The sequence below is a fragment of the Bacillus sp. D48C genome, from assembly GCF_053345735.1.
In genome coordinates, this window is sequence record NZ_JBKFAQ010000018.1 from 1 (window position 1) to 57,118 (window position 57,118).

The window sequence follows — 57,118 nt, forward strand, 5'->3', positions numbered from 1 at the left end:
TAAGCTCTCTAGCGCCGATGGTAGTTGGGACCTTGTCCCTGTGAGAGTAGGACGTCGCCAAGCAAAAACCTAAGTCGTTTCGACTTAGGTTTTTTTTGTGTTTATTTTTATTTACCGAATGTTATAATCTATAAATTTAATAACGCTAAAGACGAAAAAAGAATGAAATAGAGACTTTTAAAATAGGACACATTATTTCTATCATAAGTATATATTTTAAATAATGAGATGCTATAAATAAGTATTCAATAATTACAACAATTACTGCGATAGAAAAAATAAATAGGATAATAGCGTAGTTCTTTCTTTCATGTTTATCCTCCTTAGAAATTAAATCGTTATAATAAAAGTTCTATTGATGTGTAGAATACAAGAGTGTACATATTTTGATTTAAAACATACTGAAGTACTATATAAACGATTATAAGTAAATAGATCTCTAGAAATATATATTCTAATTCCCTTTTCTTCTTGCATATAGTTGCAATTCTTCTTTTGAATATAACTAAAACACGAACGTTATTGACTACTAATAAAAAAACATTCGATTATTTATTGACATCGTTTATGAAATATTGTTAATATAGCCATAGAAACAATAATATAAGACCTCATATAATCGCGGGGATATGGCCTGCAAGTCTCTACCTAACGACCGTTATTCGTTAGACTATGAGGGAAAGTCACTCGGTATTTTTCTATTCACAAGGGATACGTATGCCTGAGTAGAGCGCTTTCTCTCATAGTAAAAGAGAAACTGTTCTATTTCAGGCTTTTTTTATTTGAATCGGGGGGATTCTAATATGAAATCACTAGTTGGAGTCATAATGGGAAGTACGTCAGACTGGGAAACAATGAAATATGCTTGTGACATTTTAGATGAATTAAATATACCGTATGAGAAAAAGGTTGTATCCGCTCATCGGACTCCGGATTATATGTTTGAATATGCAGAGACGGCTCGTGAACGTGGATTGAAGGTTATTATTGCTGGAGCTGGTGGAGCAGCACATTTACCAGGAATGGTTGCAGCGAAGACAAATCTTCCTGTAATTGGAGTTCCAGTTCAATCAAAAGCATTAAACGGCTTAGATTCATTATTATCCATCGTCCAAATGCCAGGAGGCGTTCCAGTTGCAACTGTTGCAATTGGTAAAGCCGGTTCAACGAATGCTGGATTACTTGCTGCACAAATACTTGGATCATTCCATGATGATATACATGATGCATTAGAATTGAGACGAGAATCGATTGAAAAAGATGTGCGCGAAGGTAGTGAGCTAGTATGACGAGAATCATTTTACCTGGAAAAACAATCGGCATTATTGGAGGCGGCCAGCTAGGAAGAATGATGGCATTGGCAGCCAAGGAGATGGGATATAAAATTGCTGTTTTAGATCCTACAAAGCATTCACCATGTGCACAAGTTGCTGATATTGAAATCGTTGCACCGTATGACGATTTAAAGGCAATTCAGCATTTAGCAGAGATAAGTGATGTTGTCACATATGAATTTGAGAATATTGATTATAGATGTTTACAATGGCTTGAAAAACATGCTTACTTGCCACAAGGTAGTCAGTTGTTAAATAAAACGCAAAATCGTTTTACAGAAAAGAATGGAATTGAGAAGGCTGGGTTACCAGTAGCAACGTATAGATTAGTTCAAAATCAAGATCAGCTTACAGAAGCAATTGCTGAGTTATCATTCCCTTCTGTCTTAAAAACGACGACAGGTGGATATGATGGGAAAGGGCAAGTTGTTTTAAGAAGTGAGGCTGATGTTGAGACAGCAAGAAATCTTGTGGATAAAGCAGAGTGTATTTTAGAGAAATGGGTGCCTTTTGAAAAAGAAGTATCTGTTATTGTGATTCGTAGTGTAAGTGGTGAAACGAAAGTGTTTCCAGTAGCGGAAAATATTCATGTAAATAACATTTTGCATGAATCTATCGTTCCAGCTCGTATTACAGAAGAGCTTTCTCAAAAAGCAATTGCTTATGCAAAGGTACTTGCGGATGAATTAAAACTTGTGGGAACACTAGCTGTAGAGATGTTTGCTACAGCTAATGGTGAGATTTACATTAATGAATTAGCACCAAGACCTCACAATTCAGGACACTACACACAGGATGCATGTGAAACGAGCCAATTTGGTCAACATATTCGAGCAATCTGTAATTTACCTCTAGGAGAAACAAATTTGTTAAAACCAGTTGTCATGGTAAACATTTTAGGCGAACATATAGAAGGGGTCCTAAGACAAGTGAATAGACTAACCGGGTGCTATTTACACTTGTATGGAAAAGAAGAAGCAAAAGCACAGCGAAAAATGGGGCATGTTAATATTTTAAATGATAATATTGAAGTTGCTCTAGAAAAAGCGAAGAGTTTGCATATTTGGGACCATCAAGAACAACTGTTGGAGGGAAAAAGATGATTAGTCGTTATACACGCCCTGAAATGGGTGCGATTTGGACGGAAGAGAACAAATTTAAAGCGTGGTTAGAAGTTGAGATTTTAGCTTGTGAAGCATGGGCTGAGCTTGGCGACATTCCAAAAGAAGATGTTAAAAAAATTCGTGAACATGCATCATTTGATATTGATCGTATTTATGAAATTGAAAAAGAAACACGTCATGACGTAGTTGCATTCACTCGTGCTGTATCAGAAACGCCGACATTAGGCGAAGAACGTAAATGGGTTCATTACGGTTTAACATCTACAGACGTAGTAGATACAGCATTATCTTACATCTTAAAACAAGCGAATGAAATCATATTAAAAGACTTAGAGAACTTTGTAAGCATTTTAGCTAACAAAGCGAAAGAGCATAAATACACAATCATGATGGGAAGAACACACGGTGTTCATGCAGAACCAACGACATTTGGTTTAAAACTTGGTCTTTGGTATGAAGAGATGAAACGTAACGTAGAGCGTTTCAAACAAGCTGCTGATACAGTTCGTGTTGGTAAATTATCTGGTGCAGTTGGTACATATGCAAATATCGATCCATTCGTAGAAAAATATGTTTGTGAAAACTTAGGATTAGAAGCAGCACCAATTTCAACACAAACATTGCAACGTGATCGTCACGCACACTACATGTCGACACTTGCATTAATCGCAACATCTATCGAAAAGATGGCAGTTGAGATTCGTGGTTTACAAAAGAGTGAAACACGTGAAGTTGAAGAGGCTTTCGCAAAAGGCCAAAAAGGTTCTTCTGCAATGCCGCATAAACGTAATCCGATTGGTTCTGAAAATATGACTGGTTTAGCTCGTGTTATCCGCGGTTATATGATGACAGCTTATGAGAATGTTCCGTTATGGCATGAGCGTGACATTTCTCACTCTTCAGCAGAACGTGTAATTTTACCAGATGCTACAATCGCATTAAATTACATGTTAAATCGCTTTGGTAATATCGTTAAAAACTTAACTGTATACCCAGAGAATATGAAACGCAATATGACAAGAACATACGGCTTAATTTATTCTCAGCGCGTAATGCTTACACTAATCGACAAAGGTATGGTACGTGAAGAAGCTTATGATATCGTACAGCCTAAAGCGATGGAAGCTTGGGAAACACAAGTACAATTTAAAGAGCTTGTTGAAGCTGATGAGCGTATTACAAGTAAGTTAACACAAGAAGAAATTAATGAATGCTTCAACTATGAGCATCATATGCAACATGTTGATACAATCTTTGAACGCCTTGGATTAAACGAAGCGTAAAATTTCATATGGCACAGAATAGAGTCATTCTGTGCCATTCTTTATAAAAACATTATTCACATTTTTCAAACTACAGGGGGCTTGCGAAATGCAAAAGCTAGAATTGCTGTATGAAGGTAAGGCAAAAAGAATTTATCGTACAGAATCAGCAGATATGGTTTGGGTAGAGTACAAAGATAGTGCGACTGCTTTCAATGGGGAAAAAAAAGAGACGATTACAGGAAAAGGTCGTTTGAACAATGAGATTACAACTTTATTGTTCAGAAAGTTACAAGAAGTAGGAATTAAAACACATTTTGTTGAGAAGTTATCTGAAACAGAACAACTTGTTAAAAAAGTGAGTATTATTCCTTTAGAAGTTGTCACAAGAAATGTAATTGCAGGAAGTCTTTCAAAACGATTAGGAATGGAAGAGGGAACTGTACTTGCAGAACCAATCGTAGAATTTTACTTCAAAGATGATGATTTAGGAGATCCACTTGTAACGGAAGATCATATTCGTGTATTAAACGTTGCATCGCCAGAGCAAGTAAGTGTATTACGAAATATGGCTCTACAAATCAATCAAGTGTTGATTGATCATTTCGCAAGCTGTCGCGTAAGATTAGTAGATTTCAAATTAGAGTTTGGTGTAACGGAAGAAGGAGAAATCATTTTAGCGGATGAAATTTCACCAGATACTTGTCGTTTATGGGATGAAACGAGCAATGAAAAGTTTGATAAAGACGTATTCCGTCGCGATCTTGGAAATTTAACAGATGCTTATGAAGAGATTTTAAAACGTTTAGGGGGAATTTCACATGTATAAAGTTAAGGTATATGTAACATTAAGAGAAAGCGTATTAGATCCACAAGGAACAGCAGTAAAAGGAGCACTTCATAGTCTTTCATTCACAGAAGTACAAGACGTTCGAATCGGAAAGTACATGGAATTAACGATTGATAAATCTGTATCTGATTTAGATAGCAAGGTAAAAGAAATGTGTGAAAAACTATTAGCGAACGTTGTAATGGAAGACTTCCGTTATGAAGTTGAGGAGGTTGTCGCACAGTGAAATTTGCCGTAATAGTATTTCCGGGTTCGAACTGTGATGTCGATATGTTCCATGCAATTAAAGATGAGCTTGGCGAAGAAGTAGATTACGTTTGGCACGATACAGAGAATTTAGATGAATATGATGCAATTCTACTACCAGGTGGATTTTCTTATGGTGACTACTTACGCTGCGGTGCTATTTCTCGCTTTGCTAATGCAATGAAAGCAGTGCAAAAAGCTGCTGAGCAAGGAAAGCCGATTTTAGGTGTATGTAATGGATTCCAGATTCTTGTTGAATCAGGATTACTACCAGGAGCGTTAATGAGAAACGAAAACTTAAAATTTATGTGTCGCACTGTTCAGTTGCGTGTTGAAAATAATGAAACGATGTTTACATCACAATATGAAAAAAATGAAATAATCAATATTCCAATCGCTCATGGTGAGGGGAATTACTATTGTGACGAAGAGACTCTTAAACAATTAGAAGAGAATAATCAAATCGCATTCCGTTACGTAGAAAATCCTAACGGTAGCGTTTCAGATATTGCTGGTATTGTAAACGAAAAAGGAAATGTACTTGGTATGATGCCACATCCAGAGCGTGCTGTAGATGAATTACTTGGCGGTGCTGAAGGGTTAAAAGTCTTTCAATCTATCTTAAAACAGTGGAGGGAAACATATGTCGTTAATGCTTGAACCAAATCCAACACAAATTAAAGAAGAGCGTATATATGCGGAAATGGGGCTAACAGACGAAGAGTTTGCCATGGTTGAAAGGATTTTAGGTCGTCTGCCAAATTATACAGAAACAGGATTATTCTCTGTAATGTGGTCTGAACATTGTAGTTATAAAAATTCAAAACCAGTTCTTCGTAAGTTTCCAACGACAGGTGAGCGTGTTCTGCAAGGACCTGGAGAAGGTGCTGGAATTGTAGATATAGGTGATAATCAAGCAGTTGTATTTAAAATGGAAAGTCATAACCATCCTTCAGCTATTGAACCATATCAAGGAGCTGCAACAGGTGTTGGTGGTATTATTCGTGACGTATTCTCTATGGGAGCACGTCCGGTAGCTCTATTAAACTCACTTCGTTTCGGTGAATTACAGTCACCACGTGTGAAATATTTATTCGAAGAAGTAGTAGCAGGAATTGCAGGATACGGTAACTGCATCGGTATTCCGACTGTTGGCGGCGAGGTACAATTTGATCCATGTTATGAAGGAAATCCACTTGTAAATGCAATGTGCGTAGGTTTGATTAATCATGAAGACATTAAAAAAGGGCAAGCGCACGGTGCTGGTAACACAGTAATGTACGTAGGGGCATCGACTGGTCGTGACGGTATTCACGGTGCAACATTCGCGTCGGAAGAACTATCTGAAAGTTCAGAAGCGAAACGTCCAGCGGTTCAAGTAGGGGATCCATTTATGGAGAAACTTCTTATTGAAGCGTGTTTAGAATTAATTCAATCTGATGCACTTGTTGGAATTCAAGATATGGGTGCGGCTGGTTTAACATCATCTTCTGCAGAAATGGCAAGTAAAGCAGGAATGGGTATTGAAATGTACTTAGATGATGTACCACAGCGTGAAACAGGAATGACACCATATGAAATGATGCTATCTGAATCACAAGAGCGTATGTTAATTGTTGTGAAAAAAGGTAGAGAACAAGAAATAGTAGATTTATTTGAGAAGTATGGTCTTGCAGCAGTTACGATGGGAAAAGTAACAGAAGATAAAATGCTTCGTTTATTCCATAAAGGTGAAAAGGTAGCTGAAGTTCCAGCAGATGCTTTAGCAGAAGAAGCACCAATTTATCATAAGCCATCAAAAGAAGCAGCATACTTTGCTGAATTCCAAGCAATGAAAATGGAAACGCCAAAAGTAGAAAATTATAAAGAAGCGTTATTCGCTCTATTACAGCAACCAACAATTGCAAGTAAAGAGTGGGTATACGATCAATACGATTACCAAGTTCGCACAAGTACAGTTGTGACACCAGGTTCAGATGCTGCAGTTGTACGTGTACGCGGTACAGAAAAAGGATTAGCAATGACGACAGATTGTAACTCTCGCTACATTTATCTAGATCCAGAAATGGGCGGTAAAATTGCAGTAGCAGAGGCAGCGCGAAATATCGTATGTTCTGGCGGGGAGCCACTTGCAATTACAGATTGTTTAAACTTCGGTAACCCAGAAAAACCAGAGATTTTCTGGCAGATTGAGAAATCAGTAGACGGTATGAGTGAAGCTTGTCGCACATTACAAACACCAGTTATCGGTGGAAACGTATCGATGTATAACGAGCGTAGTGGCGAAGCTGTATATCCAACACCAACTGTTGGGATGGTCGGACTTGTACATGACTTAAAACATGTAACAACACAAGAGTTTAAGCAAGCTGGCGATTTAGTTTATGTAATTGGTGAGACGAAAGCTGAGTTTGGCGGAAGTGAATTACAGAAAATGATTCACGGTAAAATCTTCGGGCAATCACCAAGTATCGATTTAGATGTAGAATTAAAACGCCAAAAACAAGTATTAGAAGCAATTCAAGCTGGTCTTGTTCAATCTGCACATGATGTTGCTGAGGGTGGTTTAGCAGTTGCGATTTCAGAAAGTGCAATTGGTGCTAAAGGCTTAGGTGCTACTGTGAAATTAGATGGAGAAGCAACAGCAGCATTATTCGCTGAATCACAGTCTCGCTTCGTGATTACTGTAAAACGTGAAAATAAAGAGGCGTTTGAGAAAGCGGTAGAAGCAATCCAAGTTGGAGAAGTAACAAGTACAAATGAAGTAACAATTTATAATGAAGAAAATGAAGTATTACTTACAGCAAATGTAGATGAAATGAGAAAGGCTTGGAAAGGGGCAATCCCATGCTTGCTGAAATAAAGGGGTTAAACGAAGAATGTGGCGTTTTCGGAATTTGGGGGCATGAAAATGCAGCACAAGTTTCATACTACGGATTGCACAGTTTACAGCACCGTGGACAAGAAGGCGCAGGCATTGTCGTAAATAATGGTGAGAAAATCGTCGGTCACAAGGGGTTAGGTTTAATATCAGAAGTGTTTTCAAGAGGCGAGCTAGAAGGATTAAATGGAAAATCAGCAATCGGACATGTACGATATGCAACAGCTGGTGGAAGTGAAGTTGCTAACGTTCAACCATTGTTGTTCCGTTTTTCTGATCATAGTATGGCGCTAGCTCATAACGGGAATTTAATTAATGCAAAAATGCTTCGCCGTGAATTAGAGGCAGAGGGAAGTATTTTTCAAACAAGTTCAGACACAGAAGTACTTTTACATCTTATTAAACGTAGTACGAAAGACTCTTTAATTGAAAGTGTAAAAGAGGCTCTGAATAAAGTGAAAGGTGCGTTTGCGTATCTTTTACTAACTGGAAATGAAATGATCGTTGCGTTAGATCCAAATGGATTCCGTCCGCTTTCAATTGGAAAGATGGGGGATGCTTACGTTGTAGCATCTGAAACATGTGCTTTTGATGTAGTAGGTGCAACATACATTCGCGATGTAGAACCTGGTGAATTACTTATCATTAATGATGAAGGAATTCACGTAGATCGTTTTACAAACGATGTAGAACATGCGATTTGTAGTATGGAATACATTTACTTTGCACGACCAGATTCTAATATTGCTGGTGTTAACGTTCATGCAGCGCGTAAAAATATGGGAAAACGTTTAGCAGCGGAAGCTCCTATTGAAGCGGATGTTGTTACTGGTGTACCAGACTCTAGTATTTCAGCAGCGATTGGCTATGCGGAGGCAACAGGCATTCCGTATGAATTAGGATTAATTAAAAATCGTTACGTTGGACGTACTTTTATTCAGCCTTCTCAAGAACTGCGTGAGCAAGGGGTTAAGATGAAGCTTTCAGCAGTAAGAGGTGTAGTGGAAGGGAAACGAGTTGTTATGATTGACGATTCTATCGTAAGAGGAACGACAAGTAAACGAATTGTTCGTATGCTTCGTGAAGCTGGAGCGACAGAAGTTCACGTAAGAATCGCTTCACCACCTCTTAAGTATCCATGTTTTTATGGCATTGATATTCAAACGAGAAAAGAATTAATTGCAGCAAATAATACAGTAGAAGAAATCCGTGAAATGATCGGAGCAGATTCTTTAACATTTTTAAGCGAAGATGGATTAGTAGATGCAATTGGGCGTCCATATGAAGGGAAATATGGCGGTCTATGTATGGCTTATTTTAATGGGGACTATCCAACAGCTCTTTATGATTATGAGCAAGAGCTTTTAGAAAGTATGAAATAAGAAAAGTGAAAAAAGCTTCTACTTCTTTTGATGTAGAAGCTAGCTCCTTTCTTAAAATAGCCCGCCCTGGATGGGGAGAAATTAAAAGACGAGGTGTAAATAACGATGGCGAATGCATATAAGCAAGCAGGAGTAGATATTGAAGCTGGATATGAAGCGGTATCTCGCATGAAAAAACACGTACAAACAACTATGAGAAAAGAAGTACTAGGCGGTTTAGGCGGTTTTGGAGGTATGTTTGATCTATCAAAATTTGCATTAGAAGAACCTGTATTAGTATCTGGAACAGATGGCGTGGGAACGAAATTGATGCTCGCTTTTATGGCAGATAAACATGACACAATTGGTATTGATGCAGTAGCAATGTGTGTAAATGATATTGTTGTCCAAGGAGCAGAGCCGCTTTTCTTCCTTGATTATATTGCTTGTGGTAAAGCTGAACCTAGTAAAATTGAAAACATCGTCAAAGGTATATCAGAGGGCTGTCGCCAAGCTGGTTGTGCATTAATCGGTGGAGAAACAGCTGAAATGCCAGGAATGTATTCTACGGAAGAATATGATTTAGCTGGTTTTACAGTTGGGATTGTTGATAAGAAGAAAATTATAACAGGTGAAAAAATTGAAGCTGGTCACGTGTTAATTGGCTTAGCATCTAGCGGTATTCATAGCAATGGTTACTCTTTAGTACGAAAAGTGTTACTAGAAGATGGAGAACTATCTTTAGAGCGTATTTATGGTCGCTTAGAGCTACCTCTTGGTGAAGAATTATTAAAACCAACGAAAATTTATGTCAAACCTATTTTAGAACTATTGAAGAAACATGAAGTATACGGTATGGCGCATATTACAGGTGGCGGATTTATTGAAAATATTCCACGCATGTTGCCAGAAGGAATCGGTGCTGAGATTGAACTAGGATCTTGGAAAATTCAGCCGATCTTTAGTTTACTTCAAGAAGTTGGAAACCTGGAAGAGAAAGACATGTTCAATATTTTTAACATGGGTATTGGTATGGTAGTGGCAGTAAAGGAAGAAGATGCAAAAGATGTTGTTCGTCTTCTTGAAGAACAAGGAGAAACGGCTCGTATTATTGGACGTACTATACAAGGAGCTGGTGTTACTTTTAATGGGGGCACAGCACTATGAGTAGATTAGCGGTTTTTGCTTCTGGAAGCGGATCTAACTTTCAATCTCTCGTTAATGCGGTAGAAGAAAAAAGATTGGATGCAGAAATTAGTTTATTAGTATGTGATAAACCAGAAGCACGCGCTGTTGGTCGGGCACATTATCATCATATTCCGTGTTTTGCTTTTTCAGCGAAAGCATATGAGTCAAAAGAAGCGTTTGAAAAAGAGATATTAAAGAAGCTAGAAGAATATGAAATTGACTATGTTATTTTAGCTGGATATATGCGTTTAATTGGGCCGACGTTACTAGAAGCATACGGCGGGAAGATTATTAATATTCATCCATCATTACTACCGAGCTTTCCGGGTAAAGATGCTGTCGGTCAAGCATTAGAAGCAGGTGTGAAAGTAACTGGAGTAACGATTCATTATGTAGATGCAGGTATGGATACAGGGCCAATTATTGCGCAAGAAGCAGTAGTTGTTTCTGAAGGGGATACGAGAGAAAGCTTACAAAATAAAATTCAACAAGTTGAGCATAAATTATACGTAAATACAGTGAATCAAATTGTTCAGTCTGTGAAAGAATCAACTGTTAACTAACATACAACCAGGGGTGAAAGATAAATGAAAAAGCGTGCATTAGTAAGTGTTTCAGATAAAACAGGAGTAGTAGAATTTGTTAAAGGGTTACTAGAACAAGGGATTGAAGTTATTTCAACAGGTGGTACGAAAAAGTTACTAGAAGCAAACGGCTTACAAGTAATTGGTATTTCTGAAGTAACTGGTTTCCCTGAAATTATGGATGGCCGTGTGAAAACATTACATCCAAATATTCATGGTGGTCTATTAGCAGTTCGTGATAATGAAACACACGTAACACAAATGAATGAATTAGGTATTCAGCCAATTGACTTTGTTGTTGTTAACTTATACCCATTTAAAGAAACAATCGCTAAGCCTGATGTAACATTTGCTGATGCAATTGAAAATATTGATATCGGTGGCCCGACAATGATTCGCTCTGCTGCGAAAAATCATCAATTCGTATCTGTAATTGTAGATCCAGTAGATTATGATGTTGTATTAGCAGAACTAAAAGAGAACGGCGAAGTAATGGATGAAACGAAACGTAAACTAGCAGCGAAAGTATTCCGTCATACAGCAGCATATGATGCGCTAATTTCTAACTATTTAACAGAGCAAATGGGTGAAGAAAGTCCAGAAACATTAACTGTGACATTCGAGAAAAAGCAAGACTTACGTTATGGCGAGAACCCACATCAAAAGGCAACTTTCTATAAAGCGCCATTCGCAGCAACTTCTTCTGTTGCATACGCAGAACAATTACACGGTAAAGAATTATCGTATAACAATATTAATGATGCAGACGCAGCGCTCAGCATCGTAAAAGAATTTACAGAACCAGCAGTAGTAGCAGTAAAACATATGAATCCATGTGGTGTTGGAGTAGGAACTGATATTCACGAAGCATATACTCGTGCTTATGAAGCAGATCCAGTATCAATCTTCGGCGGTATTATTGCAGCAAATCGTGAAATTGATAAAGCTACAGCAGAAAAGTTACACGAAATTTTCTTAGAAATCATTATTGCACCTTCTTTCTCAAAAGAAGCTTTAGAAGTATTGCAAAGTAAGAAAAACTTACGTCTACTAACTGTAAATATTGAAAAAGCGACAAGTGCAAGCAAAAAACTAACTTCTGTACAAGGTGGGCTTCTCGTTCAAGAGGAAGATACGTTATCATTAGATGAAAGTACAATTTCAATTCCAACGAAACGTGAACCTTCAGAGCAAGAATGGAAAGATTTAAAACTAGCTTGGAAAGTTGTAAAGCATGTGAAATCAAATGCAATTGTTTTAGCGAAAGATGATATGACAATTGGTGTCGGTGCAGGACAGATGAACCGTGTAGGTTCTGCAAAAATCGCAATTACACAAGCTGGTGAAAAAGCACAAGGTAGCGCACTTGCATCTGATGCTTTCTTCCCAATGCCAGATACATTAGAAGAAGCAGCAAAAGCAGGAATTACAGCAATCATTCAACCGGGCGGATCAATCCGTGATGAAGATTCTATTAAAGTGGCGGATACGTATGGGATTGCTATGGTGTTCACTGGCGTACGTCATTTCAAACACTAATAGAGGATGTTTAAAAGGTCCGGTCGAGATAACCTTTTAAACTTTTATTGATATGAGAAAGCAAACTAGGAGCATAGCTTCTAGTTTGTACTTATTTAATTATTGGGGGATGAAATATGAATGTTTTAGTAATTGGCCGCGGTGGGCGTGAGCATGCTTTAGCTTGGAAGTTTGCACAATCTGAAAAAGTAGAAAAGGTGTATGTAGCACCAGGTAATGAAGGTATGCGCGATGTTGCAACACCAGTTGATATTGATGAAAATGATTTTGATGCATTAGTTTTATTTGCTAAAGAGAATAAGGTTGAATTAACTTTCGTTGGACCAGAAATTCCACTTATGAATGGAATTGTTGATCGATTTAACGAAGAGGGACTTCGCGTATTTGGTCCGAATAAAGCGGCTGCTGTTATTGAAGGTAGTAAAGCTTTTACGAAAGAATTAATGAAAAAATATGATATTCCAACTGCGGCGTATGAAACTTTTACAGATTATGAAGAAGCAGTACAGTACATTCAAAAAGTTGGTGCACCAATCGTTATTAAAGCTGACGGCCTAGCTGCTGGTAAAGGCGTGACAGTAGCAATGACACTTGAAGAGGCATTACAAGCTGTGAAAGAAATGCTGCAAGATGTGAAATTCGGCGCGGCAAGTAAGAAGGTCGTTATTGAAGAGTTTTTAGATGGACAAGAATTTTCATTAATGGCATTCGTGAATGGAACAACTGTACATCCAATGGTAATCGCCCAAGATCATAAAAGAGCTTTTGATGGTGATAAAGGTCCAAATACGGGCGGAATGGGTGCGTATTCTCCAGTGCCACAAATTCCAGAATCAGCAGTTCAAGAGGCGATAAAAACGGTATTACATCCAACTGCTAAAGCGATGATTGCAGAAAACCGTTCGTTTACAGGCATTTTATACGCAGGTCTTATTTTAACAAATGATGGTCCAAAGGTAATTGAATTTAATGCACGCTTTGGTGATCCTGAAACAGAAGTAGTATTACCTCGCTTAGAAAACGATTTAGTTGATGTATGTAACGCTGTATTAGATGAAAGTGAGCTAACGTTACAATGGTCAGAGGAAGCAGTAATTGGTGTTGTACTTGCTTCGAAAGGATATCCAGAAGCATATAAAAAAGGTGACATTATTAAAGGATTAGATGCACTGCAAGATGCGATTGTTTTCCATTCAGGCACAGCGATGAAGCATGGTGATTTTGTAACAAACGGTGGCCGTGTACTATTTGTTGCTTGCAAGGCGAATAGTTTACAAGAAGCAAAAGATAAAGTATATAAAGAAATCGGTAAAATTGAGAGTGATGGTCTATTTTATCGAAGTGATATAGGATATCGTGCAATTGAGCATAAGATGACGAGAAGTTAATATGTAAAAATCCCGCTGAGGAATCAGCGGGATTTTTTATGCATCTTTATCTTTTTTTAATTTCCCTTTTTGCTTTGCCATTTCTCGAAGTAAATACTCGATGTGTGCATTGACGCTACGAAACTCATCATTTGCCCATTTTTCGATGACTGCGTGTAATTCAGGATCAATACGTAATGGAAAGCTTTTCTTTTTAGCCATAATTACTTATAGCCCTTAGTATAGGCTTCCTGTATTAATAACCGGTTGCGCACCTTTATCTGAAACGATGGCAACTAATAAGTTGTTTACCATATTTGCTTTACGCTCGTCATCAAGTTCCAGTACGCCTTCTTCATCTAACATATGGATTGAATCTTTGGCCATCTTCACAGCACCTTCAACAATTTCTTTTCTAGCAGCTAATACTGCTTTTGCTTGTTGACGTTGTAGCATTGCATGGGCAATTTCTGTTGCGTAAGCTAAATGCGTTAAACGAGTTTCCAATACTTCTACACCAGCAATTTCAAGACGTGCCTCTAACTCACGTTTTAATTCTTCAGAGATTTCTTCAGTATTTCCGCGTAACGTAATGCAAGTTTCATCTTGGAAATTGTCATATGGATATTTTGTTGCGACGTGGCGGATTGCCGTTTCGCTTTGAATTTCTACAAATCGATCGTAATGTTCAACACCGAACATTGCTTTTGCAGAATCAACTACTTTATATACGATAACAGCTGCAATTTCAATCGGATTTCCCTCAACATCGTTTACTTTTAATTTCTTACTATTAAAGTTTTCAACACGTAAAGATACAGTTTGACGGAATGCGAACGGAATCGTTAAAAATAAACCGTTTTGACGAATTGTTCCTAAATAATTACCAAAGAACGTAATAACTTTCGCTTGATTTGGTTGAACAATCCCGATACCCGTAGCGAGAATTGCGGCTAATACAATAGTTAGTGCTGCTCCTATAAAAATTTCTTGTGCAAGGAAAAATACACCGATAGCCGCTAAAATCAAAATTCCAATAATACCGAGAAAACCATTTACATAAAATACTTGTTTCTCTTTCATATGATCGCCTCCTGATATAAAAATGATATCACTTTTATATCATTTTAAGCAAGAGGGATGCACCTAATTTTCTGAATTTTATTGATTGATATCTTTTATATACATTTTAAGTTTAAAAAGGGAATGTACGTTCTGTTTTTATGGTAAAATAAAGAAGACTTAACCGCCCACTGCAGCAGCTAAGTCCCTTTGAGAGCATCTTGCATCGTGACAAATGATTCAAAGCGGTTTTGCCAGGATTATTTCTTCAATCGCTGACTCAATCTCTTTGTCAGAAGCGTCATAACTTCCTTTTGACTTTGGCTTGTCATGAGAGGAAGTTTGATTCACTTCTTCTTTAGCATGTCCTTTTTCAGTAAAATTCATGCTAGGCATTTTAAATGCACCCATATTCATGTATTTTCCAAACTTCCACGCTTCAACAATAGGGCAGAAGCGAACAATTCCCTCTGCAACTTTCATTGCACCAATCCATAGAAAAATGTTAGACCAAGTGCACCATGGCTTGCGTACAAGTTTAGTTGCACTACATCCGAAGAGGACAAGCCCAAGTGTAATTCGAATTAGAGCGTTTATTGTCCCGATGTTTTGCTTCATTAGAAAAACACTCCTTTTTATGAAAATTGAAATAGTGAATACTACTTCTCTTATTAGTATCCCGTGTGATTTTGGGGATATGTAATCCAACATTTGACGTTGAAAAAGATGTTGGAATGGGCGTGTGTGTCAGTAGCTTTTTTTGTTATAATGAAAGAATGCATAAAAAGAAGATGAAATTAAATCATTCTTTTTGAAAAATATTTAAAAAACAAGATGAAAACTAACTGTTATTTTAAACAGAACTATAGATATAACTAGAGAAAAGGAAGGGTGTTTTCATGTACGATATTTCCGGATGGAAACATGTATTTAAGCTTGATCCAAATAAGGAGTTAAGCGATGAACATTTAGAAATGATTTGTGAGTCTGGAACTGATGCGGTTATTGTAGGCGGAAGTGATGGGGTTACAATTGATAACGTATTACACATGCTAGTTAGCATTCGTAGATATGCTGTTCCTTGTGTATTAGAGGTCTCTGATGTAGAAGCAATTACACCAGGATTTGATTTTTATTACATCCCAAGTGTGTTAAATAGCCGAAAAGTAGAATGGGTAACAGGTGTTCATCATGAGGCATTGAAAGAATTTGGGGATATTATGGACTGGGACGAAATTTTTATGGAAGGGTATTGTGTTTTAAATCCAGAAGCGAAAGTAGCCCAGCTTACAGATGCGAAATGTGATTTAACAGAAGATGACGTTATTGCATATGCTCGTTTAGCAGACAAGTTATTACATTTACCGATATTTTATTTAGAATATAGCGGTACGTATGGAGAAGTTGAACTTGTTAAAAATGTAAAAGCAGAATTGAAACAAGCTCAGTTATACTATGGCGGCGGTATTTCTAATGCAGAACAGGCGAAAGAAATGGCACAATATGCTGATACAGTAGTTGTTGGAAATATTATTTATGATGATATAAAATCGGCGTTAAAAACAGTTAAAGCAGTAAAAGGAGAGTAGGTGCAGGCGTATATGAGTATGACAGATAAGTTATTAAACGGTTTAAATCCACAGCAACAAAAAGCGGTACAAACAACGAATGGACCACTTCTATTAATGGCAGGTGCAGGTAGTGGTAAAACACGTGTGTTAACACACCGTATTGCGTATTTGCTTGGTGAAAAAGGTGTAGCACCATGGAATGTATTAGCTATTACCTTCACAAATAAAGCAGCTCGTGAAATGCGCGAGCGTATTGATACACTTGTGGGACCAGAAGCAGAAGATATTTGGATTTCGACGTTCCACTCTATGTGTGTACGTATTTTACGACGTGATATCGATCGTATTGGCATTAATCGTAACTTTACAATCTTAGATTCAGGTGATCAGTTAACGGTAGTCAAAAAAATTATGAAAGAGCGCAATATTGATCCGAAGAAATTTGAGCCGCGCTCTATTTTAGCGGGTATTAGTAATGCGAAAAATGAACTGTTATCTGCGGATAAATATGCAAAAAAAATTACAATGGCTGATCCATATGAAAAATTAACGAGCGATGTATACACAGAGTATCAAAAACGTCTTTTGAAAAATAATTCATTAGACTTTGATGATTTAATTATGACGACGATTCAGCTATTTGAACGTGTTCCAGAAGTATTGGAGTTTTATCAGCGTAAGTTCCAATATATTCACGTTGATGAGTATCAAGATACGAATAAAGCGCAATATCTTCTTGTTAAACATTTGGCAGCGCGTTTTAAAAATCTTTGCGTTGTAGGTGACTCTGACCAGTCTATTTATCGCTGGCGTGGTGCAGATATTTCTAACATTTTGTCATTCGAAAAAGATTATGAGAATGCACAAGTAATTTTGTTAGAACAAAACTATCGTTCGTCACAAAATATTTTAAATGCAGCGAATGCTGTTATTGAAAAAAATACGAATCGTAAACCGAAGAAATTATGGACGGACAATCAAGTTGGGAGCAAAATTTCGTATTATCGTGCTGCAACTGAAAAGGACGAAGCATATTTTGTTGCGAAAAAAATTCGTGACGATCTTCAAATGGGGAAACGAAAATACACTGATTTTGCAGTACTATATCGTACGAATGCTCAGTCTCGTATGGTCGAGGAGATTTTCCTTAAATCTAACATCCCGTACAAAATTGTCGGGGGTACGAAGTTCTACGACCGTAAAGAGATTAAAGATATTTTGGCGTACTTACGTTTAATCGGTAATCCAGATGATGAAATTAGTTTTGCACGTATTATTAACATGCCAAAGCGTGGTATTGGTGCGACTTCTATTGATAAAATTATTAATTATGGTGTGCAAAACGGAATTTCATTAACTGCTGTATTTGATGAGATTGAGCATGTTGGAGTAAGTGCAAAAATTACAAAGGCAGTAAAAGAATTCGCAAGTTTATTACACAACTGGGTAAATATGCAAGAGTATTTATCTGTTACAGAATTAGTAGAAGAAGTTATTGAAAAAACAGGCTATCGCGATATGTTGAAAAATGAGCGTTCTTTAGAAGCGGAAGGTCGTTTAGAAAACTTAGACGAGTTCTTATCTGTTACGCAAACATTTGAATCTCAAAGCGAAGATAAGAGTCTTGTTGCATTCTTAACAGATTTAGCACTTGTTGCTGATATTGATCGTGTAGATGAAGACCCAACTGCTGGTGAAGAAGTTATCTTAATGACGATGCACTCAGCGAAAGGATTAGAGTTCCCGGTTGTCTTTATTGTTGGTTTAGAGGAAGGGATATTCCCTCATACTCGTTCTCTTATGGAAGAGGATGAAATGCAAGAAGAACGTCGTCTTGCTTATGTAGGTATTACTCGTGCAGAAGAAGAGCTATATTTATCTAATGCGCAAATGCGTACTTTATTTGGTAGAACAAGTATGAACGCTGCGTCTCGCTTCATTACAGAAATCCCGACAGAACTAGTGGAATCATTAAATGAAACAGCGCCGAAGCGTGAAAATTCGTTTGGTGCAAAAGGCAGAACAGCAAGTAGCAGTAAAATGACAACGACAACCACAACACGCTCTCGTTCAGCTTTCGCGCGTCCTGCAGCTAAGACGACAGGCGGTGAGCAAATTGGCTGGGCAGTAGGCGATAAAGCTTCCCACCAAAAATGGGGAATCGGTACAGTTGTAAGTGTAAAAGGTGAAGGTGATGCAAAAGAATTAGATATTGCCTTCCCAAGCCCGATTGGTGTTAAACGTTTGTTAGCAAAATTTGCACCTGTGACGAAACAATAGAAAGGAATGAGGATATGTCAAAAGAGATAGCAAAAAAACGTATAGAAGAACTGCGTGATTTGTTAAATACATTTAATTATCAATATCACGTATTAGACAATCCTTCTGTTTCTGATGCGGAATATGACCGTAATATGCAGGAGCTTATAAAATTAGAAGCAGAGAACCCAGAGTTTATGAGTGAGGATTCTCCCTCCGTTCGCGTTGGGGGAACTATTCTTGATATATTCGAAAAAGTAACACATAAGTCACCAATGTTAAGTTTAGGAAATGCATTTAACGAAGGAGATTTACGTGATTTCGACAGAAGAGTACGTCAAGGAATTGATGATGCGAATGTAAGATATATATGTGAATTAAAAATTGACGGGCTTGCCGTTTCGCTTCATTATGAAAAAGGACGCTTCATTCAAGGGGCGACACGTGGTGATGGTGTAACGGGTGAAGATATTACTCAAAATTTAAAAACGATTAAAGCTATCCCACTTCGTTTAAATGAAGAAGTAACGTTAGAAGCACGAGGCGAAGCTTATATGCCGAAGCGTTCATTTGTTAAACTAAATGAAGAAAAAGAGCAAAATGGAGAAGATGTATTTGCGAATCCGCGTAATGCGGCAGCAGGCTCAATACGTCAACTTGATCCGAAAATTGCAGCGAAGCGTAACTTATCTATGTTTGTGTACGGTCTTGCGAATGTAGAAGAAAAAACAATTCCATCGCACAGTGAATCGCTTGATTTCCTAGGTGAACTCGGATTTAAGACAAATCCAAATCGCCGTACATGTGAAACAATCGAAGAGGTTATAGCTTATGTAGAAGAATGGCAAGAAAAACGTCCGCATCTTGATTATGAGATTGATGGAATCGTTATAAAAGTAGATGATGTTGCTCTTCAAGAAAGTCTAGGAACTACAGCGAAGAGTCCAAGATGGGCGATTGCTTATAAATTCCCGGCTGAAGAAGTTGTAACGAGATTAACAGGCATTGAATTAAGTGTTGGCCGAACAGGGGTTGTAACACCGACTGCAGAGCTAGAGCCAGTGAGAGTTGCTGGTACGATCGTTCGTCGTGCTTCTTTACATAACGAAGATTTAATTCGTGAAAAAGACATTCGAATTGGTGACTACGTTGTTGTGAAGAAGGCTGGAGATATTATTCCTGAAGTTGTGAACGTTATTTTTGATAAGCGTACTGGTGAAGAAGAAGAATACCGCATGCCAACGCATTGCCCAGCATGTGAGAGTGAACTTGTTCGTTTAGAAGAAGAAGTAGCACTTCGATGTATAAATCCAACTTGTCCAGCTCAAATTCGCGAAGGATTAATTCATTTCGTTTCAAGAAATGCAATGAATATTGATGGGCTTGGAGAACGTGTCATTACACAACTTTTTGATGCAGATTATATTCGTACATTTGCTGATTTATATGCATTAACGAAAGAGCAGTTATTACAGTTAGAACGTTTTGGTGAAAAATCAGCAACAAATTTAATACAAGCAATTGAAAATTCTAAAGAAAACTCGTTAGAGCGATTATTATTTGGTCTTGGAATTCGACACGTTGGAGCGAAAGCAGCACGTACATTTGCAGAGCACTTTGAAACGATGGATGAGCTTGTAAAAGCAACAGAAGAAGAACTAAAAGCAATTAATGAAATTGGCGAAAAAATGGCTCAATCTGTTGTGACATATTTTGATAATGAAGATGTATTAGAGTTATTACAGCAGTTTAAAGAGTATGGCGTGAATATGACATACAAAGGTATAAAAATTGCAGATTTACAAAATGTTGAATCTTACTTCGCAGGAAAAACGGTTGTTTTAACAGGTAAGCTAGAAGTTATGGGACGAAGTGAAGCGAAGAAGAAGATTGAGGCATTAGGTGGAAAAGTAACAGGAAGTGTTAGTAAGAGTACAGATTTGGTTGTTGCAGGTGAATCGGCTGGTTCGAAATTAGCACAAGCGGAGAAACATAATGTTGAGGTTTGGAATGAAGAGAGGTTCTTACAAGAGCTAAATAAGTAAGAGGTGCAAACTTACCATGAAAAAAATAGCATTAGCGGTATTAAGCCTTGGCCTACTTGTAAGTGGGTGTAGTGCAGGTGCCGACAAAGATGAAAAAGTGTCTGAGAAATCGGGGAAAGCAAAAGAACAATCAGTTGTCCCAAAATACGCTATGTCGGATGAATATTATAAGACGACTATTCCATTTTATGGTGGAAAGGCACGTGGTTTAGTCGTGCAAGGAGTAAATAATCGTCTTGATATAGATGAATTTGAAACAGGATTAATGCGTATTGCGAAGGAATCATTTAGTACGAAAGATCATTTCTTTAAAGGCGGAGATACTCTAGAGGCTCAATATGTACAAATGCTTGTTAAAAGAAAGCGTACAAATGCTGAACAGAAAGAACTAGAAGATACATTAAAAAAAGATGCAGTTAAATTTCCAAACATAGGATTAAATCCAGCTTTAGGTGAAGGATCCGAAATACTAGAAGAAAAAAACAAAAAAAATCCAATATATATTTCCAATATTTTAGAGCATGATTATTATGTGAAAAACGGCGACAAAGATGAGCGTAGCGGCATTGTAGTTGGATTAGCAATGAATTCAGTGCATTATTATAATGAAGAACATGGTTACCCGCGTGAAGCTACAATCTCGAATGAAAAAATGTTAGCTGAAGGGAAAAAAATGGCGCAAGAAGTCTTGAAGTTTATGCATCAAAAAGATCCTGAAACAAAAAACCTTCCGATCACATTTGCAATTTATCGTCAGGCTCCGAAGGCGTCACTTGTGCCAGGTAATTTTGTTTCTTATGCAAATGTTGAAAAAGGTAGTGAAACGGTTGAAGATTGGAAACAAATTAATGAAAAATATTATTTGTTCCCATCAGAGCAAGCGAAAACAGATAATAAACGTGAAGATCTTGCAAGAGTATCCAACTTTAAGGCAAAACTAAGCGATTATTTCCAAGGCGACTATACAGCTGTTATTGGTACGGGTATGTATAGAGATGATGAATTAAGAGAAATGAAGCTTGATATTCCTGTCCAATTTAATGGAAAAGCTGAAATAGTTGGTTTTACACAATATGTGGCAGGGCTTGTTATGGAATACTTCCCGAATTATATGAAAGTACAAGTAACAATTAAATCTGTAGAACGCCCAGAAGCCATTATTATACGTGAAGCAAAACAAGATGAACCACTTGTGAAAATTTTAGATTAAATATGAAGGCTGTTCCTCTAAGGAACAGCTTTTTTTCTTATGCAATTTTGTTATAATTTAAAATGTTGTAAATAATAGGGGTAAGGGGTAAAGCTCATGGAAGAATTAAGTTTTCAAGTCATTATTTTATTAATTGCATTCGGTTTTTTAGCAGCTTTTATTGATTCGGTTGTTGGAGGAGGAGGGTTAATTTCGCTTCCGGCGCTTATGTTTGTTGGCTTATCGCCAGCTTCGGCAATTGCAACGAATAAATTAGCGGCAACGATGGGGACGTTTACGAGTGCGATGTATTTCATTCGATCAGGAAAAGTTGATTTTAAAATTGTAGGAAAGTTAATCCCGTTAACTATTGTTGGAGCTGTTGCAGGCGCTTTAGTAGTAAAATTTATTCCATCGGATATTTTACGCCCATTAGTACTTGTAATGTTGGTATTTATTGCTATTTATATTATTGCAAAAAAGAATTGGGGAAGTGTGTCTACCTATAAGAAGATGACGCAAAGAAAAACATTAATATTTTTCTTTGCTATTTTAATGATAGGATTTTATGATGGATTTTTTGGACCAGGGACAGGGGCGTTTTTAATTTTTGCATTTTTATTAATTGGCTTGGATTTTATTCAAGCGGCAGCATCTGGAAAACTTTTGAACTTTGTTAGTAATATTGTATCTTTAATTACTTTTTTATTTTTAGACATAATTCATTTTGAATACGGTATTATCATGGGATTATCAATGATCTTAGGTGCTTATTTTGGATCGAAGTTTGCGGTTCAAAAAGGTGTTGGATATGTAAGAACTTTATTTTTATTAGTTACTATATTATTGATCGGGAAAAATGTTTTGGAATATACTCATATTTTGTAGATTCATACGCATGTATGAATCTCTTTTTTTATTATATTTTAAAAATTTATTAATTTTTAAAATATAAGTCTAGGAATATTTGAATAAATCTAAATTATCGTGTAGAATAATGTTGTAAAATGTAAACGTTTTTCTAAGGGGAGGCTAAAAAAAATGGTAGTAGCATACAAACATGAGCCATTTACAGATTTTTCAGTGGAGGCTAACAAATTAGCGTTTGAAGAAGGTTTAAAGAAAGTAGAATCTTATCTTGGACAAGACTATCCATTAATTATTGGGGGAGAAAAAATCACTACAGAAGACAAAATTGTTTCTGTAAACCCTGCAAATAAAGAGGAACTTGTTGGTCGTGTTTCAAAAGCAAGCCGTGAGTTAGCTGAAAAAGCAATGCAAGTAGCGGATGAAACATTCCAAACTTGGAGAAAATCAAAGCCAGAAATGCGTGCAGACATTTTATTCCGTGCTGCAGCAATCGTTCGTCGCAGAAAACATGAATTCTCTGCTATTCTTGTAAAAGAAGCAGGTAAGCCATGGAATGAGGCAGATGCTGATACAGCAGAAGCAATCGATTTTATGGAATATTATGGTCGTCAAATGTTAAAATTAAAAGACGGTATTCCAGTAGAAAGCCGTCCAATTGAATATAATCGTTTCTCTTACATTCCATTAGGAGTAGGTGTTATCATTTCTCCTTGGAACTTCCCATTCGCAATTATGGCAGGTATGACAACAGCTGCTTTAGTTTCTGGTAACACAGTATTACTAAAACCAGCTAGTACAACTCCTGTAGTAGCAGCGAAATTTATGGAAGTATTAGAAGAAGCTGGCTTACCAGCTGGCGTAGTAAACTTCGTTCCAGGTAACGGTTCTGAAGTTGGTGACTACTTAGTAGATCATCCTCGTACACGTTTCGTAAGCTTCACGGGATCTCGTGATGTAGGTATCCGTATCTATGAGCGTGCAGCGAAAGTAAACCCAGGACAAATTTGGTTAAAACGTGTTATCGCTGAAATGGGCGGTAAAGATACAATCGTTGTTGATAAAGAAGCAGATCTTGAATTAGCAGCTAAGTCTATCGTTGCATCAGCATTCGGATTCTCAGGACAAAAATGTTCTGCATGTTCTCGTGCAGTAATCCATGAAGATGTATACGATCACGTATTAAATCGTGCTGTTGAATTAACGAAAGAATTAACAGTTGCTAACCCAGCAGTATTAGGTACAAACATGGGTCCTGTTAATGACCAAGCTGCATTTGATAAAGTAATGAGCTATGTTGCAATTGGTAAAGAAGAAGGTAGAATCTTAGCAGGTGGCGAAGGAGACGATTCTAAAGGCTGGTTCATCCAACCAACAATCGTTGCTGACGTTGCAGAAGATGCTCGCTTAATGAAAGAAGAAATCTTCGGACCAGTAGTAGCATTCTGTAAAGCGAAAGACTTCGATCATGCACTTGCAATTGCAAACAATACGGAATACGGTTTAACAGGTGCTGTTATTACTAACAACCGTGACCATATTGAAAAAGCACGCGAAGACTTCCACGTTGGTAACTTATACTTCAACCGTGGATGTACTGGTGCAATCGTAGGTTACCAACCATTCGGTGGCTTTAACATGTCTGGTACAGACTCTAAAGCTGGTGGACCTGATTACTTAGCACTTCACATGCAAGCAAAAACTACTTCTGAAACTTTATAAGAAATAGTAGAGGAGCTCTTCACAGAATGTGAAGAGCTCCTTTTAAAATTGAAATCCTATATATTACCATCGTTCGAAGGGAATGAGCTAAAACCTATTAATAGCGTGATAAACATGTGAACAGAAATAAAATGATGAGAAAAGTTGACTTATTAGTCATATTTTTTAGTATTCATTTTGAGAATTTCCTGTATAATACAATTTGAAAGAAAATCTATGGTTCGACAAGGAACACTCCTTTCAGTTTTGCTCACTGAAAGGAGTGTTTTTTTATGTAGCTAAAAATTCTTGCGTGCTTATTACATTTGCATATACGCCATTTAAACTAGCTAAAATTGTATTGTGAATATAAACAGCTGGTATAGTAGCGTTCTTAAAAGAAAGGTCTTTTGTAGCACAAGCGTCATGTATAACGGTACATTGAAAGCCAAAATCGAATGCAGCCCTTACTGTTGCATCGATACACATATGAGTCATCATCCCGCATACAACGACATGTTCAATATTTAAACGTTTTAATTGCTCTAGAAGATTAGTTTCTCGGAAGCTATTTGGATAATGTTTGACTATAACTGTTTCTTCTCTAAGTGGACGTACGCTTTCATGAATATGTACACCTTCTGTATTAGGTAGGAAAAAAGTAGCGTCATCTTTTATAGCTACGTGTTGGATATGAAAAATAGGTTCGCTGTTTGTTCTAAAGTGTTGTAATAACTGATTAGTATATTCGCTTGCTTCTACTGGATTACGCAATTCCATCTTTCCATTTGGAAAATAATCGTTTTGAATATCGACGAGTAAAAGAGCTGTTTTCATATATTTATCTTCCTCCGAGTTTCATATTCAAATAAATTTATTCAATTTGTAGAGAGGATTCTCCTGTTTAAAAATATGAGGAAGAAGAATTTTAAATAACCTTGAAAGTTACTATTTTTCAGATGAATATTCATCTGAAAATTTTAATAAAGGAATAATTAATATTTTTCTAAAAAATGTATTGACTCTTATTATTCTGAGTTCTATAATGAGAATTAATTAAACGACAATTAAATCGATACATTCTTATCCAGAGAGGTGGAGGGACTGGCCCTACGATACCTCAGCAACGGGTTTTTTAATACCGTGCTAACTCCAGCAAGCCATATAAAGGCTTGGAAGATGAGAAGATGTGAACGAGTACATATAAGTGCTCTCCTTCTTATCTTTATGGTTGATAAGAAGGAGGGCACTTTTTATTTTACCTCGAAAGCTCTACTTTAAGTTTTTACAGCATATAGGAGGGGGAAAAATGATTTCTTTTAACAATGTAAGTAAAGTGTATGAATCAGCTGGGCAATTTGTTCATGCGGTGGAGGATGTAACATTATCAGTTGAGAAAGGCGAAATTTTTGGCATTATCGGTTTTAGTGGAGCTGGAAAGAGTACATTATTACGCTTAGTAAATATGTTAGAGAGACCGACGGCAGGAACGATTTCAATAGATGATAAAGATATTACATCATTATCGACGAAAGAATTACGCAAACTAAGACAAAGAATCGGAATGATTTTTCAAAGCTTTAATTTATTTAATTCAAGAACAGTGTTTGGGAATATTGCTTATCCATTAAAGTTAGCGAAATTGCCAAAGAACGAGATAAAGGAACAAGTGAATGAACTGCTGAGGTTTGTAGGGTTAGAAGATAAAGCAAACTATTATCCAGAACAGCTATCAGGGGGACAAAAGCAGCGTGTTGGTATTGCTAGAGCACTTGCGACATCGCCAGATATTCTTATATGTGATGAGGCAACATCAGCCTTAGATCCAGAAACGACGACAGAAATTCTAAACTTATTAAAGAAAGTAAATCGAGAATACAATTTAACAATTCTTCTTATTACACATGAAATGCATGTTGTGAAAGAAATTTGTCACCGTGTAGCTGTAATGGAGAAGGGAAAAGTTATTGAAGAAGGAAAACTGTTTGATGTTTTCACGCAACCAAAAACAAAGACGACTCAAAACTTTGTACGTTCTGTTATTAATGATCATTTACCAGAAAGTGTTCTAGCGAAAATTCAAAATGGTGGTCAAATTTATCGTCTAACATTTACTGGTGAGGAGACAGGACAGCCGGTACTATCATATATCGCAAAAAACTATAACGTTGATGTAAATGTACTGTACGGAAATATTATTGAACTTCAAAATGTGCTATTTGGAAATCTGCTTGTAGAATTGCAAGGTGAGCAGAGGGAAATTCAAAAAGCATTACAACATCTAAGACTGCAAGTGCAGCTGAAGGAGGTAGAAGCTCATGCGAGTTGATTGGAGTATATTTTGGCCGCGCATACTAGATGCGACGGGAGATACCCTCTTAATGGTAATTGTAACACTTATATTCGCTACAATTCTGGGTATACCTCTAGGTTTACTTTTATATGTAACGAGAAAAGGAAACTTTTTAGAAAATAAATGGGTCTTTTCTATTCTTAACATCATAATTAATACAATTCGTCCGGTACCATTCATTATCTTTTTAGTAGCTTTAAGCCCACTAACAAGAAGCGTTATTGGAACGACGATTGGAACAGCAGCGGCAATTTTCCCGATGACGTTAGTCGCATCAATTGGTATTGCTAGAATGGTTGAAACAAATCTTGTTTCCGTTCCGAAAGGAGTAATTGAAGCAGCGCAAGCAATGGGCGCCTCGCCAATTAGAATCGTTTTTGAAATCCTTGTACCAGAAGCGTTAGCACCATTAATCTTAGGTGTCACGTTTATGACAGTTGGTTTAATTGAATTTTCTGCAGTTGCTGGGCTTGTCGGTGGTGGCGGTCTTGGTGACTTGGCAATGACATATGGTTATCAACGTTTTGATACATCGGTTATGTTCGTAACGGTTGTTTTACTTATTATTCTCGTACAGATAGCTCAAAATTTAGGAAACTACTTTGCGAAAGTCTTGTTACGCAGATCATAAAAAGGAAGAGAGGAAAAGAAAATGAAGAAAATTTTAGCATTTGCATTATCAGCGATTGTAGGAATCTCAGCATTAAGCGGCTGCTCAAGTGGAGACACGGGTGCAGGAGCGAAAGAAAAAGTAGTTCGCGTCGGTGTAACTGGAACGGATGGAGACGCTTGGGAAATTTTGAAGAAAAAAGCTGAAAAAGAAGGGATTAAAGTTAAACTGATTGAGTTCTCTGATTACACAACGCCAAATAAAGCGTTAGCTGATGGAGATATTGAATTAAACTCATTCCAGCATATTGCTTTCTTAGAGCAATTTAAAAAAGAGCATAAGTTAGATATTACAGCTGTTGGTACAACGCAAATTGCACCAATGGGTTTATACTCTGAAAAATATAAGAAAGCAAATGAAATCCCAGATGGTTCAGAAATTGCAATTCCAAACGATCCAACGAACCAAGCACGTGCATTAAAACTTCTTGATGCAGCTGGATTATTAAAGCTTAAAAAAGATTTTGGCTTATTTGGAGATCCAAGCGGCATTGCTGAAAATCCGAAGAAATTAAAAATCACGCCGGTTATCGCACAGCAAACACCTCGTGTATTAAAAGATGTAGCAGCTTCAGTTATTAATAACGGTGTTGCTGGTCAAGCTGGATTAGATCCAGCGAAGGATCCTATTTTCTTAGAAGATCCAAAGAATGAAAATGCGAAGCCTTATATTAATATTTTCGCAGCTCGTACGAAAGATAAAGATGATCCAACACTGAAAAAAGTAATTGAATTATATCATTCAAAAGAAGTAACAGATGCAATTAAGAAAGAAACAAATGATGGTTCAATTTCAGTTGACCTTTCACTTGAGGAGCTTGAAAAAATCGTAAAATAATGATTGGGTTTAATGGACTAACAGAAGGAACCCCTCCGCTGTTAGTTCGTTCAACATATAATCTACTTAACAAACGAACCCTAATTCTGTACCTTCCAATTTTGTATAACGTAGAATCCAATGTTTGTTAAGTAGAGTAATGGACCAGGAGTTTTCCTGGTCTTTTTTTATGAATGAAAGTAGATAGCGAACAGTAAGGTAATCTGAAAAACCAATTGTTTAGATTGTTTTTTTCAGATTAGACAGAAAACTTCCTTTAAAATAGTATTCTTTTATGATAGATTTATAAATATAAAACTAGAATTTACATAAAAATCCATCATGGTAAATATACTTATCTATAATGGGTATACAGCTAACGAGGGGGAGAACGATGAGAAGACGTAATACGCAAGCGTTCACATTTTTAGCATGGACTTCATTTGTTTGTGCGCTTTCAGGTATGCTAATTGGGATTTATACGTTAGATGAAACGCTTAGTGTAAAAGGATACTATTTAATTGGAACACTATTTTTAACGATGTCTTGTTTTGTGTTACAAAAAACAATTCGTGATAATGAAGAAGATAACGAGAGATTTCCGAAAAATAAACCGTTAGATAAAGAGTAAATTGTAAAGAAAGGCATTTGCCTTTCTTTTTTTATGTAAAAATGGCGTAAGTGCCGTGTGTTGACTTGCTTGAAGTACTGAAAATTTGGTATCATCAATAGTATTGTAGATTGAACGATATATTATGGAGGTGGCCTAGCCGTGTCAAGAATTTCCGTTGAGAATGTAAAGCACGTAGCACATTTAGCACGTCTTGCAATTACTGATCAAGAAGCTGAAAAATTTCAAAAACAACTAGATGCAATTGTTACATTTGCAGAACAGTTAAATGAATTAGATACAACAGATGTAAAACCAACAACTCATGTATTAACTATGAAAAATGTTATGCGTGAAGATGTACCAGAAAAAGGTTTACCAGTCGAAGAAGTATTAAAAAATGCACCGGATCACAAAGATAATCAAATCCGTGTTCCAGCAGTATTAGAATAGAGGAGGGGAATTTCGATGTCATTATTTGATCATTCAGTATCAGAGTTACATAAGAAATTAAACAACAAAGAAATTTCCGTTACGGATTTAGTAGAAGAATCTTACAAACGTATTGCGGATGTTGAAGATAACGTAAAAGCTTTTCTTACATTAGATGAAGAAAATGCACGCGCAAAAGCGAAAGAATTAGATGCAAAAATCGGCGCTGAAGATAATGGTTTATTATTCGGTATGCCAATTGGTGTAAAAGATAACATTGTAACTAACGGTCTTCGTACAACTTGTGCGAGTAAAATGTTAGCAAACTTCGATCCAATTTATGATGCGACAGTTGTGCAAAAGCTAAAAGCTGCTGACACGATTACAATCGGTAAATTAAACATGGACGAGTTTGCAATGGGTTCTTCAAATGAAAACTCAGGATTCTACGCTACGAAAAACCCATGGAACTTAGATTACGTTCCGGGCGGATCTAGTGGTGGTTCTGCAGCAGCTGTAGCAGCGGGAGAAGTACTATTCTCTCTAGGTTCTGATACGGGTGGTTCTATCCGTCAGCCGGCTGCATATTGCGGTGTTGTAGGTTTAAAACCAACTTACGGACGCGTATCTCGTTACGGATTAGTAGCATTCGCATCTTCACTTGACCAAATCGGACCGATTACACGTACAGTAGAAGACAATGCATACTTATTACAAGCTATTTCAGGTATTGACCGCATGGATGCAACTTCTGCAAATGTTGAAGTTGGAAACTATTTAGCTGGTTTAACAGGCGATGTTAAAGGTTTACGCATTGCTGTACCGAAAGAATACTTAGGCGAAGGTGTTGGCGAAGAAGCTCGTGAGTCAGTACTAGCTGCTTTAAAAGTATTAGAAGGTATGGGCGCAACTTGGGAGGAAGTATCTCTTCCGCACTCTAAATACGCTCTAGCAACGTATTACTTATTATCTTCTTCTGAAGCATCTGCTAACCTTTCACGCTTTGATGGCGTGCGTTACGGTGTTCGTTCTGATAATGTAAATAACTTATTAGATCTTTACAAAAACACACGTAGTGAAGGTTTCGGTGATGAAGTTAAACGTCGTATTATGCTTGGTACATTTGCCCTTAGCTCTGGTTACTATGATGCATATTACAAAAAAGCACAACAAGTACGTACATTAATTAAAAATGACTTTGAAAATGTATTTGCTAACTATGATGTTATTATTGGACCAACAACACCAACTCCGGCATTTAAAGTTGGAGAAAAAGTTGACGACCCAATGACAATGTATGCAAATGACATTTTAACAATCCCAGTAAACTTAGCGGGTGTTCCAGCGATTTCAGTTCCATGTGGATTCGGTGCTAACAACATGCCACTTGGTCTACAAATCATTGGTAAACACTTCGATGAAGCGACAATTTACCGCGTTGCACATGCGTTTGAGCAAGCAACAGACTATCATACAAAAAAAGCAAGTCTGTAAGGAGGCGAGCATAGATGAATTTAGAAACAATTATTGGTTTAGAGGTTCACGTTGAGTTAAAAACAAATTCGAAAATTTTCTCTGCGAGTCCAACAGAATTCGGAGCGGAGCCAAATACACAAACAAGTGTAATTGACTTAGGATACCCAGGGGTACTTCCTACTTTAAATAAAGAAGCAGTTAACTTTGCAATGAAAGCTGCAATGGCATTAAACTGTGAGATCGCAACGGAAACGAAGTTCGACCGTAAAAACTATTTCTATCCAGATAATCCGAAAGCTTACCAAATTTCTCAATTTGATAAGCCAATTGGTGAAAATGGTTGGATTGAAATCGAAGTAGACGGTAAAAAGAAACGTATCGGTATTACACGTCTTCATTTAGAAGAAGATGCTGGTAAATCAACGCATACAGCTGATGGTTCATTAGTAGACTACAACCGTCAAGGTATGCCTTTAATCGAGATCGTATCTGAGCCAGATATGCGTACGCCAGAAGAAGCATATGCATACTTAGAGAAGTTAAAATCAATCATTCAATATACTGGTGTATCTGATTGTAAGATGGAAGAAGGTTCTCTGCGTTGTGATGCGAACATTTCTCTTCGTCCAGTTGGACAAGAGAAGTTTGGTACAAAAGCGGAACTGAAAAACTTAAACTCATTCACTTACGTACAAAAAGGTCTTGAGCACGAGCAAGTGCGCCAAGAAAAAGAACTGTTATCTGGTGGTATCATCCAACAAGAAACACGTCGTTATGATGAAGCAACGAAGAAAACAATCTTAATGCGTGTGAAAGAAGGATCTGACGATTACCGTTACTTCCCGGAGCCAGACTTAGTTGAACTTTACATCGACGATGAGTGGAAAGAAGCAGTTCGAGCTTCTATTCCAGAACTTCCAGATGCGCGTAAAGCTCGCTACGTTGCAGAAATTGGCTTACCAGCTTATGATGCACACGTATTAACATTAACGAAAGAAATGTCTGATTTCTTTGAAGCGACTGTTGCAGACGGTGCTGATGCGAAATTAACATCGAACTGGTTAATGGGTGAAGTACTTGCATACTTAAACAAACAACAAAAAGAATTAAAAGACGTTGCATTAACGCCTGCTGGTTTATCTAAAATGGTTCAATTAATTGAAAAAGGTACAATTTCTTCTAAAATTGCGAAGAAAGTATTTAATGAATTAATCGAAAAAGGTGGAGACCCAGAAGAAATCGTTAAAGCGAAAGGTCTTGTTCAAATTTCTGACGAGGGTACACTTCGTAAAGTTGTAACAGAAATTCTTGATAATAATGGGCAATCTATCGAAGACTTTAAAAACGGTAAAGACCGTGCAATTGGGTTCTTAGTTGGTCAAATTATGAAAGCTACAAAAGGACAAGCAAATCCACCGCTTGTTAACAAAATCTTACTTGAAGAGATTAATAAGCGATAATAGTAGTGACTTTTAAAGATTAAGCAGAAAAACACCCGTACATGGGTGTTTTTCTAGGTTAATCAAACGTTTGTTTAAATGAGACAAAATCGTTTAAACAAACGTTTGATTAACTGTCAAAAGTGGAAAAATGTTTGTATAGCAACTATGGTATGATAGTTGCAAAAAGGTGGGAATAATGATAAATCTAAACATAGAGGTTTTTTTTCATCTCATGAAATAATAGATAGTTATTATTCGTTATATGTAAATTTTTATGGAAGAATGGATAGAAATAAAGTGAAACTTTAATCAGTGGGAGGTTCATCCAAAGCTGATTATTAGCCCACACCAATCGGGCATTTACTGCCCACAAATAGCGGGATAAATTTTTTGGTCAAATAAAACAAAACCATTGAAATGAATATTTACTTTTGATGGACTACACGAATCGGGTTCTTACTGCCTGTTTGAGCGGGATAAAAGAAGGATAGCAAGATGAGAGGAGGTAGGCATGGGAATACTGAATAGAAGTTCGGTATGTTCTTTTTCGATGCATAAAGAAATTTCCTGTGCTAATAAATGATGAAGCGAGCAAGAATTATTTATAATCCTACTTCTGGGCGTGAGCTATTTAAGAAGAGCTTACCAGAAGTATTACAAAAATTAGAACAAGCTGGCTATGAGACATCTTGTCATGCGACAACGGGTCCTGGAGACGCTACTGTGGCGGCGAGGCAAGCTGCGGATCGTAAGTTTGATGTTGTTATTGCCGCTGGTGGCGACGGTACATTAAATGAAGTAGTAAACGGTTTAGTTGGACATGAATTCCGCCCGAAATTTGGAATTATTCCAGTTGGAACGACAAATGACTTTGCACGTGCGATTGGTGTACCTCGTTCTATTGAAGAGGCAGCAGATATTATTTGCGAAGGAAAAACAGTGCCATTAGACCTCGGTAGAGCGAACGATACATATTTTATTAACATCGCTGGTGGCGGTCGTATTACAGAATTAACATACGAAGTACCGAGTAAGTTAAAGACAGTATTAGGACAACTTGCTTATTACCTAAAAGGTATCGAGATGTTACCATCATTGCATCCGACATATGTTGAAATTGAGTATGATGGAAAGTTACTACAAGAAGAAATTACGATGTTTTTAATTACGAATACTCGTTCAGTAGGTGGATTTGAAAAGGTAGCACCGTATGCATCTATTAACGATGGGTTATTTGACCTATTAGTACTGAAAAAAGGTTCTATCGCTGATTTAATTAAAGCAGCAACACAAGCACAACGTGGTGAACATATTAATAATCCAAAAGTGTTATATACACAAGCGAACCGAATTAAAGTACATTCACCAGATAAACTAATGATTAATTTAGATGGTGAGTATGGTGGAGATGCACCGATGGAATTTGAAAATATATATCATTGTTTAGAACTATTTGTTCCTGAACATCAAGAGGATGCCTTGTAAAGGCATCCTTTTTTACTTTGTTAAAATGAATTGTAAATTGGGAGTTAGTTTGATTTTTATGGTATTTTTACAATTCTTTTATTTTACATCCATATTTTATTGATACACTGGAGGAGATAAGAAACGAGAGGTAGGATGCTATGGAGAAGGTAAAAGCAATACTATTTGATAAAGATGGGACATTAATGGATTTTCATTCAATTTGGATAAAAGTAGCTGAAGAACTTGTAGCTGAATGTATAAGTTTATATCATTTACCAAGTACAATAGGGCAGACCTTATTAGAAGAGATTGGTGTAGAGGGAGCATTTGTTAATCCGAGGAGTGCAATAGCTGCTGGAACAAGCCTTGATGTAGCGAAGGGGCTTTGTAATTATATTGAGTCTGCTAGAGAAGAAGAGATGCATCATTGGGTAAGTGAGAAGTTATTTTCCCTTATGTATGAGCATCGTTCGCATATGAAAATGACAGCAGATTTACCGAAAGTGTTACAGGCATTAAAAGATAAAGGATTTATATTAGGGGTTGTCACGGCGGATGATTTCGCACCAACAGAATTATTTTTAAAACAATATAAGTTGGAGAACTTTTTTGATTATATTATAGCCTCGGATACATTCCTTGCGCAAAAACCAGATAAAAAGATTATAGAAGTGTTTTGTGAGAAATTTAATTTAGAATCATGTGAGGTTGCGGTTGTTGGAGATACGCCAACTGATTTACATTTAGCTAAAAATGGTGGTGATTGCTATGCAATTGGGGTGCTATCTGGTACGGGAGACCGTCCAACATTAGAACCACTTGCTGATTTAGTGTTAGATTCTGTTGGAGAGTTTATTTCTCAATCGGGTGAGTTTTTCTGGGAGAAAGAAAAGTCTAATGTGTAAGGAAAATAAGTCTATAAAGACTCTTAATGAGTCTTTATAGACTTATTTTTTATGCCTGGATACAAAGAATATAGGATAAATGCTAGAAAGGAAAGTTGGCATATATTTTGCAATAAGAAGAGAAAACAATGTAAAGAAAAGGATGGGGTACGCAATGAACACAAAAAAATTTGCTAAAGTAAATGAACAAATTCCAGGACCGAAAGCGGCATCTTTATTAGAACGCCGTCAAAATATAGTACCAAAAGGAGTAAGTAACGGCATCCCAACGTTTGTACAATCTGCAAATGGTGCTCTTGTAACAGATGTTGATGACAATCAGTACATTGATTTTGCAGGAGCAATCGGGACAATTAACGTAGGGCATTGTCATCCAACGGTTAAAGAAGCGCTCCATAAACAAGTCGATCAATACATTCATACTGGATTTAATGTCATGATGTATGAGCCATATATTGAATTAGCAGAAAAGCTTGCGGCATTGGCACCAGGAAGTTTCGATAAGCAAGTCCTATTTTTAAATAGTGGTGCAGAAGCAGTTGAGAACGCGGTGAAAATCGCTCGTAAATATACGAAGAGACCTGGTATTATCGCATTTTCTAAAGGTTTCCACGGTCGTACATTAATGACAATGACGATGACAAGTAAAGTGAAGCCATATAAATTTGGGTTTGGTCCCTTTGCTCCAGAAGTATATAAAGCGCCATTTCCATACGAATATCGTCGCCCAGAGGGATTAACGGAAGAGCAGTATGATGATTTTATTATTGAAGAGTTTAAGAACTTCTTCATATCGGAAGTAGCACCAGAAACAATTGCAGCTGTTGTAATGGAACCTGTTCAAGGGGAAGGTGGATTTATCGTCCCAAGTAAGAAATTTGTTCAAGAAGTACGCCGCATTTGTTCAGAGAACGGCATCTTATTTGTAGCGGATGAAATACAAACAGGCTTTAGTCGTACAGGAAAATATTTTGCAATTGATCACTATGATGTCGTTCCAGATTTAATTACAGTGTCTAAATCATTAGGGGCTGGTGTACCGATAAGTGGTGTCATTGGACGTAAAGAAATTATGAATGAATCTGCACCAGGTGAACTTGGTGGAACGTATGCAGGAAGTCCATTAGGATGTGCAGCTGCATTAGCTGTTCTCGATGTAATAGAAAATGAGAAATTAAATGATAGAGCGATAGAATTAGGAAAAGACGTAATGAACCGATTCGAAGAGATGAAAAATAAATATCATTGCATCGGTGATGTGCGTGGGTTAGGAGCAATGTGTGCATTTGAGGTCGTTCAAGATCGTAAGACGAAAGCACCTGACAAAACGTTAACGGCTAATCTATGTGCAGAAGCAAATAAGCGTGGGTTACTTTTATTATCAGCAGGAACGTATGGAAATGTTATCCGTGTGTTAATGCCTTTAGTTATTACAGATGAGCAACTTGAAGAAGGTTTAACAATAATTGAAGAATCATTGCAAGCTTGTTATGAGCAAACGAACATCGCTCGCGTTTAAAAACTGAAGTATAAATAGCAAACATTCTAGCTGACTCTATATTAAATGCAGAAAATTCACTTTATAATAAAGATAGTGAAGTGGATCGATGGATTTGAAGTTAGGGGTGGCTAGGATGGTTGCAGAAAAGGAACGAGTGTTAATGGATTTAAAAGATGTATTTGAATATGCGTTTGACGAAATTTTTGTTACAGATGAGCAAGGGATCGTTGTACGTGTAAATAGTACATGTGAAAGGCACTACCAACTAGCTGCAGAAGAGTTAGTTGGTAAGCATGTAAAAGAACTACAAAAGGATGGAATCTTTTATCCATCAGCGACATTAGAAGTGATTGAAAAAAAGAGGCCAATTGAACTCGTTCAAACTACAAAATCAGGAGAGTATTTACACGTTCGTACAAGGCCTGTTTTTGATGATGAGGGAAATTTAAGAAGAGTGATTAGTTATTCTCGCGACCTTACTGAACTCTATCAATTACGTCAAAAGGTAGAGGAAATGGATAATCAGCTAAAAACATATAAAAAAGAATTAAGAGAAACATATGAGCATGAAGGACTTATTTTTAAAAGTCTAGCTATGCAAAAAATAGTCGATACAATCAAAAAAGTATCTGTAGTGGATAGTACTGTTCTCGTTTTAGGCGAGACTGGAGTAGGAAAAAGTCGATTAGTACGCTATTTACATGAAGTGAGTCACCGTAAGCATGAAAGTTTCTATGAAATTAATTGTGCGGCATTACCAACTAATTTAATTGAATCGGAGCTTTTTGGATATTCAGGTGGATCTTTTACAGGTGCGAATCGTGAAGGGAAAAAGGGACTATTAGAATCCGCGCATAAAGGAACTCTTTTTTTAGATGAAATCGGTGAAATGCCGCTTGAAATTCAAGCGAAGCTTTTGCAAGTATTGCAAGAAAAAACATTTCGTCCTATAGGCGGAAGAGAATTAAAAAAAGTAGATGTTCGAATTGTGGCGGCAACAAATAGAGATTTAAGCGAGATGGTGAAACAAGGAACATTTCGGAAAGATTTATACTATCGTCTGAATGTCATTCCAATTGCAATTCCCCCGCTTAGGGAAAGAACAGAAGATATTTTACCGCTTATTTATCATTACTTGCAGCACTTTAATAAAAAGTACGGACGTGATGTGAAACTAGCACCGGGTACATTACAAATGTTTGTCGGATATCCGTGGGAAGGAAACAATAGAGAGATAGAGAATGTAATTGAGAGAATTGTTATTACTGTCGATGATGTTGTAACGGTAGAGGATTTGCCACTCTCTATGCAAGAGGCTGCAGTTGAACAATCGGGGCAAAGCCTTTATAAAATGCTGGAAGAGGTAGAGAGAAATATTATTCTTAAAGCGTATAAAACGTATGGATCAAGTTATAAAGTGGCTGAGTTTTTGCAAATTAGTCAATCTGCTGCTACTAGGAAAATTAAGAAGTTCATAGAGGAGGAAGAAAACATTGGATAAAAAGGCGACTTTCGTAAGTATAGATAAAAAGGCGATGTATATAAATGGTGAGTGGATTACACTACAAGAACAAATTGAAGTAAATAATCCTGCGACGAAGGAAATATTTGCAACTGTACCAAAAGGCGGAGTAACAGAGGCCAAGCAAGCTGTTGATGCTGCACATGAAGCTTTTAAAACGTGGTCTAAGTTAACGGCAGCAGATCGTGCCACGAAGTTAAAAAAGTGGTTCATGCTTATTGATAAAAATAAAGAAGAGATCGCAGCGATTATGACGAAGGAACAAGGAAAGCCGTTTGCAGAAGCGCTTGGTGAAGTAAATTATGCAAATAGCTTTGTTGAATGGTATGCAGAAGAGGGGAAACGTGTATATGGTGAAATGATTCCTGCTTCTCATCCGAATAAGCGCATTTTAGTTATGAAGCAACCAGTTGGCGTTATGGCAGCTATTACACCATGGAACTTTCCAGCTGCTATGATTACGAGAAAGGTAGCCCCAGCGCTTGCAGCAGGCTGTACAGCAGTTGTAAAACCTGCAAGTCAAACACCACTAACTGCATTAAAATTAGCTGAATTAGCACATGAAGCGGATATTCCAAAGGGTGTAATTAATATCGTAACAGGTAGTGCAAAAGCAATTGCTGATACGTGGATGGAAGATGGTCGTGTGCGAAAAGTGTCCTTTACAGGGTCAACGGAAATCGGAAAAGAGTTAATGGCTAGTGCGGCGCAAACGATGAAAAAAGTTTCACTGGAGTTAGGTGGTCACGCTCCGTTTATCGTAATGAATGATGCAGATTTAGATAAAGCAGTAGAAGCGGTGATTGGTTCGAAATTCCGTAACGCAGGACAAACGTGTATATGTACAAACCGAGTATTCGTTCAAGAAGAAGTATACGAAGTATTTGTAGAGAAGTTCCAAAAGGCAGTAGGGCAGTTGAAAGTAGGAGACGGTTTCGGTGACGGAACGACTGTCGGACCACTTATTGATGAGAATGCAGTTTCAAAAGTACAAGAACATATTGAAGATGCTATTCAAAAAGGTGGAACAGTTTTATATGGTGGTCAAAAGGTCGCAGAGTTAGAGGGACATTTCATGCAACCGACTGTAATTGGGTTGGCAAATGATACGATGCTTTGTATGAACGAAGAAACATTTGGGCCAGTGGCACCAGTTGCGAAATTTAAAAAAGTTGATGAAGTAATCGAACGTGCAAATAATACACCATACGGTTTAGCTGCGTATATTTTCACGAAAGACATTAGCCAAGCATTCCAAATTAGTGAAGCGCTAGAGTACGGTATTATTGGTCTAAATGACGGTCTTCCATCAGTTGCACAAGCACCATTCGGTGGCTTTAAAGAAAGTGGTATCGGCCGTGAAGGAGGCCATTTCGGCATCGAGGAATATTTAGAAATTAAATATATTTCATTAGGACTATAAGTAGTATACTAGAATCTCTATAAGGTAACAGAGAAGGAGATTCTAGTATGGTATATTGGCTATTATTACTTGTTACAATTATTTTTGAAGTGGCTGGAACAATTGCGATGAAACTATCAAATGGTTTAACAAAGCTCGTTCCAAGTGTATTGATTTTCGTATTTTATGGAATTTGTTTCAGCGTGTTCGCCATCGTTGTGAAGAAGATTCATTTAAGTATTGCTTATGCTATTTGGTCTGGCGTTGGAACATTACTTATTACAATCATTAGTGTGTATTTTTTTAAAGAGCACATTAGCTTATTCCAAGCATTTTGTATTCTTTTTATTGTTTTGGGTGTCATTGGTCTTAAGGTTTCATCGGCATCCTGAAAGCTATCTTTTGTAGAAGATAGCTTTTTTCTATTTGTGCAGTTAGCAATTAATACGACAAAATATGACAAGAAAGAGTAAAGCGTTTTGTGATGATACATATGAAATATTGTCTTATGTGGAGGAAAGAGTATGTTAAAAAAGGTGAGTCAAATTGTTTTAATTTTTGGCATAGCTTTTAGTTTAAGTGCTTGCACTGAGACTAAAGATAGTAATGAAAGTAAACAAGAAGATGTTCAAGATAAAGTGTATAAAATAGGGGAGACAGTAGACGTAGATGGTTTGCAAGTAACTATCGATTCAGTTAAATTAGGATATCCGGATTATGATGAGGATAAAAAGAAAGAAGAGATTTTGGGGGTTATTTTCAAAGTGGAAAATAATAGTAAAAAGGAAATACCTTTTGCATTTTATGAATTTGAGATTATCGATAAGAAAGGTACAAGATTTAAAGAATATAATAACCCTGATAGCTTTATTAGTAAAAAGTTAGCACCAGATGAAAAAATTCAAGATATCATGCTATTTGACGTAGCGAAAGAAAATACGTATATCGCTACGTATAGACCGGAGTTTACGCGTGAAAATAGAACGATAAAATTTGAATTGAAACCAAATAAATAAAAAACACATTGGATTATCCAATGTGTTTCTTTATGGTAATAGATTTAAAACGCCCAGTTACCTTTACGGAAGATAGGCTCATGTCTGCCATCAGCTGTAATACCATCGATATCAAGCTCAGCGGATCCAATCATGAAGTCGTTGTGTGTAATACTAGCGTTTGCGCCGTTTTCAGCAAGTTCTTCTTTAGACATTGTTTTTCCGCCAACTAAGTTAAATGCATAAGCATTTCCGATTGCAAGGTGGCAAGATGCATTTTCGTCAAATAGTGTATTGTAGAATAAAACATTTGTGTTTGAAATTGGTGAGTCATGAGGTACTAAAGCTACTTCTCCTAAGAAGTGAGAACCTTCATCTGTTTCTACTAAATGTTTTAAAGCTTCTTCACCAGCTTCAGCTTTATAGTCTACGATACGTCCGTTTTCAAATGTTAACGTGAAATTATCGATAATATTACCTGCAAATACTAACGGTTTTGTACTAGAAACTTGGCCGTTTACACCTGTTTTAAGTGGCATTGTAAATACTTCTTCAGTTGGAATATTAGCCATAAATGGTACGTTCTTTTCATTTAAGCTACCAGCACCAGCCCATACATGTTTTTCTGGAAGTTCGATTGTTAAATCTGTTCCAGGACCTGTATAGTGAAGAGCTTTATAATGCTTTTCGTTTAAGTAATCCACTTTTGTATGTAATGTTTCATCATGTTCTTTCCATGCTTCTACAGGATTTTCTAAATCAGCACGAGTAGCTTTGAAAATAGCATCCCATAACTTTGCTTCTTGTTCTTCTGGCGCTATGTCAGGGAATACTTTCGCAGCCCATTCTTTCGTAGGAACAGAAATGACACACCAACTTACTTTATCTGCTTGTACGTAATCACGGTATACTTTCATTGCTTCTCCAGCTACTTTATGAGCTGTTGCAATACGCGATGCTTCTACACCTTTTAATAAATCAGGTTTTTCTGCATAGATAGACATAAATGCAGCGCCTTCTTTTGCTAATTCTTCACGAGCATGTGCTTTCCAAGATGGAAATTCAGCGAAAGCTTCTTCAGGAGCTAGATCGAACTTTAAGCGTGTTAACGTCTCATCATTCCAATCTACATATACGTGTTTTGCACCAGATTTATATGCTTTTTCTGTAACGAGGCGTACAAATTGTACAGCTTCAAGAGGTGCACTAATTGATAAAGTTTGTCCAGGTTGAATATTAACACCAACATTAACTGCAAGAGCAGCATATTTCTCTAACGTTTGTTCAAATGACATATGTATAATCTCCTTTAATTTGAAAGATTTCTTACTATATATAATACAAGAAAATTCTAAAAATATATATAAATATAAAGTAAAAAGAGAGCTCAAAATGTATTGAGCCCTTATATTTACTTAATTGAAGAAGCAAACTGCTCTACAGTCGTTGTATGGTGTATACGAACGCGCTTCATCTTTAACAATTCATCAGGTTCACCCTTCGTAATGAATTGCCCAGGCTTTGTCGTCGTCGCAAATTGATAATACTTCTTCGTTTCTGTAACAACCTTATCATCTACATGACCGAATGGATATGCGATTGCGATAACAGGCTTACCTGTTATTTTTTCTAGTTTTTCTTTTGAACCTTTTAACTCTTCCTCATAGTTTGTAATTTTCGGTAAGTCTGCATGTGTTGCAGTATGAGATTGCACCGAGAAAATGCCGGAATCAACCATTTCTTTTATTTCAGAAGTAGACAATGCTCCTTCTACATCAACGTTATCAACAATCATATATTCTGTTGCTGCCGGTTTAAAAGTATCATCTTTTAGCTTTTGTAAAACGCGAAATGCATTCATATTATTTTTCATACCGTCATCAAATGTAACGAAAATCGGCTTATTTACTTTATTTATATCGCCCCAGCGTTCAAACGTTAACAGCGTATAACCATTGTCCTTTAAATGTTTCATTTGTGCTTCAAAGTTAGCTGGTGATACGAATAAGTCTTTAATACCTTGACCATGATAATCATCAATTGCGTGATACATAAGAACAGGAACCTTTTGTTCGAAAGTAATAGTAGATTTCGTAAGCGGGATTGTTTTCCCATCTTCTTTCATTCCTGTTGCTTCAATTTGGAACTCACCGCGTTTTCCTTCAAATTCTTTTATATCAAAAGGAAGTGTGAATTGCTTCTCTTTTTCTTTAGAAGAAAAAGATTTAGCACTTTCCTTTCCATCAGCTGTGCGCCAAATTTTATATTGTACCTCAGTTAAATTATCTTTTATATCTGTCATATGAATAGTAGTGTCTGTAGATTCGTATGTGATGGGAGTATAAGAAATTTTACCTTGTTCTTGTACAGTCTCTTTTTGTTTAGCTACTTCTTGAACCTTTTTCTCTTTTTTAGGTTCTTGGCTTACATTGCTAGTATTGCAGCCTGCTAGAATGGCAGACGTACATAAAGCAATTGTTGCGTATTTTCTCATAAAAATCACCTTCTATTGTGTAGTATGTTGCATATTGACATTAAAATCCCCACCGCTATAAGAGTGGTGGGGATATACCCTTGTTCATCATATCATTTGAAGAAAATGAGGGGAATATGATTTTTAGGAGGCTATTAAGGTAATAGATTAGTGACTTTGAATAGATGTATTTTTTTGTTTCTTATTAGAATTAATAATGATATAACCAACTACAAAGATAAGAGGAATAATGAAGACATAGATAGGCATTCCCCATACATAATAGCTTTTCAGCGTTAAGACTAGTAAATGTAAGAAATCGAAAATTGCGTGGGCTTTCATAATATCCTCCAATGTTTTTTGAAAATTATAACATTTTAAACTTGTTATTTGTATAATTTGGAAAGTAATTTAAGCTAATTTTAAAGTAAGAAGAAGACTTATTGATATGCAATTTTGCATACAGATATGGATTTTATTAAAATATAAAGATTTTATACTATAATAAAAACCGCTATAAAACTAAGTAAGAATAATGTATGGAGTGGAGAATAGAAATGAAATATAAAAAAATAATATATATCTTTTTCATATCACTATTTATAGTTGGTTGCCAAAGTGAAGTGAGTAAAGCGAATAGTGTGGAAGAGTATATTCCATCGCATCTTATGAATGCGGAAGTGACGGCGGATATCATGACACTAGAGATGGATCGTGATACACGTAAAAAAGTAGAGGTTATTACTAAAAAGATGAGTGATCATGTGAAGAATGATAAAGAGTGGTACGTAAACTACATATCAGGGCATATAGATAAACAGGTGAAGCCGTATCATCCTAACTTTGGTATTACAGAAGAAGAATATAACTTTTTTAGAAACGCCGTTGAGAATAGTAGTTTATCTAATACAAGTGATGGAAAACTTCAATTTAAGCAAAAAAGTAACCATGAAATTGAAATTGTTTCAAGTAGAAACCTAGAACTATTCCAGCATCTAGTAATTGATACAGAGAAGAATATAATAAAAACTTCTTTTGGAGAATGTCAGTATGTTGGAGAAATAAAGCCATCTTCAGAAAAAAGAATATTAGGTCGAGTAAATGGAAAACAATGGATGTTACAAAAAGAAAATTTAATCTATTTATTCTCTTTAGGAAAGCTTGAAGGAGAAGATAAATCTGTTATGGTTATTTCAGTAAAAGGCATACACGAAGGAAAACTTATTAGTAACGAGGAAGTAGTCGAATTTCGTTCGGTTTCATAAAGAATCAAAAAAATCACCTTACTCGTTAAAGTAAGGTGATTTTTTATTAAATAAACAATCCAGCGATTGTTGCAGATAAAATAGAAGCAAGTGTTGATGCAAATAGCATTTTCCAACCAAATTTAGAAACAACGCTTCCTTGTTTTTCAGAAAGGGCACGGATTGTACCAACGATTGCACCAATTTGGCTAATACTTGCGAAGCTAATTAAGAATACTGTAACGATTCCAACTGTACGTGGAGCTAATGTTGTAGCTGTGTCTTTTAAATCAAGGATTGCTACAAACTCGTTTAAAACAATCTTCGTACCCATAATACCACCAGCTGGGATAATATCTTGAGTTGGAATACCCATTAAGAATGCGAATGGAGAAAGTACGTAACCGAAGATTTGTTGTAAAGTAACAGCATGTCCCATTGCGCCTGAAGCTGCACTAATTACGTAGTTTACAACTTCCATCACACCGATAAAGGCGATCATTAATGCGGCAACGATACCAGCTACTTTTAAACCATCAAGCGCACCGTTAATCATTGCGCCGATAAAGCTGTCTCCGAATAGAGTTCTATCAAATTTCTGAATCACTTCATCTTCTTTTTTCGTATCAACTGGTGTTAATAACGAACAAACGATTAAGCTTGAGAATAAATTTAGCGGAAGAGCTGCTAGTACGTATTTTGCATCTAACATCATTACGTATGATGCTGTAACAGAAGCAGAAACGGAGCTCATCGCAGAACAACAAATGATAAACATACGATTTTTATTGAAATGCTGTAAATCGTTTTTAATAACGATTAACGCTTCACTTGAACCGAAGAATACAGAGTTTACTGCGTGGAATGATTCAACGCGTGGTAAACCAGTAATTTTTGAAATTGCACCGCCGACAACGCGAACGATGAATGGTAAAACACCTAAATAACTAAAGATTGAAAGTAGTGCTGAGAAAAATACGATAATTAATAATACGTTTAAGAAAAAGACAAAATCTCTGTGAATTCCATTAAAGAGAAAATCGACACCTGTCGTACCAAGTTTAATTAGTTTGTTGAAAACTTTACTAATGAAAATAATGATTTGTTGACCAATCTTTGTAGCAAACATAAACCAACCGATTAAAATTTGGAAACCAATCATAATTGCAATTGCACGGAAGTTGATTTTACTTTTGTTGTTTGACAAAGCAAAACATAAACCTAACACGGCAAGAATACCGATAATGCTCATTACATATTGCATGTAGTTGCCCCTTTCAGAAGTTCGTATAAAGTTTGTACATAAAACGTTCGTTATATTACTAAAAATAAAAGAACGAGGTTTTATGTCATACGTAAGATGTCTGACCTTTTAGAAAAATAAAAATAAAAAAAGACCCATATGGATTCACTTTCATCTATGAGAGAAAGCTAATCAATATGAGTCCTTTTTTACGCATAGGCTAATATTCATTAGTTTTCCCCATAGTCCAGCAATTTAAGGTTGCCGGGTAGAAACTCTCGATCCATATTATCAAGTATATATGAGGTAACATCGTCCGTATTAAATTAGTAGTAGCGTAACATTAACAGAGAAGTATCGTCAATAGCTTTTTTTCTTCCAATAGAAAAAGACCATATAAGTATGATAAAATGTAACGCAGTGTTATGAAAAAGAGAGGTCGGAAAATGAGTACTAAAATGACGCCACCAGTTGAGAAAAACGAGTTTATAGATGTAGTATTTGAAGATTTAACACATGATGGTGCCGGTGTTGCGAAAGTAAAGGGCTATCCTATTTTCGTTAAAAACGGATTACCAGGTGAAGAAGCGCAAATTAAAATTATTAAAGTGAAGAAAAACTTTGCATTTGGTCGTTTAATGAAGCTTCATACAGAAAGTCCATATCGTAAAGATGCAGAGTGCCCGGTATATAACCAGTGCGGCGGTTGTCAGCTTCAGCACTTAACTTATGAAGGACAATTACAGGCGAAAGAAAAGCAAGTACGTGACGTTATGCAGCGCATCGGAGGACTAGGCGATGTTCCTGTTCATCCTGTACTTGGTATGAAGAACCCGTGGGTATACCGCAATAAAGCACAAGTACCAATCGGAGAACGTGAAGGTGGGCTTGTAGCTGGTTTCTATCGTCAAGGAACGCATGACATCATTAATATGGAATCATGCTTAATTCAGGCAGAAGAAAACGATACATTAATTCAAGAAGTAAAACGTATTTGTGAAAAGCACGGTATCACTGCGTACAACGAAGAGCGTAACAAAGGAACACTTCGTCACGTAATGGCTCGTTACGGACAAGTAACAGGGGAAATTATGCTTGTCTTCATTACACGTACAGCAGAACTACCAAACAAAAAAGCAATTATTGAAGAAATTGCAGCGAAATTCCCAGAAGTAAAATCGATTGTTCAAAACGTAAATACGAAGCGTACGAATGTAATTTTCGGAGATAAAACGACAGTACTGTACGGATCAGAATATATTTATGACTTTATCGGTGACATTAAATTTGCGATTTCAGCACGTTCATTCTATCAAGTAAACCCAGAACAAACGAAAGTGCTATACGATAAAACGTTAGAATACGCAAAATTAAATGGTAACGAAACAGTAATCGATGCCTATTGCGGAATCGGATCAATCTCGTTATTCCTAGCGCAAAAAGCGAAAAAAGTGTACGGCGTTGAAATCGTCCCAGAAGCAATCGAAGACGCAAACCGAAACGCAGCACTAAACAACATGACAAACGCTGAATTTGGCGTAGGAGAAGCAGAAGTAGTCATTCCAAAATGGTACAAAGAAGGCGTAATCGCCGACACAATGGTCGTAGATCCACCGCGTAAAGGCTGTGACGAAGCATTACTAAACACAATCATCGACATGAAGCCAAACCGCGTCGTATACGTATCGTGTAACCCAGCAACATTAGCACGTGACTTAAAAGTACTAGAAGAAGGCGGATATAAAACACAGGAAGTACAGCCTGTTGATATGTTCCCGCATACGACTCATGTGGAGTGTGTGGCTTGGTTAAGCCTTGATATATAGGGGTTTTATAATGATTGTTGATGGGTTTGACCACGGTTTGACCACATCAACAATTTTTTATGATTTTAACGCCTCACTTAGCGCTATAGTGGCACTTTCTTGCATATCTAACGTAACATGACTATAGGTGTCCAATGTGGTCTTAATGGAATTATGTCCTAATCGTTCACTTACGATTTTCGGATTAATACCTAATTTAAGAAGAAGTGTGGCATGAGTATGTCGTAAGTCATGGAATCTAATTTTAGGAACTTGTGCTGTTTTTATAAACCTTTCAAAGACAGTAGTTAATGTTCTTGGATAGATTGGCCTACCATCTTCTCTACTGAAAACTAAGTCATTATCTTCATAAGCTTTACCGATAGCTAATTTAAATTCATTTTGTTTTGCTTTATAACTTTTCAACTCATTACATAAGCTTTGGTCAATAGAAATTAAGCGTTTAGAACCCGATGTTTTCGGTTCTGTAAATCGAAATCCTAATTCATCGTAAATTAGAGTTTCAGTCACACTAACCTTACCTTCAACTAAATCTACATTTTTCCACTTTAGGCCTAGCAATTCACCTCTACGCATACCGGTATTAAGTGCAAGTAAAAATAAATGATAGTAAATAGGATTGTCAAATTTAGCGTATGTTAAGAAGGTTTTCGTCTCCTCAATTGACCACGTATTATTGACCACTTTTCGTGGGCGAGGGATTTCTACATGTTCAAACGGGTTTTTATATAAAAGTTCCCATTTAACAGCATCTTCTAATGCCCCTTTTAAAACGATAAAAATATACTCAATGTATTTAGGAGATAATTCTTCATCGATTAGCGATTTAACAAATCGTTGTCCATGTAGAGGTTTTAAATCTTTCAGTTTATGCGAACCAACTACAGGAATAATCCTACTGTTCACAGCTCGTCTATAATTAATGAATGTAGTATCTCTCACTCGTTGCTTAGCTGTGTTTTCAAGCCACTCCTGTAAATATTCACTGAGAGTAAGATTTTTATCATCAACTAGACTCCCAGTATTAAACTGATGAATAAGTTCATTACATGCTCTTTCGGCTTCTTTCTTTGTTTTAAAGCCTGATACTGTTTTTTGTTTTCTTTTGCCAGTAAGAGGATCTCTTCCAATATCAATTGTAAATGACCACTTTTCACCGCGTTTTCTAAAATATCCTTTCATTATCCATACCTCCTTGAACTAATAGTATTCGAATAGTACAAATAATTCCAGTATTAGAAAAAGGAAAAAGTAACTCGGATGAGTTACTTTATGGTAAACTATATTCAACTGTATACGTTGGGTGGCTGGTTGCTATCCTTTCTCTTTATTTTAGAGAGAAAGGAGGTGACCCTTATGATGGAATATTTACTTTCTTTGTCTCAGGATTTACTCAAGGTATTCCTAACTATAGTTGTTACAGCTTATGCAAATAAGTTTGCTAACAATTTGTTTAAGAAAAGTAAAAGAGCCACCCCTCGCCGTCAGAAGCAGGGTAGCTCTAGAAAAAATAAATAGCAACCTTACCACCTGATGGCGGCAGTTACTGAAGAGATGTTACAGCATCTCTTCTTTTATTCTATGCAATTCAGATAAGTGTCATACTCAATGTATAGTAAATATATATTCACTATACATTGGTGATTCTAGTGCCTATATTACCATAGTCATATTTTTTGGTCAACGCAAATAGCGGGGATTGAGAATAAATTTATAATGGTTCACAAAATAAAGTTTCATGGTAAAATATATGTATCCATACTTCTAAGCCTGCACATGTTGCAGGTTTTTTTATTGATATAAAATCAGTATTTTATAAAAGTATAAGAATTTAACTTTTATAAAAGAAATTAATTATCCTTGTAAATTAACAGGTGTAATCCAAAATTTTTCCGTTCAGGCAATAAAAGTATGTTTCGCCGTAGTTACTAATGTTAGTATCCATCTATGCATTTTTATAAATCCTGTTAAAGATAAACGATTATAATTAACTAATTCTGTTGAATAAATTTTTAAAAGCATAACTTTTAACTGGATATGAAATAATACTATTGTATTCAGAAGGGAGGTAATTATTTGTATAGAAAAATTCATGGTAAACTATTTTGGTGTGTTGAAGTTCCGTCAGAAGTAAAGGATGATTGCCCTCAACTTACTTCATGGTCTGACCAAATTTCATCACATAAAGGTTCTATTGCTGGTATAGTAATTAACTATTATGAAGCAGAGCCAGGAGAAGGTGGGGACGGCCCAGGAGAAGGTGGGGACCATATGGATCCAGCAGGTCCAGGTGGAGAAAGTCCACACGACGATCCTAGAGGTCCAGCTGAACCTCCAGAAACTGGTTTAGTGATAAATTACTATACGAAACGTTAAATGCATACGAAGTAAATCATCATTTGAAAATGTTAATATTTAGTATGAAGTTAAATTGTCCAGGAAAATTAAAAGAGCTATGTATAGGTTTTATAAGGTATAAAAAGGGTCAGTATCATAATTGGCTCTTTTTATATTTTACAAAAAACTACATAAATCAAAACATAAGGATTGTTGGCGCATGATAATAGTATGTTACAATCCAGTGTATGAGTATACATACTGATATACCGGTTTATAACAAAATCAATATTTTGTTACCTCATTACTTTTTATTTTTATATCATTAGCTTCTTTTATTTTTTCGGATTGCTTTTTTATTTCATCTGTAATTGAGATATCTATGTTACCTTTAGCTTTTTTGTATTCTTGTTGCAATGAGTTAACATTTTGATTGAATGAAATTAGACTTCCAGTTGGAGAATTAACCTGTTCATTAAGTGCTGTCGCAACACTGTAGATATTTTTATATTCCTCATATACATCTTTGTATAAATCAGGATGCTTTTTTACAGCTTCTGATACTGATTTTAATTGTTGACCCATCTCATTATAAATAATGTCTGCGCGTTTAATTATTGGATCAGATTCTGTCTTCTTAGACATTAGTTCTGTATTAAAATCTTTTTGATTTTTTATCGCATTAGACCATGTATCAGAATAACCAAATAGGACTAATGTGGAGTACATTTCAAATGATTCAATGTCATTATAAAAATTGGCGGCTGCCATCAAATATTCACTTTCTTTTTTCTTTTCTGCGGCGATTTTTTTATGTTCATTTTCAATGTTCATTGATACAAAAATAACAATAAATAGTATTACAAATGAAATAATTGATACTCCAAAAGTTATAGCGGACTTCATGAACATAGGGTTTTTTCTCTTTTTATTAATGAACCCAATAATTAAAAATACTAATGATGCAAACAGTGCAATTATACTGAACCAAGCTAGCGATCCACCGATAGCTTGTCCTATAACATAAGCCATTCCATATTCAGAGTCTCCAAATTTAATACTATTATAAATCCCACGCATAAAGAGTATAGCTAATATTCCTATACTAACTAAAATAAACATTTTATTAGATATTTTCATTCTTAATCCTCCAAAAATGTAAGATTTCTGAAGTTAGCATAGCAAACATAACATTAATAAATTGTCATATTATGTCGAATGAACAAATAAAAAAAGAGAGCGAACAGCTCTCTTACTCAAATTGTAAAAAGATGAATATTTTACAATTTGAAATTGGAAATGATTTCTTCTAAAATCAAATCATAGTATTTCATTATTCTCACCCAAGAAACGAACATAATAATCAAGTTGTTTGCAGAAGTTTTTTCTTTGACTAGCGGATAACACCGCATATGTTTTTTGAATTCCAAGCATCGTATTATGTAACATTTCATCATCCAGATTATCAATGCGTCCTGTGAGTGCATCTAGTGTCACATTGAAATAGGAAGCGAGACGAAATAATGTATTGAGATCAGGCTCAGAAAAACCATTTTCGTAATTATTTATTTGGCTTCTACTAAGGTTTAGTTCATGAGCTAAATCTTCCTGCCTTAACGAGCGACTTTTTCTTAACTTTTTTAAAGTTTCACTAAATGTTTTCATAGTACAAGTATAGTTATAGAAATATTGATATACTATAAATGATAGATTTATGGTCAAATTATTAATGATGATAATAAATCAATCTTTTATTGCGAAATGAACAGAACGAAAGTTCGTATTTTGTGGTATTATATCTATAAAGTATAAAAATAACGATATGAAAAATTGCATGTCCAACTAAATCTTGATTTATAGCGATAAAAAAACTTTCTCAACATTTGATTAACAATTATTTTATTAAAATTTTAAAAATTCGTGATAGTATGGAAGTAACTAAAAATGAACGAAAAAGACCCATATGAGCGTGTTCAAGAGGTGTCTGCTAAACGTTCTCTTGAACCGTTCCCTAACCAGTACTTAGGAAACACTTTGCTACATACGAGTCACATCTAAGTATAACATAAAAAATGAATATCCTCTTCTCGTATTTTGTTTCCAATTTTTTTGAATTGTTAGGTGGTGTCCGTGTTCGGGAAAAGGAAGTGTTTCTAGTGAAGAGTTTAATGAAACAAATAAAGGAGCGAATAAAAAAAGAAGAATTAACGTTTCCTGACTTAGAAAGAAAAACCGGAGTAGATCGTGTAGTGATAAATGATGCGATTACTGGAAAAACAGCGGAAATGAAATTGGAGAACTTTTTGAGTGTGGTGTCTGAAATATATAAAGACGTTAAAGAAAGAAATGAGATAATTAGACAATTTATTACACTATGTAAAAAGAATCTAAATATTAGGAAGGCTTTGTGTTATTGCCAAGGAACTGGAGAATATGAAGTAATAGATTATTTAGTTAATAAACATAGTAATTGTAAGTTGTTAAACAAATACTTGAAGGCATACAAATTATTTAATAATAGAAATCAGGATAAAAAACGTGGACAGCCTTTATTGGATGAAATTAATAAAAAGGTATTTCCAAATGATCCAGAATGCCAAGTAGTTATTAATATTCTTTATGCACTGTCGATGCATGATATTTTTAATATAAGGGCAATGAATCCATATCTAGATAAAGTAGAGAAAAATTTAGTAGAGATTAAGGATGGATTTATAAGAAATTGGCTTAGTATGTATTTTAATGAGCGTATGGCCTATGTAAATTTATTTGATGATAAATTGGAATTATGTAGAGAGAAATGCCGTAGAATATTAGATAACGAAATGGAAGTCCCAATAACCAAAGCAACTGCATTGTGCTGTATGGGAGAAAGTTATATGTTCATAGATGTATTAAAATCAGAAAAATATTTATTGGATTGCATAAAGTATTTAGAGGACAATGGCATAGGAAGAGAAAGTCGAAAATATAAATCATTCCAATCTACTTTAGCCTTTCTTTATATAGATAATGGATTTAATCTTGATAAAATAAAATTTGAATATCTTGATACATCTGAAATAGGATATTTTGAAGGATTATATGGTGACAAAAATAAAGCATTAAAGATATTTAAACAGTTAGCTGTAGAAAGAAAAATGAATTCTCCGTTCACAATGTACTATATTTCCAGAATTAACAATGATATACTGGGATTAAGGGAATCTTTGAGACGTTTTGAGCGTGTTGGTAATTACCATTATGCTAACGCGGTGAGACGAACGTTAGCTAGTATAGTTGAAAGAGTGGGATGAATATGAAAAAAATTAGTATGGTAGTATTATCTATTCTGACTGTAATGACTTTAACTTTAAATGTTAGTGGAACAACAAAGGATAGTAAAAGCCAATTATCTAATCATGAAGTACAATATATGATGGTTGAACCAGGTGGTTCTTAAAAATTAATATAATAATGAAAAAAGAGACGTTGCGTAAATCGCAACGTCTTTCGTACTTCTTAGGGACTGTAGGTTTTTTACTAACGGTAAAAAAACCGACACCTATTTTTTTACAATTATTTTTTATAAGGAATTAACGGTTATTATAATTTGCTATAAAGAGAAACTCTAACAATTATTAAATCACAAACAAAATATACAGAGGGTGTAGGGGGAAATGATAATGGTAAAAGAGCAAGTAGCAAAAGAAGCGGCAATTAAGTTGTTATTAGAGGGAAATACTCCTAATACTGAGGAACAATTAAAACACTTACTAGACGATGTGTTTAAAAATAAAAAAGACTAACCATAGAGGTTAGCTTTTTTATTTTTGTTCTTTGTTTTGTTGATACTGTACATACATTTCTAACTGTTCCCAAGCTTTTTTCTGTTCTTCTTGTGATAGTTTAGAGATTAGTTGTTCAATCTTTTTCCCCATTGCTGTTGCCTGTTTATCTTGTTCTGCGGTTAATCTTTCATCAGTGGATCTTCCTAGTAGAAAATCTACAGATACTTTATAAATATCAGCTAGTTTAGATAAAGTATCATAGTCTGGTTTTCGTCTCCCGGATTCGTAACTAGATAGAGTCCCACGGTGTATTTCTAGTTTTTCAGTTATATACGTTTGTGTGTAGCCGCTTTTTTCACGGCAGGCTCTCAATCTTTCTCCTAGAGTCATAAATTTATTCCCCTTTATAAATAAATTTCTATGTGTGTTTTACATTACATTCGAATTGTTGTTAATTACAGTATATATACTTTCTGACGACTTTACACTGTTTTTTATCAAATTGATAAAAAAAATATAACAAAATGACAAAAAACATGTTTACTTCTTCATAATGACGACATATAATAAAAATAACAAATCGTCAAAATGACGACTTGGAGGTGAAACATTTGTCTATAGGCATGAGAATACGTGATATACGTAAAAAAAAGAAAATAACTCAGGGAGAATTAGCAAAAATGCTTGGTTTTAGCGGTTCTTCGGCTATCTCTTATATTGAAAATGGTCAGCGCAAACTAAACGCCGATAAAATTCCAAAATTAGCGGAAAGCCTAGGGGTAACTATTGAAGAAATTTTTTTGAACAATATTCGTCATATTGACGACGTAAAAAGAGAGGATGAAGAATCATGAAAAATTCAACAGTTCAAATAGCGTTAGCAGTAACAAAGTTTTCAGCTCAAAAAGGATGGAGCGATGAAGAATTTTGGGAGGCGATTGAGTTAATTCGTTTCAATAAAGAAGATGCAAGACAAACAGCAATAGAAAAATTAGATACTATCCCGGTTACTTACGATAGTACAAATGATTATCCAATTATGTTGAAAGTAGCTCATGTAGCAGAAGTATTAGGAATTTCACAAAGAAAAGCATACGACATTATGGATCAAAAAGGATTCCCATTAGTGAAAATCGGGCGTAAGAAGGTGGTTCCGAGGGATGCATTCTTTAATTGGCTAGAAAGGGGGATGACAGCATGATAGAAGATCCAATAGCCGCATCAGTGTTTGGGCTACTAATTGCTTGTAGTGCTTGGTTAGGATACATCACTTATGAGCCGATAAAACAATGGGCCTGGAGTGATGTTAAAGAAAGTAAAAAGACCCATGGCAGTGGGTCCCTTAAAAAAAACAAGTTTCTATAAGTATATCATGGAAAGTAGGGGAATAGTACATGGATTTAACTGAGTATCAAGTGCTATTACCTAATAAGTTCTGGGGCTTAGCAAAAAAAAGATGAATTAAATAAGATGATTGAGCAGTATTTCAAAGTTAGTTATCCGCATTATGAAATTCAACGAATTATCAAAAGTGGACAAGCATATGTGGCAGTTTGTACAAGGAGGTAAATAAATGGCTACTTTTCGAGTTAATAAAGATAAGAACTACACAACGATAAATAATACAGGTCTTAAAGATAAAAGGTTAAGTTGGAAGGCAAAAGGAATTTTAGCGTATATTCTGACGCTTCCTGATGATTGGGTTTTTTATAGAGAAGAATTATCTAGGCATGCTAAAGACGGGCTAGATAGTTTAAGAGCTGGGATGAAAGAATTAAAGGAATATGGGTATCTTAAAAGATTTCCAGTGAGAGATGAAAACAACAAAATTATTAAGTGGGAAACAATTATATACGAAGTTCCTCAAAATGACCCAGTGGCGGAAAAACCACCAGTGGAGATTCCACCAGAGGGAAAACCACCAGTGGAGATTCCACCAGAGGGAAAACCACCGGTGGAAAATCCCAAGCTACTAAATACTAAAGAACTAAGTACTAATAAACAAAATATTAATATACAAAGTAGTAGTAGTAGCATCTTCTCTTTCTATGAAAATAATTTCGGTATTTTAAATTCATTCATAGCCGAAAGTATTTCGCAATGGGTAAACGATACAAGCGAAGATCTTGTACAAGCAGCAATGGAACGTGCTTTGAAACAGCAAAAGAAATGGAATTATGCTGAGGGCATTTTAAAACAATGGGTTAACAAAAATATTCGTACTTTAGCTGATGTTAATGCAGCGGAAATAGAGTTTAAAAACAAAGGTAAAAAAGGAGCGAATAGAAATGGCAACACCAATGAAAAAGCTGGCAGAATCCCTGGAATTGAAGGTGAATTACCATTCTGATCAATGCATGAAGCACTCTTATGAAATAGGCGGACAAAAGTTTATTAAACCAGTTCAGATGATTGAATACAAAGGACAAGTGGTTTGCCCTAGATGTGTAGTTGAACAAAACAACAAAGTTTTGGAAGAACAGGCTAATGCTCACTATAAAAAAATTGATCGTTTGCAGAAATTTAATATGTTGGAAAAGGCTAGTGTTATTACAAATAAGAAAATTCCTCTTTCAAGATTATCGGATTACAGAATTGGGTGTGATGAAACCAAAAGTCATAAGAAAGCTGTAGAAGAAATTTTAGAGGATTTAAAGAGCGGAGAAGTTAGAAAAGTTGTATTTACAGGAAATCAAGGGACGGCAAAAAGTTTCCTAGCATACAGCATGCTTCATGAATTAAATCAATATTTTTGGGACATCAGTCAGAAAGAAGAAAACTATCATCTCATGAAAAGTTGTTTATATGTGGAATTAGAAGCAATAACAAGAATGATTATGGATTCTTTTGATGATAAGAGCAGTAAATACACACTACAATATTTCGTTCAACTAATTGGACAAGCAGATTTTGTTGTATTAGATGATCTCGGTGCAGAAAGTGGTTCAACAGATTCCAATAGACAAGCCTCAGATTTCATACAACGTCTATTATATGCTGTATCAAATGCTAGACAAGGAATGAGCACATTTACTACAACAAACTTTACTGGAAAACAACTTTTTAATAAATATGATGCTAAAACAGTAAGTCGTTTATTAGGGGATTCAAAGGTTTTAAAATTCACCACAGCGGATCAAAGGCTTGCAAATTTAGGTTTCTAATAAGGAGGAAAAAGCATGTGTGCATTATGTCGTGATAAAGGAATTATTCGTAAAGAAACTTATCCAGGTGTGATTGAAACGAATGGTTGTAGTTGTGAAGTGGCAATACAGCAGCAAGAAGAAAATGAAAAGCGTTGGAAAGCGTACTTAATTAAATTTGAGTTAATGAAACAAGAGTTACGACGTAAACAGCAACAAAAGGTAAGTTAACAAGGGGGAGCAAGATATGAGAAACGCAGGTATTGCAAGAAAAGTAGATGAGCTAGGGCGTGTGGTAATTCCTGTTGAGTTACGCAGAACTTTGGGGATTACTGAAGGAACAGCATTAAACTTTCATGTTGATGGGGAAAACATCGTTTTAAGAAAACAAGAAAAGTCATGTTTTGTAACGGGTGAAGTTTCTGAATCTAACACTGAATTGCTAGAAGGGCGAATGTTTTTGAGTAAAGAAGGGGCAACTGAATTACTGGATCTTCTTGAAAAGAGTGGGATGGCAAATGCCTAAGCAACTAAATATTTTTGATGTAGAGCCAGCGATTTGCGAGTTTGACATAATGAAAGCAAATGTGAAAAGAGGAACTGGACGCACTACATATGCAGATGTACGCGTTCATGTTCCAAAGAACGCAAAGTGCACAGATGAGTTACCACGCACAACAAAACAAGATGATCGCTATGACATCTTTGAAGAATATGTAATAGCAATTTGGAGATTCCAAAGAGCTGTAGATAAGTTTTTTAATTGGGATACAGCTGAAGAATTGTGTAAGGCAGCAAGGGATAAAAAAGAAATAATTCCGGTACGGGTTTATTTAGGAAGTGGCTTTAAACCTGATGTTGTCGAGTACATGAAGTGAGAAAAAGGGAGAGGAACATATGAAGAAAGAAATCGATGTTACAAGTAATAAACTCCTTGTAGTAAAGGATGGTGAAATCCTTTCATTTAACCCACCAGAAAGCGGTTTTGGTGAGCAAGTCGTAATTTGGGTGAACGGTAAGGGTGTCCATGTCAAAACTACTTCTAATGAAAAAATAGATTA

The 57,118-nt window shown here is 36.0% G+C and carries 59 protein-coding genes, 2 pseudogenes and 3 riboswitches (1 of these 64 cut by a window edge); of the genes and pseudogenes, 48 read left to right on the plus strand and 13 right to left on the minus strand.

What is annotated here, in order from left to right:
* Positions 1-128: 128 nt before the first annotated feature.
* A pseudogene (locus tag ACLBXA_RS27165) lies at positions 129-312 on the minus strand (hypothetical protein).
* A 279-nt stretch (positions 313-591) separates the two neighbouring features.
* Positions 592-693: riboswitch (purine riboswitch) on the plus strand.
* Between the two features lie 110 nt (positions 694-803).
* On the opposite strand from ACLBXA_RS27165, the gene purE reads away from it, so the two are divergent.
* The 12 genes from purE to purD all read left to right on the plus strand — a co-directional run bounded on the left by purE (position 804) and on the right by purD (position 13,757).
* Positions 804-1,289, plus strand: a complete 486-nt coding sequence (gene purE, locus ACLBXA_RS27170; protein WP_000839369.1) for a 5-(carboxyamino)imidazole ribonucleotide mutase — start codon at positions 804-806, stop codon at positions 1,287-1,289.
* A complete protein-coding gene (gene purK, locus ACLBXA_RS27175; protein ID WP_000196768.1) occupies positions 1,286-2,437 on the plus strand; it encodes a 5-(carboxyamino)imidazole ribonucleotide synthase in 1,152 nt (383 codons plus the stop codon). Before purE ends, purK begins: the two co-directional genes overlap by 4 nt.
* The gene (purB, locus tag ACLBXA_RS27180; RefSeq protein WP_000625687.1) at positions 2,434-3,741 is read left to right on the plus strand and encodes an adenylosuccinate lyase; all 1,308 of its coding nucleotides are present in this window, start codon (positions 2,434-2,436) and stop codon (positions 3,739-3,741) included. The genes purK and purB overlap by 4 nt, the downstream gene beginning before the upstream one ends.
* Positions 3,742-3,829: 88 nt before the next feature.
* On the plus strand, positions 3,830-4,549 hold the full coding sequence (purC, locus tag ACLBXA_RS27185; protein ID WP_029441464.1) for a phosphoribosylaminoimidazolesuccinocarboxamide synthase: 720 nt from the start codon (positions 3,830-3,832) through the stop codon (positions 4,547-4,549).
* Positions 4,542-4,796, plus strand: a complete 255-nt coding sequence (gene purS / locus ACLBXA_RS27190; RefSeq protein ID WP_000278823.1) for a phosphoribosylformylglycinamidine synthase subunit PurS — start codon at positions 4,542-4,544, stop codon at positions 4,794-4,796. The genes purC and purS overlap by 8 nt, the downstream gene beginning before the upstream one ends.
* Positions 4,793-5,476, plus strand: a complete 684-nt coding sequence (gene purQ, locus ACLBXA_RS27195) for a phosphoribosylformylglycinamidine synthase subunit PurQ (RefSeq protein ID WP_000666782.1) — start codon at positions 4,793-4,795, stop codon at positions 5,474-5,476. Before purS ends, purQ begins: the two co-directional genes overlap by 4 nt.
* Positions 5,460-7,679, plus strand: coding sequence for a phosphoribosylformylglycinamidine synthase II (gene purL / locus ACLBXA_RS27200; RefSeq protein ID WP_242297364.1), 2,220 nt, complete (start codon positions 5,460-5,462; stop codon positions 7,677-7,679). The genes purQ and purL overlap by 17 nt, the downstream gene beginning before the upstream one ends.
* Positions 7,664-9,079: an amidophosphoribosyltransferase gene (gene purF, locus ACLBXA_RS27205; protein WP_000879026.1), complete on the plus strand. Its 1,416-nt coding sequence runs from the start codon at positions 7,664-7,666 to the stop codon at positions 9,077-9,079. Before purL ends, purF begins: the two co-directional genes overlap by 16 nt.
* Positions 9,080-9,184: 105 nt before the next feature.
* The gene (gene purM / locus ACLBXA_RS27210; RefSeq protein ID WP_001262424.1) at positions 9,185-10,225 is read left to right on the plus strand and encodes a phosphoribosylformylglycinamidine cyclo-ligase; all 1,041 of its coding nucleotides are present in this window, start codon (positions 9,185-9,187) and stop codon (positions 10,223-10,225) included.
* Complete coding sequence (purN, locus tag ACLBXA_RS27215) at positions 10,222-10,809, plus strand: phosphoribosylglycinamide formyltransferase (protein WP_000088578.1); 588 nt, start codon at positions 10,222-10,224, stop codon at positions 10,807-10,809. Before purM ends, purN begins: the two co-directional genes overlap by 4 nt.
* A gap of 24 nt (positions 10,810-10,833) precedes the next feature.
* Positions 10,834-12,369: a bifunctional phosphoribosylaminoimidazolecarboxamide formyltransferase/IMP cyclohydrolase gene (gene purH, locus ACLBXA_RS27220; RefSeq protein WP_000745400.1), complete on the plus strand. Its 1,536-nt coding sequence runs from the start codon at positions 10,834-10,836 to the stop codon at positions 12,367-12,369.
* A gap of 116 nt (positions 12,370-12,485) precedes the next feature.
* On the plus strand, positions 12,486-13,757 hold the full coding sequence (gene purD, locus ACLBXA_RS27225) for a phosphoribosylamine--glycine ligase (protein WP_001101961.1): 1,272 nt from the start codon (positions 12,486-12,488) through the stop codon (positions 13,755-13,757).
* 36 nt (positions 13,758-13,793) lie between these two features.
* On the opposite strand, the gene ACLBXA_RS27230 is transcribed toward purD, so the two are convergent.
* The 3 genes from ACLBXA_RS27230 to ACLBXA_RS27240 all read right to left on the minus strand — a co-directional run bounded on the left by ACLBXA_RS27230 (position 13,794) and on the right by ACLBXA_RS27240 (position 15,416).
* Entirely contained in the window at positions 13,794-13,958 is a 165-nt protein-coding gene (locus ACLBXA_RS27230) for a toxin-antitoxin system HicB family antitoxin (RefSeq protein ID WP_001085171.1), read from the minus strand.
* Between the two features lie 15 nt (positions 13,959-13,973).
* Positions 13,974-14,819, minus strand: coding sequence for an SPFH domain-containing protein (locus ACLBXA_RS27235; protein WP_000660674.1), 846 nt, complete (start codon positions 14,817-14,819; stop codon positions 13,974-13,976).
* Between the two features lie 219 nt (positions 14,820-15,038).
* Positions 15,039-15,416, minus strand: a complete 378-nt coding sequence (locus tag ACLBXA_RS27240) for a YgaP family membrane protein (protein ID WP_000812342.1) — start codon at positions 15,414-15,416, stop codon at positions 15,039-15,041.
* 281 nt (positions 15,417-15,697) lie between these two features.
* Here ACLBXA_RS27240 and ACLBXA_RS27245 point away from each other — a divergent pair, with 281 nt between their 5' ends.
* The 6 genes from ACLBXA_RS27245 to pruA all read left to right on the plus strand — a co-directional run bounded on the left by ACLBXA_RS27245 (position 15,698) and on the right by pruA (position 24,451).
* On the plus strand, positions 15,698-16,387 hold the full coding sequence (locus ACLBXA_RS27245; protein WP_000272085.1) for a heptaprenylglyceryl phosphate synthase: 690 nt from the start codon (positions 15,698-15,700) through the stop codon (positions 16,385-16,387).
* Positions 16,388-16,399: 12 nt separating this feature from the next.
* A complete protein-coding gene (pcrA, locus tag ACLBXA_RS27250; RefSeq protein WP_003309016.1) occupies positions 16,400-18,649 on the plus strand; it encodes a DNA helicase PcrA in 2,250 nt (749 codons plus the stop codon).
* Positions 18,650-18,663: 14 nt separating this feature from the next.
* Complete coding sequence (gene ligA, locus ACLBXA_RS27255) at positions 18,664-20,673, plus strand: NAD-dependent DNA ligase LigA (RefSeq protein WP_000031434.1); 2,010 nt, start codon at positions 18,664-18,666, stop codon at positions 20,671-20,673.
* 16 nt (positions 20,674-20,689) lie between these two features.
* Complete coding sequence (locus tag ACLBXA_RS27260; RefSeq protein WP_000717037.1) at positions 20,690-21,883, plus strand: CamS family sex pheromone protein; 1,194 nt, start codon at positions 20,690-20,692, stop codon at positions 21,881-21,883.
* A gap of 96 nt (positions 21,884-21,979) precedes the next feature.
* Entirely contained in the window at positions 21,980-22,750 is a 771-nt protein-coding gene (locus ACLBXA_RS27265; protein ID WP_447617604.1) for a TSUP family transporter, read from the plus strand.
* Positions 22,751-22,903: 153 nt separating this feature from the next.
* Complete coding sequence (gene pruA, locus ACLBXA_RS27270; RefSeq protein ID WP_000259555.1) at positions 22,904-24,451, plus strand: L-glutamate gamma-semialdehyde dehydrogenase; 1,548 nt, start codon at positions 22,904-22,906, stop codon at positions 24,449-24,451.
* 250 nt (positions 24,452-24,701) lie between these two features.
* On the opposite strand, the pseudogene ACLBXA_RS27275 reads toward pruA, so the two are convergent.
* Positions 24,702-25,267: pseudogene (locus ACLBXA_RS27275) on the minus strand (cysteine hydrolase family protein).
* 243 nt (positions 25,268-25,510) lie between these two features.
* Positions 25,511-25,616, plus strand: a riboswitch (SAM riboswitch).
* A 123-nt stretch (positions 25,617-25,739) separates the two neighbouring features.
* On the opposite strand from ACLBXA_RS27275, the gene ACLBXA_RS27280 reads away from it, so the two are divergent.
* The 14 genes from ACLBXA_RS27280 to ACLBXA_RS27345 all read left to right on the plus strand — a co-directional run bounded on the left by ACLBXA_RS27280 (position 25,740) and on the right by ACLBXA_RS27345 (position 40,042).
* A complete protein-coding gene (locus ACLBXA_RS27280; protein WP_447617605.1) occupies positions 25,740-26,759 on the plus strand; it encodes a methionine ABC transporter ATP-binding protein in 1,020 nt (339 codons plus the stop codon).
* Complete coding sequence (locus ACLBXA_RS27285; RefSeq protein WP_001261865.1) at positions 26,749-27,414, plus strand: methionine ABC transporter permease; 666 nt, start codon at positions 26,749-26,751, stop codon at positions 27,412-27,414. The genes ACLBXA_RS27280 and ACLBXA_RS27285 overlap by 11 nt, the downstream gene beginning before the upstream one ends.
* Before the next feature lie 21 nt (positions 27,415-27,435).
* On the plus strand, positions 27,436-28,290 hold the full coding sequence (locus ACLBXA_RS27290; protein ID WP_000721588.1) for a MetQ/NlpA family ABC transporter substrate-binding protein: 855 nt from the start codon (positions 27,436-27,438) through the stop codon (positions 28,288-28,290).
* 373 nt (positions 28,291-28,663) lie between these two features.
* Entirely contained in the window at positions 28,664-28,900 is a 237-nt protein-coding gene (locus ACLBXA_RS27295; RefSeq protein WP_001254393.1) for a YiaA/YiaB family inner membrane protein, read from the plus strand.
* 141 nt (positions 28,901-29,041) lie between these two features.
* Positions 29,042-29,332, plus strand: coding sequence for an Asp-tRNA(Asn)/Glu-tRNA(Gln) amidotransferase subunit GatC (gatC, locus tag ACLBXA_RS27300; protein ID WP_000086999.1), 291 nt, complete (start codon positions 29,042-29,044; stop codon positions 29,330-29,332).
* A gap of 15 nt (positions 29,333-29,347) precedes the next feature.
* The gene (gene gatA, locus ACLBXA_RS27305; protein WP_000051441.1) at positions 29,348-30,805 is read left to right on the plus strand and encodes an Asp-tRNA(Asn)/Glu-tRNA(Gln) amidotransferase subunit GatA; all 1,458 of its coding nucleotides are present in this window, start codon (positions 29,348-29,350) and stop codon (positions 30,803-30,805) included.
* A gap of 14 nt (positions 30,806-30,819) precedes the next feature.
* On the plus strand, positions 30,820-32,247 hold the full coding sequence (gene gatB, locus ACLBXA_RS27310) for an Asp-tRNA(Asn)/Glu-tRNA(Gln) amidotransferase subunit GatB (RefSeq protein WP_001047684.1): 1,428 nt from the start codon (positions 30,820-30,822) through the stop codon (positions 32,245-32,247).
* A 561-nt stretch (positions 32,248-32,808) separates the two neighbouring features.
* Positions 32,809-33,714: a diacylglycerol kinase gene (locus tag ACLBXA_RS27315; RefSeq protein ID WP_000977679.1), complete on the plus strand. Its 906-nt coding sequence runs from the start codon at positions 32,809-32,811 to the stop codon at positions 33,712-33,714.
* Positions 33,715-33,854: 140 nt separating this feature from the next.
* A complete protein-coding gene (locus tag ACLBXA_RS27320) occupies positions 33,855-34,601 on the plus strand; it encodes an HAD family hydrolase (RefSeq protein WP_000416657.1) in 747 nt (248 codons plus the stop codon).
* A 154-nt stretch (positions 34,602-34,755) separates the two neighbouring features.
* Positions 34,756-36,120 carry a 4-aminobutyrate--2-oxoglutarate transaminase gene (gene gabT / locus ACLBXA_RS27325; RefSeq protein WP_447617606.1) on the plus strand — a complete coding sequence of 455 codons (1,365 nt, stop codon included), beginning with the start codon at positions 34,756-34,758 and terminating at the stop codon, positions 36,118-36,120.
* Positions 36,121-36,235: 115 nt separating this feature from the next.
* Positions 36,236-37,603 (plus strand): sigma-54 interaction domain-containing protein, encoded by a 1,368-nt coding sequence (locus ACLBXA_RS27330; RefSeq protein ID WP_000225147.1) that lies wholly within the window; start codon positions 36,236-36,238, stop codon positions 37,601-37,603.
* A complete protein-coding gene (gene gabD, locus ACLBXA_RS27335) occupies positions 37,596-39,047 on the plus strand; it encodes an NADP-dependent succinate-semialdehyde dehydrogenase (protein ID WP_000358125.1) in 1,452 nt (483 codons plus the stop codon). Before ACLBXA_RS27330 ends, gabD begins: the two co-directional genes overlap by 8 nt.
* Before the next feature lie 47 nt (positions 39,048-39,094).
* The gene (locus ACLBXA_RS27340) at positions 39,095-39,418 is read left to right on the plus strand and encodes a DMT family transporter (RefSeq protein ID WP_000263262.1); all 324 of its coding nucleotides are present in this window, start codon (positions 39,095-39,097) and stop codon (positions 39,416-39,418) included.
* A 132-nt stretch (positions 39,419-39,550) separates the two neighbouring features.
* Entirely contained in the window at positions 39,551-40,042 is a 492-nt protein-coding gene (locus tag ACLBXA_RS27345; RefSeq protein WP_000915107.1) for a DUF4352 domain-containing protein, read from the plus strand.
* 44 nt (positions 40,043-40,086) lie between these two features.
* Here ACLBXA_RS27345 and ACLBXA_RS27350 read toward each other — a convergent pair whose 3' ends face one another.
* From ACLBXA_RS27350 to ACLBXA_RS27360, 3 genes are all read right to left on the minus strand, one after another.
* The gene (locus tag ACLBXA_RS27350) at positions 40,087-41,316 is read right to left on the minus strand and encodes an aminopeptidase (RefSeq protein ID WP_447617607.1); all 1,230 of its coding nucleotides are present in this window, start codon (positions 41,314-41,316) and stop codon (positions 40,087-40,089) included.
* Positions 41,317-41,432: 116 nt separating this feature from the next.
* Positions 41,433-42,515, minus strand: coding sequence for a polysaccharide deacetylase family protein (locus tag ACLBXA_RS27355; protein ID WP_001233760.1), 1,083 nt, complete (start codon positions 42,513-42,515; stop codon positions 41,433-41,435).
* A 147-nt stretch (positions 42,516-42,662) separates the two neighbouring features.
* Positions 42,663-42,836 carry a hypothetical protein gene (locus ACLBXA_RS27360; protein WP_000643592.1) on the minus strand — a complete coding sequence of 58 codons (174 nt, stop codon included), beginning with the start codon at positions 42,834-42,836 and terminating at the stop codon, positions 42,663-42,665.
* Positions 42,837-43,051: 215 nt separating this feature from the next.
* On the opposite strand from ACLBXA_RS27360, the gene ACLBXA_RS27365 reads away from it, so the two are divergent.
* Positions 43,052-43,759 carry a hypothetical protein gene (locus tag ACLBXA_RS27365; protein ID WP_079245002.1) on the plus strand — a complete coding sequence of 236 codons (708 nt, stop codon included), beginning with the start codon at positions 43,052-43,054 and terminating at the stop codon, positions 43,757-43,759.
* Positions 43,760-43,805: 46 nt separating this feature from the next.
* Here ACLBXA_RS27365 and ACLBXA_RS27370 read toward each other — a convergent pair whose 3' ends face one another.
* Complete coding sequence (locus ACLBXA_RS27370; RefSeq protein ID WP_001200491.1) at positions 43,806-45,002, minus strand: NupC/NupG family nucleoside CNT transporter; 1,197 nt, start codon at positions 45,000-45,002, stop codon at positions 43,806-43,808.
* Positions 45,003-45,204: 202 nt separating this feature from the next.
* Positions 45,205-45,306: riboswitch (purine riboswitch) on the minus strand.
* 121 nt (positions 45,307-45,427) lie between these two features.
* On the opposite strand from ACLBXA_RS27370, the gene rlmD reads away from it, so the two are divergent.
* The gene (gene rlmD / locus ACLBXA_RS27375) at positions 45,428-46,807 is read left to right on the plus strand and encodes a 23S rRNA (uracil(1939)-C(5))-methyltransferase RlmD (RefSeq protein ID WP_048567402.1); all 1,380 of its coding nucleotides are present in this window, start codon (positions 45,428-45,430) and stop codon (positions 46,805-46,807) included.
* Positions 46,808-46,864: 57 nt separating this feature from the next.
* On the opposite strand, the gene ACLBXA_RS27380 is transcribed toward rlmD, so the two are convergent.
* Entirely contained in the window at positions 46,865-47,989 is a 1,125-nt protein-coding gene (locus ACLBXA_RS27380; RefSeq protein WP_134208587.1) for a tyrosine-type recombinase/integrase, read from the minus strand.
* Between the two features lie 174 nt (positions 47,990-48,163).
* Between ACLBXA_RS27380 and ACLBXA_RS27385 the strand changes: the two genes are divergently transcribed.
* Positions 48,164-48,325 carry a hypothetical protein gene (locus tag ACLBXA_RS27385; protein WP_166669640.1) on the plus strand — a complete coding sequence of 54 codons (162 nt, stop codon included), beginning with the start codon at positions 48,164-48,166 and terminating at the stop codon, positions 48,323-48,325.
* Positions 48,326-48,883: 558 nt separating this feature from the next.
* Complete coding sequence (locus tag ACLBXA_RS27390) at positions 48,884-49,183, plus strand: hypothetical protein (protein ID WP_447617608.1); 300 nt, start codon at positions 48,884-48,886, stop codon at positions 49,181-49,183.
* 246 nt (positions 49,184-49,429) lie between these two features.
* On the opposite strand, the gene ACLBXA_RS27395 is transcribed toward ACLBXA_RS27390, so the two are convergent.
* Both ACLBXA_RS27395 and ACLBXA_RS27400 read right to left on the minus strand, forming a co-directional pair.
* Positions 49,430-50,284, minus strand: a complete 855-nt coding sequence (locus ACLBXA_RS27395; RefSeq protein ID WP_447617609.1) for a hypothetical protein — start codon at positions 50,282-50,284, stop codon at positions 49,430-49,432.
* Between the two features lie 180 nt (positions 50,285-50,464).
* The gene (locus ACLBXA_RS27400; RefSeq protein ID WP_447617610.1) at positions 50,465-50,809 is read right to left on the minus strand and encodes a helix-turn-helix domain-containing protein; all 345 of its coding nucleotides are present in this window, start codon (positions 50,807-50,809) and stop codon (positions 50,465-50,467) included.
* 491 nt (positions 50,810-51,300) lie between these two features.
* Between ACLBXA_RS27400 and ACLBXA_RS27405 the strand changes: the two genes are divergently transcribed.
* The 3 genes from ACLBXA_RS27405 to ACLBXA_RS27415 all read left to right on the plus strand — a co-directional run bounded on the left by ACLBXA_RS27405 (position 51,301) and on the right by ACLBXA_RS27415 (position 52,932).
* Positions 51,301-52,440, plus strand: coding sequence for an AimR family lysis-lysogeny pheromone receptor (locus tag ACLBXA_RS27405; protein ID WP_447617611.1), 1,140 nt, complete (start codon positions 51,301-51,303; stop codon positions 52,438-52,440).
* Between the two features lie 2 nt (positions 52,441-52,442).
* On the plus strand, positions 52,443-52,586 hold the full coding sequence (locus tag ACLBXA_RS27410; protein WP_447617612.1) for a hypothetical protein: 144 nt from the start codon (positions 52,443-52,445) through the stop codon (positions 52,584-52,586).
* A gap of 223 nt (positions 52,587-52,809) precedes the next feature.
* On the plus strand, positions 52,810-52,932 hold the full coding sequence (locus ACLBXA_RS27415; protein ID WP_447617613.1) for a hypothetical protein: 123 nt from the start codon (positions 52,810-52,812) through the stop codon (positions 52,930-52,932).
* An 18-nt stretch (positions 52,933-52,950) separates the two neighbouring features.
* Here ACLBXA_RS27415 and ACLBXA_RS27420 read toward each other — a convergent pair whose 3' ends face one another.
* Positions 52,951-53,304: a helix-turn-helix domain-containing protein gene (locus tag ACLBXA_RS27420; RefSeq protein ID WP_447617614.1), complete on the minus strand. Its 354-nt coding sequence runs from the start codon at positions 53,302-53,304 to the stop codon at positions 52,951-52,953.
* A 212-nt stretch (positions 53,305-53,516) separates the two neighbouring features.
* On the opposite strand from ACLBXA_RS27420, the gene ACLBXA_RS27425 reads away from it, so the two are divergent.
* From ACLBXA_RS27425 to ACLBXA_RS27465, 9 genes are all read left to right on the plus strand, one after another.
* Positions 53,517-53,768, plus strand: a complete 252-nt coding sequence (locus ACLBXA_RS27425) for a helix-turn-helix domain-containing protein (RefSeq protein ID WP_447617615.1) — start codon at positions 53,517-53,519, stop codon at positions 53,766-53,768.
* Positions 53,765-54,115 (plus strand): helix-turn-helix domain-containing protein, encoded by a 351-nt coding sequence (locus tag ACLBXA_RS27430; protein ID WP_447617616.1) that lies wholly within the window; start codon positions 53,765-53,767, stop codon positions 54,113-54,115. Before ACLBXA_RS27425 ends, ACLBXA_RS27430 begins: the two co-directional genes overlap by 4 nt.
* Complete coding sequence (locus tag ACLBXA_RS27435) at positions 54,112-54,279, plus strand: hypothetical protein (RefSeq protein WP_000568734.1); 168 nt, start codon at positions 54,112-54,114, stop codon at positions 54,277-54,279. The genes ACLBXA_RS27430 and ACLBXA_RS27435 overlap by 4 nt, the downstream gene beginning before the upstream one ends.
* 208 nt (positions 54,280-54,487) lie before the next feature.
* Positions 54,488-55,264, plus strand: a complete 777-nt coding sequence (locus tag ACLBXA_RS27440) for a DnaD domain protein (RefSeq protein WP_447617617.1) — start codon at positions 54,488-54,490, stop codon at positions 55,262-55,264.
* On the plus strand, positions 55,203-56,078 hold the full coding sequence (locus ACLBXA_RS27445; protein WP_447617618.1) for an ATP-binding protein: 876 nt from the start codon (positions 55,203-55,205) through the stop codon (positions 56,076-56,078). The genes ACLBXA_RS27440 and ACLBXA_RS27445 overlap by 62 nt, the downstream gene beginning before the upstream one ends.
* A gap of 15 nt (positions 56,079-56,093) precedes the next feature.
* Positions 56,094-56,288, plus strand: a complete 195-nt coding sequence (locus ACLBXA_RS27450; protein WP_447617619.1) for a hypothetical protein — start codon at positions 56,094-56,096, stop codon at positions 56,286-56,288.
* 16 nt (positions 56,289-56,304) lie between these two features.
* Positions 56,305-56,583 carry an AbrB/MazE/SpoVT family DNA-binding domain-containing protein gene (locus ACLBXA_RS27455; RefSeq protein ID WP_447617620.1) on the plus strand — a complete coding sequence of 93 codons (279 nt, stop codon included), beginning with the start codon at positions 56,305-56,307 and terminating at the stop codon, positions 56,581-56,583.
* Positions 56,576-56,935 carry a cell division protein SepF gene (locus ACLBXA_RS27460; protein ID WP_447617621.1) on the plus strand — a complete coding sequence of 120 codons (360 nt, stop codon included), beginning with the start codon at positions 56,576-56,578 and terminating at the stop codon, positions 56,933-56,935. The genes ACLBXA_RS27455 and ACLBXA_RS27460 overlap by 8 nt, the downstream gene beginning before the upstream one ends.
* A gap of 19 nt (positions 56,936-56,954) precedes the next feature.
* Positions 56,955-57,118, plus strand: the 5' portion of a protein-coding gene (locus tag ACLBXA_RS27465) for a DUF3954 domain-containing protein (protein ID WP_050842983.1). Its footprint extends 1 nt past the window's final position; 164 of the gene's 165 nt are visible here — the first part of the coding sequence; its start codon is at positions 56,955-56,957; the stop codon is cut by the window's right edge — 2 of its three bases fall inside, at positions 57,117-57,118.

What these genes read in the sequence shown, in the direction of transcription:
- ligA (WP_000031434.1), top strand. Translation starts at nt 18,664, where the DNA reads ATGTCAAAAGAGATAGCAAAAAAACGTATAGAAGAACTGCGTGATTTG.
- purH (WP_000745400.1), top strand. Translation starts at nt 10,834, where the DNA reads ATGAAAAAGCGTGCATTAGTAAGTGTTTCAGATAAAACAGGAGTAGTA.
- ACLBXA_RS27445 (WP_447617618.1), top strand. Translation starts at nt 55,203, where the DNA reads ATGGCAACACCAATGAAAAAGCTGGCAGAATCCCTGGAATTGAAGGTG.
- purD (WP_001101961.1), top strand. Translation starts at nt 12,486, where the DNA reads ATGAATGTTTTAGTAATTGGCCGCGGTGGGCGTGAGCATGCTTTAGCT.
- ACLBXA_RS27395 (WP_447617609.1), bottom strand. Translation starts at nt 50,284, where the DNA reads ATGAAAATATCTAATAAAATGTTTATTTTAGTTAGTATAGGAATATTA.
- purF (WP_000879026.1), top strand. Translation starts at nt 7,664, where the DNA reads ATGCTTGCTGAAATAAAGGGGTTAAACGAAGAATGTGGCGTTTTCGGA.
- ACLBXA_RS27380 (WP_134208587.1), bottom strand. Translation starts at nt 47,989, where the DNA reads ATGAAAGGATATTTTAGAAAACGCGGTGAAAAGTGGTCATTTACAATT.
- ACLBXA_RS27420 (WP_447617614.1), bottom strand. Translation starts at nt 53,304, where the DNA reads ATGACTCTAGGAGAAAGATTGAGAGCCTGCCGTGAAAAAAGCGGCTAC.
- ACLBXA_RS27410 (WP_447617612.1), top strand. Translation starts at nt 52,443, where the DNA reads ATGAAAAAAATTAGTATGGTAGTATTATCTATTCTGACTGTAATGACT.
- gatA (WP_000051441.1), top strand. Translation starts at nt 29,348, where the DNA reads ATGTCATTATTTGATCATTCAGTATCAGAGTTACATAAGAAATTAAAC.
- gabT (WP_447617606.1), top strand. Translation starts at nt 34,756, where the DNA reads ATGAACACAAAAAAATTTGCTAAAGTAAATGAACAAATTCCAGGACCG.
- ACLBXA_RS27370 (WP_001200491.1), bottom strand. Translation starts at nt 45,002, where the DNA reads ATGCAATATGTAATGAGCATTATCGGTATTCTTGCCGTGTTAGGTTTA.
- gatB (WP_001047684.1), top strand. Translation starts at nt 30,820, where the DNA reads ATGAATTTAGAAACAATTATTGGTTTAGAGGTTCACGTTGAGTTAAAA.
- ACLBXA_RS27320 (WP_000416657.1), top strand. Translation starts at nt 33,855, where the DNA reads ATGGAGAAGGTAAAAGCAATACTATTTGATAAAGATGGGACATTAATG.
- ACLBXA_RS27330 (WP_000225147.1), top strand. Translation starts at nt 36,236, where the DNA reads ATGGTTGCAGAAAAGGAACGAGTGTTAATGGATTTAAAAGATGTATTT.
- ACLBXA_RS27435 (WP_000568734.1), top strand. Translation starts at nt 54,112, where the DNA reads ATGATAGAAGATCCAATAGCCGCATCAGTGTTTGGGCTACTAATTGCT.
- purS (WP_000278823.1), top strand. Translation starts at nt 4,542, where the DNA reads ATGTATAAAGTTAAGGTATATGTAACATTAAGAGAAAGCGTATTAGAT.
- purE (WP_000839369.1), top strand. Translation starts at nt 804, where the DNA reads ATGAAATCACTAGTTGGAGTCATAATGGGAAGTACGTCAGACTGGGAA.
- purL (WP_242297364.1), top strand. Translation starts at nt 5,460, where the DNA reads ATGTCGTTAATGCTTGAACCAAATCCAACACAAATTAAAGAAGAGCGT.
- ACLBXA_RS27290 (WP_000721588.1), top strand. Translation starts at nt 27,436, where the DNA reads ATGAAGAAAATTTTAGCATTTGCATTATCAGCGATTGTAGGAATCTCA.
- ACLBXA_RS27265 (WP_447617604.1), top strand. Translation starts at nt 21,980, where the DNA reads ATGGAAGAATTAAGTTTTCAAGTCATTATTTTATTAATTGCATTCGGT.
- ACLBXA_RS27385 (WP_166669640.1), top strand. Translation starts at nt 48,164, where the DNA reads ATGATGGAATATTTACTTTCTTTGTCTCAGGATTTACTCAAGGTATTC.
- ACLBXA_RS27415 (WP_447617613.1), top strand. Translation starts at nt 52,810, where the DNA reads ATGGTAAAAGAGCAAGTAGCAAAAGAAGCGGCAATTAAGTTGTTATTA.
- purB (WP_000625687.1), top strand. Translation starts at nt 2,434, where the DNA reads ATGATTAGTCGTTATACACGCCCTGAAATGGGTGCGATTTGGACGGAA.
- ACLBXA_RS27345 (WP_000915107.1), top strand. Translation starts at nt 39,551, where the DNA reads ATGTTAAAAAAGGTGAGTCAAATTGTTTTAATTTTTGGCATAGCTTTT.
- ACLBXA_RS27440 (WP_447617617.1), top strand. Translation starts at nt 54,488, where the DNA reads ATGGCTACTTTTCGAGTTAATAAAGATAAGAACTACACAACGATAAAT.
- ACLBXA_RS27460 (WP_447617621.1), top strand. Translation starts at nt 56,576, where the DNA reads ATGCCTAAGCAACTAAATATTTTTGATGTAGAGCCAGCGATTTGCGAG.
- ACLBXA_RS27355 (WP_001233760.1), bottom strand. Translation starts at nt 42,515, where the DNA reads ATGAGAAAATACGCAACAATTGCTTTATGTACGTCTGCCATTCTAGCA.
- purM (WP_001262424.1), top strand. Translation starts at nt 9,185, where the DNA reads ATGGCGAATGCATATAAGCAAGCAGGAGTAGATATTGAAGCTGGATAT.
- ACLBXA_RS27285 (WP_001261865.1), top strand. Translation starts at nt 26,749, where the DNA reads ATGCGAGTTGATTGGAGTATATTTTGGCCGCGCATACTAGATGCGACG.
- ACLBXA_RS27400 (WP_447617610.1), bottom strand. Translation starts at nt 50,809, where the DNA reads ATGAAAACATTTAGTGAAACTTTAAAAAAGTTAAGAAAAAGTCGCTCG.
- pcrA (WP_003309016.1), top strand. Translation starts at nt 16,400, where the DNA reads ATGAGTATGACAGATAAGTTATTAAACGGTTTAAATCCACAGCAACAA.
- pruA (WP_000259555.1), top strand. Translation starts at nt 22,904, where the DNA reads ATGGTAGTAGCATACAAACATGAGCCATTTACAGATTTTTCAGTGGAG.
- ACLBXA_RS27340 (WP_000263262.1), top strand. Translation starts at nt 39,095, where the DNA reads ATGGTATATTGGCTATTATTACTTGTTACAATTATTTTTGAAGTGGCT.
- purK (WP_000196768.1), top strand. Translation starts at nt 1,286, where the DNA reads ATGACGAGAATCATTTTACCTGGAAAAACAATCGGCATTATTGGAGGC.
- ACLBXA_RS27240 (WP_000812342.1), bottom strand. Translation starts at nt 15,416, where the DNA reads ATGAAGCAAAACATCGGGACAATAAACGCTCTAATTCGAATTACACTT.
- ACLBXA_RS27365 (WP_079245002.1), top strand. Translation starts at nt 43,052, where the DNA reads ATGAAATATAAAAAAATAATATATATCTTTTTCATATCACTATTTATA.
- ACLBXA_RS27230 (WP_001085171.1), bottom strand. Translation starts at nt 13,958, where the DNA reads ATGGCTAAAAAGAAAAGCTTTCCATTACGTATTGATCCTGAATTACAC.
- ACLBXA_RS27315 (WP_000977679.1), top strand. Translation starts at nt 32,809, where the DNA reads ATGATGAAGCGAGCAAGAATTATTTATAATCCTACTTCTGGGCGTGAG.
- rlmD (WP_048567402.1), top strand. Translation starts at nt 45,428, where the DNA reads ATGAGTACTAAAATGACGCCACCAGTTGAGAAAAACGAGTTTATAGAT.
- ACLBXA_RS27350 (WP_447617607.1), bottom strand. Translation starts at nt 41,316, where the DNA reads ATGTCATTTGAACAAACGTTAGAGAAATATGCTGCTCTTGCAGTTAAT.
- purC (WP_029441464.1), top strand. Translation starts at nt 3,830, where the DNA reads ATGCAAAAGCTAGAATTGCTGTATGAAGGTAAGGCAAAAAGAATTTAT.
- ACLBXA_RS27360 (WP_000643592.1), bottom strand. Translation starts at nt 42,836, where the DNA reads ATGAAAGCCCACGCAATTTTCGATTTCTTACATTTACTAGTCTTAACG.
- ACLBXA_RS27455 (WP_447617620.1), top strand. Translation starts at nt 56,305, where the DNA reads ATGAGAAACGCAGGTATTGCAAGAAAAGTAGATGAGCTAGGGCGTGTG.
- ACLBXA_RS27280 (WP_447617605.1), top strand. Translation starts at nt 25,740, where the DNA reads ATGATTTCTTTTAACAATGTAAGTAAAGTGTATGAATCAGCTGGGCAA.
- ACLBXA_RS27260 (WP_000717037.1), top strand. Translation starts at nt 20,690, where the DNA reads ATGAAAAAAATAGCATTAGCGGTATTAAGCCTTGGCCTACTTGTAAGT.
- ACLBXA_RS27245 (WP_000272085.1), top strand. Translation starts at nt 15,698, where the DNA reads ATGTACGATATTTCCGGATGGAAACATGTATTTAAGCTTGATCCAAAT.
- ACLBXA_RS27295 (WP_001254393.1), top strand. Translation starts at nt 28,664, where the DNA reads ATGAGAAGACGTAATACGCAAGCGTTCACATTTTTAGCATGGACTTCA.
- ACLBXA_RS27235 (WP_000660674.1), bottom strand. Translation starts at nt 14,819, where the DNA reads ATGAAAGAGAAACAAGTATTTTATGTAAATGGTTTTCTCGGTATTATT.
- purN (WP_000088578.1), top strand. Translation starts at nt 10,222, where the DNA reads ATGAGTAGATTAGCGGTTTTTGCTTCTGGAAGCGGATCTAACTTTCAA.
- ACLBXA_RS27430 (WP_447617616.1), top strand. Translation starts at nt 53,765, where the DNA reads ATGAAAAATTCAACAGTTCAAATAGCGTTAGCAGTAACAAAGTTTTCA.
- ACLBXA_RS27450 (WP_447617619.1), top strand. Translation starts at nt 56,094, where the DNA reads ATGTGTGCATTATGTCGTGATAAAGGAATTATTCGTAAAGAAACTTAT.